The organism is Falsiroseomonas sp., from assembly GCF_030695085.1.
Lineage (GTDB): Bacteria > Pseudomonadota > Alphaproteobacteria > Acetobacterales > Acetobacteraceae > Falsiroseomonas.
The window spans coordinates 1-47,716 of sequence record NZ_JAUYTS010000157.1 but is presented as its reverse complement, the minus strand read 5'-3'; the positions used below and the strand labels follow the sequence as shown (position 1 = coordinate 47,716).

Sequence of the window (47,716 nt, the reverse complement as noted above, 5' to 3'; positions counted from 1 at the left end):
CCGCGCGGGGCCCGCGGCCGGAGCGGGCACCCCGCCCCGACGGCCCGCGCCCGGTCTATTTCGGCCCGCCCATCCCGGCCGAACTGCGCCCGGCCCGGCCGGACGGCCCGCGGCGCGATGGTCCGCGGCGGGAGCGGGTGGATCATGGCCCGCGCCGCGACTGGCGCGTGGATGGCCTGCCGCCCGGCGTGTCTCCGCCGCCCGAGGTTGCGGCCGACGCACCCCGCCAGGATCGCCCCCGCCAGGATGGCCCGCGCCGCGGCCCGCCGCGCGGACCGAATGACCGCCCGCGCAGCGATGCGCCTCGGCCCGAGGGTGCGCCGCAGGAAGCGCGCCGTGACGATCGCGGCCCGCGCCCGAACCGTGGCCCCGATCGTGGCCCTGGCGGCAAGCCGGGTGGTGGCGACCGTTACCCGCGCCAGGATCGCGACCGCGATCGCGGCGGGGACCGCGGTGGCGACCGCAGCGCGCCGCGCGAATGGTCCTCCGGCCCCAAGCCGGATTCGCCCTTCGCGGTGCTGGCGCAGCTGAAGCTCCGCAAGGACTGAGGCATGGCGCCGGAGGCTGAGACCGCCTGGCAGCGGCTCGACCTCTGGCTCTGGTGCGCGCGCACGGCCAAGACGCGGACGGAATGCGCCCGGCAGGTTGCCGCCGGGCGCGTGCGCATCAACAGCCAGCGCACCGACAAGCCCCATTTCAAGCTGCGCCCGGGCGATGTGCTGACCTTCGGCATGGGCAGCGATGTGCGGGTGTGGCGGGTGCTGGCGCTCGCCTCCCGCCGCGGGCCGGCGAGCGAGGCGCGCGGGCTGTATGAAGACCTCTCGGACCCCGCGCCGCCCTGATGTTGCAGTGCGGGTTCTTGCCTTGTGCGGGTTGCTGGGCCATTTGAGGGCTGCCGCAGCCCTGCCGGGGTGCGGCGGTGGGACCGCCGATGGGCGCGGCCCCGCATTTTCGCCGGAGGCGCAGTTGACCTACGTCGTCACCGAGAGCTGCATCAAGTGCAAATACATGGACTGCGTGGAAGTCTGTCCGGTGGACTGCTTCTATGTCGGCGAGAACATGCTGGTCATCCACCCGGATGAATGCATCGATTGCGGCGTCTGCGAGCCGGAATGCCCGGCCGAGGCCATCCTGCCCGACAGTGACGACAAGGCAACGCCCTGGGTGGAACTGAACCGCACCTACGCCACGCAATGGCCGAACATCACCCGTAAGGGCGAAGCGCCGGAAGATGCGGATGAGTGGAAGGACAAGCCGGGCAAGATGGAGCTTTTCGACCCGGCCCCCGGCAAGGCCTGACCGACCGCCTGCCCGAATCCCACGGGATTCCGCCCGGGGTGGAAATCCGCCCCGGTTTGTATTATATTATCAATGGGATCGGGAAACCCGGGCGAAGCGCGCAGGTTTTCCGCCCATCGGGTCCATGACATGCCCAAGACCGGGCCGCCCCCCAGCCAGTGGCAAGGGGGCCGGCTTTGGTATGGGATGCAGAATCGGGTCGCCACATGAAGCAAACCGCCCAGGCGAAAACCGGCGATACATCTGCAAAGACCGAATCTGAAAAGCCTGAGGCTGAGAAGTCTGAGGCTGGACGCCCGGCCAAGGACGTCGCCAAGCCGGAGAAGGCGCCGGTGAAGTTCGGCACGCCGCAGACGCCGCCGCGCCAGGACAGCCCCCCGCCGCCGCACCGCCCGCCGCCGCGCCCTGGCTCCATGGCCGCCAATTCGCCGCGCCCTTCCATGTTCTCCCAGCGCGGCGCGCCGCGAGGCGGGGTGGAGGACCCGGAGGATGGCACGCCGCTGCCGCCGCCGCGCCCCAAGGGCCCGCCGCCCGAATTCAAGCCGGGCGACCATGTGGTCTACCCGACCCATGGCGTCGGCCAGGTGCAGGGCATCGAGGAAATGCCGGTGGCCGGCATGTCCCTCAAGGTGATCATCGTCACCTTCGAGGAAAACCGCATGACCCTGCGGGTGCCGGTGAACAAGGCCGCCTCCTCCGGCCTGCGCAAGCTGGCCACCGATGACCACATGGCGGAGGCGCTGGAAGTGCTGCGCGGCCGCGCGCGCATAAAGCGCACAATGTGGTCCCGCCGCGCCCAGGAATATGAGGCGAAGATCAACTCCGGCGATCCGCTGGCCATCGCGGAAGTGGTGCGCGACCTGCACCGCAATGCCGGCCAGCCGGACCAGTCCTTCTCCGAACGGCAGATCTACGAACAGGCGCTGGACCGCCTGGCCGCGGAACTCGCCGCCATCGACCGCACCGACAAGGCCGCGGCATCGGAGAAGCTGCTGACCTTTTTGAAGGCGGCCTGACTGGCCGCGGGCCTCAAGGCGGCCTGAAGGCAGCCTGACGGGGTTCCTGCGCGGGCGCTTGCGTGTCATCTGACAGGCGGCGCCCACCGCAGCGGAGACGCAACGAACCATGGCCACCGCAACCGCCCATCGCCTGACGCCGCATCTCCGGCGGCTGGAGGCGGAGGCCATCGGCATCCTCCGCGAGACCGCGGCCAGCTTCCGCAACCCGGTGCTGCTGTACTCCATCGGCAAGGACAGCTCGGTGGTGCTGCAGCTTGCGATGAAGGCCTTCGCGCCGGGCAAGCCGCCCTTCCGCCTGCTGCACATCGCGACGGGCTGGGATTTCAAGGCGATGCTGGAGTTCCGGGACCGGCGCATGGCCGAACTGGGCCTGGAGTGCATCGTCCATACCAACCCGGACGGCCTGGCCCGCGGCATCGGCCCCCTCACCCATGGCTCACAGCTGCACATGTCCGTCATGGGAACGGACGCGCTGAAACAGGCGCTCGACGCGCATGGCTTCGATGCCGCCATCGGCGGCGCCCGCCGGGATGAGGAAAAGGCCCGCGCCAAGGAACGCGTGTTTTCCTTCCGCGCGCCCGGCCATGTCTGGGACCCGCGCGGCCAGCGGCCCGAGCTATGGGGCCTGTACAATACCCGCATGAACCCCGGCGAAGGCATGCGCGTCTTCCCGCTGTCCAACTGGACCGAATTCGACGTCTGGGACTACATCGCCGCGGAATCCATCCCCGTGGTGCCGCTGTACTTCGCCGCCCCGCGCCCGGTGGTCCGCCGCAGCGGCGCGCTGATCATGCGCGATGATGCCCGCATGCCCCTGGAGCCGGGCGAGCAGGAGGAAACCCTCTGGGTCCGCTTCCGCACCATGGGCGATTGGCCTCTGACCGGCGCACATGAAAGCCGCGCCGAAACCCTGGACCAGATGCTGGCCGAAATCCGCGACAGCCGCACCAGCGAACGCCAGGGCCGCCTGATCGACACCGACCAGGACGCCTCCATGGAACGCAAAAAACGCGAAGGGTATTTTTGACAGGCTGCCGCTGCAGGGTTGCGAAGCGGGGCGCCTGGGACGGCGTGAGGTTGGCCAGCTTTCAGCTCAGCTCGTATTCCACCTCCGGCACGTAATGCGCGGCCTCCTTGCCCAGATAGGACGAGAACAGCACGAAGTTGTCGATCGGCACCGGGGGCGACCGGAACAGGCTATGGGCGTGGATGAAGCCGATCAGCCGGTGCGTCTCCGCCTTGTCGGTCCGCGCCAGCGTCACATGCGGGGCGAAGCGGCGGCGGTCCGGCTCCAGCCCGACGCGCTGCAAGGCCGTCTCCACCTTGGACTGCAAGCGGGTCAGCGCCTCGCTGCGTTCCGCCGTGATGTGGATGGACTGGATGCGGCCGCCCTTCTCGAAGGTGCCGATCCCGGCCAGGGCCAGCTCGAAGCGCGGCGCGCGGATGGCGGCGAGGGCCGCATCCACTTCCTCCGCCTGCCAGCTCTCGATCTCGCCGATGAAGCGGAGCGTCAGATGGTAGTTCTCCGGCGGCACCCAGCGGGCACCGGGAATGCCGCCGGCCAGGGCGGCAAGCTGAGCCTTCACCTGGTCGGGCAAGGCCAGGGCAACGAACAGGCGAACCATGGGCGTGCGCTCCGCGACTCCGGGGCTGCCTCACCCTGCGGGAGAACTGGCCACGCGGTCCAGTAGCGTTTCGATGGCAGGTAGCAGCCGCTCCGCCAGGACCTGCGCGCCGCGCGGGTTGGGGTGGATGCGGTCGGGCTGATTCAGCGTCGGTTCGCCGGCCACGCCCTCCAGCAGGAAGGGGTAGAACACAATCTGCGGCCGTGCCGCGGCCAGCTCGGAAAACACCGCGGCGAATTCCCGGCCATATTCCGCGCCGAGATTGGGCGGGGCGATCATGCCGGCCAGCAGCGTCGGGATGTTCCGCGCCGCCAGCCCGTCCAGGATCGCGGTCAGATTGGTCCGCATCTGCGCCGGCGTCAGGCCGCGCAGCGCGTCATTGCCGCCGAGCGCGACGATCACCGCATCAGGCCGGTCGGCCAGCGCCCATTCCAGCCTGGCACGGCCGCCAGCCGTGGTATCGCCGGAGACACCCGCATCCAGCAGCCGCACATTGCGGCCCTTCTCCCGCAGCAGCGCCTCGATCCGCGCCGGTGGGCCTTCGCCGCGCGCCAGGCCGTAGCCGGCGGTGATGGAATCGCCCAGCATCAGCAGGCGCAGCTCCCGGCCCTGGGCGCGCGCGCCCGTTGTTCCGGCCAGCAATACTCCGATACCGAGCGCCGCCTTTTGCAGCGCAGCACGCCGCCCATATGGCATGACATCGCCGTAACAGGATTTTTCGCCCGTGATCCCACCCGCATCACCGCTGATCGCCGCCACCGGCCTGGTTTTCACCGCCAAGGCGGCCTCCGGCCCGGTGCATGTGCTGCGCGGCGTCGACCTCTCGGTCGCGGCCGGGGAGGCGGTGGGCATCGTGGGGCCTTCGGGCTCGGGCAAGACGTCGCTCCTCATGCTGCTGGCCGGCCTCGAGACGCCGAGTGCGGGGCGCCTTTCCGTGGCCGGGCGGGATATGGGGGCGCTGGACGAGGATGCGCTGGCCCGGTTCCGTCGCGACGAGGTGGGGATCGTCTTCCAGGCTTTCCACCTGATCCCGACCATGACGGCGCTGGAGAATGTCGCCATGCCGCTGGAATTCGCCGGCAGGCGGGACGCCTTCGACAAGGCGGCGGAGGCGCTGAAGGGCGTCGGCCTCGGCCATCGGCTGGACCATTACCCCGGGCAGATGTCGGGCGGCGAGCAGCAGCGCGTGGCACTCGCCCGCGCCGTGGTGGCGGAGCCCCGCCTGATCCTGGCCGACGAGCCCACCGGCAATCTGGACCGCGCCACCGGCACGGTGGTGATGGACCTGCTGTTCGGCCTGCGCGCCCGGCTCGGCACCACCCTGCTGCTGATAACCCATGACCCGGCGCTGGCCGATCGTTGCGAAAGGCAGGTGCGGATGGAGGATGGGCGCATCGTCTCCGACACCGCCGGCCTCAAGCTGGCGGCGGAGTAAAGCGCCATGATGCAGCATCTGGTGCTCGGCGCGCGGCTGGCGCGGCGGGAATTGCGCGGCGGCGTGCGGCAGTTGCGGCTGGTGCTGGCCTGCCTGGCGCTCGGCGTGGCCAGCATCGCGGCCGTCGGCACGCTGCAAAGCGCCACCAAGGCCGGGCTGCTGGCCGATGGCGCCAGGCTGCTCGGCGGCGATGTCGAGGTGCGGGTGAACTACCAGCCCTTGCCCGATGTGGCGCTGGACTGGGCGCGGCAGCGCGGTGCCGTGACCTCTGGGATCATCGAGATGCGCGCGATGGCCGTCGCCCCTTCCGGCGAACGTGCCCTGGTCGAGCTGAAATCCGTCGATGCCGCCTATCCGCTGTATGGTGAGCTGCGCCTTGACCCGCCCGAGGCGACGCTGGCCGCCCCCGATGGCCAGCACCGCGTGGCGCTGGAAGCCTCGGTGGTGGAGCGCCTGGGCGTCAGGCCGGGCGACCGGGTCCGCATCGGCGAGGCCAGCCTGGTCTTCGCCGGCACCATCGCGCAGGAACCGGACCGGGTGGCGAGCCCGGCCGTGCTCGGCCCGCGCGCCCTGATCCTGGCAGCCGCCCTGCCCTCCACCGCGCTGATCCAGCCGGGCAGCCTGGTGTCCTACGACACCCGCCTGCGCCTGCCGGAAGGTACCGATGTCCGCGCCTTCGCGGCCCAGTTCCGGGCTGCGGTGGGCGATGGCGGCTGGCGGGTGCGGACGGCGGACCAGGCGGAGCCGGGGGTGAACCGCTTCCTCGACCGCGCCACCGCCTTCCTGGTGCTGGCCGGCTTCACCGCACTGCTGGTCGGCGGCATCGGCGTCGCCACCGGCGTGCGCGCCTGGCTTGAAGCGCGCGGCCGCACCATCGCCACGCTGCGCTGCCTCGGCGCGCCTTCGGGCACCATCCTGGCCACCTACCTGATCCAGGTGATGGTGCTGGCGGGGATCGGGATTGGCATCGGCCTGGTCTCCGGCTTCGCACTGACCTGGCTGGGCGCGCAGGCGCTGGCCGGTGCGCTGCCGGTGCCGCCGCGCTTCGGCATCTACTGGGCGCCGTTGGGGCTGGCGGCGCTGTATGGGCTGCTGACGGCGCTGACCTTCTCGCTCTGGCCGCTCGGCCGCGCGCAGCGGATTCCGGGCGCGGCGCTGTTCCGGGACCTGGTGACCGCGAATCCGGGCTGGCCTTCCCGCGGCATCCTGCTGGCCAATGCGGCGACCGCGCTGGCGCTGGTGGCGCTGGTGGTGGGCACGGCGGAACAGCCGCGCTTCGCGCTGGGCTTCTGTGCCGGCGCGGCGCTGACCCTGCTGCTGTTCCGGCTGGGGGCTTCCGGGCTGATGGCACTGGCGCGCAGCCTGCGCGGCATCCGCCGGCCGACCCTGCGGCTGGGCCTTGCCAATTTATACCGCCCCGGCGCGCCGACGCCGACCATGCTGGTGGCGCTCGGCATCGGCCTGACCACGCTGGCGGCGATCGCCACCATCGAGGGCAATCTGCGCCGCCAGCTTTCGGACCAGATGCCGAATGCGGCACCGAGCTTCTTCTTCATCGACATCCAGAACGAGCAGTCGGCCCAGTTCAACGCCCTGGCCGCCGCGCAGCCCGGCGTGTCGGAGGTCCGCTCCGTGCCCTCGCTGCGCGCCCGCATCGTCGCGGTGGACGGCACGCCTTCGGAGCAGGTGCAGGCGACCGAGGATACGCGCTGGGCGCTGCGCGGGGATCGTGGCCTGACCTATTCGGCCACCCCGCCGGATGGCACGCGTCTGGTCGAGGGGAATTGGTGGCCGGCGGATTACAGCGGCCCGCCGCTGGTGTCCTTCGACGCCAACCTTGCCCGCGGCTGGGGCATGGGGGTGGGGTCCACGGTCACCGTCAATGTGCTCGGTCGTGACATCGACCTGCGCGTCGCCTCCCTCCGCGAGATCCAGTGGCGCGGGCTTGGCATCAACTACGTCATGGTCGCCTCCCCCGGGCTGCTGGCCGCGGCGCCGCACACGCATATCGCCACCGTCCGCAGCACCGAACAGGTGGAACCGGCGGTGCTGCGGGTGCTGACCGATGCCTTCCCCAACATCTCCGGTATCCGGGTGCGGGATGCGCTGGAGGCGGTGGCCGGGCTGCTGACGCGGGTCGGCGTGGCGTTGCAGGCCACCTCCTCCGTCACGCTGCTGGCCGGGATGCTGGTGCTGGCTGGCGCGGTCGCCGCCGGGCAGGGCGCGCGGGTGCGGGATGCGGTGGTGCTGAAGACCATCGGCGCCACGCGGTCGCAGATCCGTGGCGCCTGGCTGGTGGAATTCGGGCTGCTTGGGCTGGTTGCGGGGTTGCTGGCCGCCGCCGCCGGGTCCGCCGCGAGTTGGGCTGTGGTGCATTTCGTCATGCGCGCGGACTGGATCTTCCTGCCCGGCACCCTGGCGCTGACCGTGCTGGGCTGCGTGCTGCTGACCCTGGCGCTGGGCTATATCGGCACGGCGCTGGCGCTGCGCGCCCGGCCGGCGCCGCTGTTGCGCAACGAGTAGCGCCGGGCTTGGATGGCGGGCATGGACACTGACCCGCCACCCCCCGATCTGCTGCCGGAAGATGCCGACCATCTGCGCCACGCCTTCCGGCTGGCCGGCGAGGCTCGCGCCCGCGGCGATCGCCCCTTCTCCGCCGTCATCGTGGCGGAGGACGGCACCATACTGGCGGAGGGCCTGTCCACCCAGGGCAGCGGCGGCGGCGGCACCCTCGCGCACAGCGAGATGAATGCCTGCCAGGCGGTGATCGCCGCCGGCGTGCCGCGGCCCCGGCTGCGGCGGGCCACCATCTATTCCTCCGGCGAGCCCTGCGCGATGTGTGCCGCGGCCATTTTCTACACCGGCATCGGCCGGGTGGTGTACGGCCTGTCCGCCGCCGCCATCCTGCACCTGCGCAATGCCCAGCCGCACACGGCGGGGCTCGCCCTGTCCTGCCGCGCCGTGCTCGATTCGGCGGCGGAAGCGGTGGAAGTGGTGGGTCCGGCGCTGGAATCCGAGGGTGCGGTGCCGCACCAGGGCTACTGGACCCAGGGCGCCGCCTGATTGTACCGGATTCCTTGTGAATCTTGTGCACCGCGGCCACACCCCCGTTGATACGGATTACAGAAGTTCCATATGATGCGCGTGTGCGGGCGGCCCCTAACCATCGCCTGCGAGGAGATTTCCTGACCATGGCTCTTGGTCCCGACAACCGCTTCCGGACGGGCGCGTCGGCCTGGACCCAGCCCATTGGGCGGTCCGCGGGCTTGGATGCCGCCGCGCTTGATGAAGGCCTGCGCGCCTATATGCTGCGGGTCTACAACTGGATGGCCTCCGGCCTCGCGCTGACCGGCATCGTCGCCTATTTCATCGCATCCAACCCGGGTATCTCCAGCCTGTTCTATCAGGTTGTCGCCACGCCGCGCGGCAACGCGACGGCGCCGACCATCCTGGGCTGGGCCGCGATGTTCGCGCCGCTGGCCTTCATCCTGGTGCTGAGCTTCGGCATCAACCGGATGAGCAAGACCGGCGCGCAGGCGCTGTTCTGGGCGTTCTGCGCCGTGATGGGCGCGTCGATGTCCAACATCTTCGCGATCTACACCGGCGCCTCGATCGCCAGCACCTTCTTCATCACGGCCGGCATGTTCGCGGCGATCAGCCTGTACGGCTACACCACGAAGGCCGACCTGACGAAGCTGGGCAGCTTCATGATGATGGGCCTGATCGGCATCATCATCGCGATGCTGGTGAACATGTTCCTGCAGAGCTCCGCCCTGCAATTCGCCATCAGCGTCATCGGCGTGGTGGTCTTCGTCGGCCTCACCGCCTACGACACGCAGCGGATCAAGGCGGACTACATCCAGCACGCCTATGCCGAGGGCTCGGATGAGGCCGGCAAGCGCAGCGTCTTCGATGCGCTCGGCCTGTATCTGAACTTCGTCAACCTGTTCCAGCTGCTGCTGCAGTTCATGGGCGTGCGCCAGAACAGCGACTGACGCGGCTTCACGCGGCCTGAGACGGCGCAGCGCGCGATCCCACGGGGGTTGCGCGCCGCTTCCGTTTTCGGCCCCGGCAATGGTAAGGACGCATGGTGCGCCTCCGCCCCGCCTTCACCCGGCTGCTGGTCCTGCTGCTGCTGTTGCAGTGGGGCACCGCCTTCGGCCATTGCCTGAAGCTGGCCGCGCCCCAAGGGGGGGCGCCGGGCGGCGTGCTGCACATGGATATCTGCACGCCCGAGGGGCTGCGGAGCATCCCCCTGGTGCTGGAGCAGGACGAACAGGCGCCGCAGGACCACGCGGCCGGCATGCTCTGCCCGCTTTGCGGTGGCGCCAGCGGCGCGGCCCTGCCGCCGCCGCCGGTTGCCCTGGTGCCGCCGCTGCGGCTGGTGCAGACCGCACCGCTGCCGCCGCCGAGCACGCCGAACCCCGCGCCCCCGCCGCGCTGCCAGCCGCCACCGAGGGCACCGCCCACTTCCTGAAGCCACCGGATGACCCTCCATGGATTTCAGGAACACATCACCATGCACAGGACCGCCCTGGTCGCGCTGGCACTCGCCGGCACAGCCTTCCTGCCCCTGCCTGCCGCCGCCCATGTCACGCTCGAGGTGCAGCAGGCCGTGGCCAACACCACCTATCGCGCCACCTTCCGCATCCCGCATGGCTGTGATGGCACGCCGACCATCCGCGTCACCATCCGCGTGCCCGAGGGCGTGACAGTGGCGCAGCCCATGCCGAAGCCGGGCTGGACGCTGCGCACCACGGCCCGTGGCGAAGCCGGCAGCGCCCATGGCGCCGTGCCGCCGCTCTCCGAGATCATCTGGGAAGGCGGCCGGCTGGAGCACGCGCATTATGACGAGTTCATCGTCCGCATGCGCCTGCCGAATACGCCGGGTGAACTGCTCTACATCCCCGTGGTGCAGGACTGCCCCGATGGCAAGCAGGCCGCCTGGACCGAGATTCCGGAACCCGGCCGCCGCATCACGGAATACCGCATGCCCGCCCCCGCGCTGCGCCTGCTGCCGCGCAACTGAGGACAGGATCATGAACCAGACCCGCCGTTTCCTGCCGCTCGCCGCCGCCGCGGTGGCCGCCGGCAGCCTGCTGTCCTCCCGCCGCGCCGCCGCCTGCGATGCGGAAGCGATGGAGGCGCACCTCACCGCCGTCTGCGACGGGGCGCTCGCCCCCGCCCGCGACGCGCTGGAAGCCGCCCGGCCGCATGCGACACCGGCCGAGCTCATGGCGATGCAACGCGCGCTGACCATCGCCAATGGCACCTGCACCACGGGTGATCCGGTGGCCGGTGCCCGCATCGCGGCCAATCTGGCCCGGCTCGCCGGGCGCATCGAAGGCCGCGCGGGCATCAGCCCGGACAGCCTCGAAATGCTGGGCTGAGGGGGCGGACATGGCAGGATTTTCGCGGCGCGCCGGACTGGGCGCGCTGATCGGCCTGGTCGCGACCCGCGCCCAGGCGAATGACCACGGCCCGATCCGGGCCGAGGCCGGCTGGTCCCGCGCCGCCGGTGCCGGCCGGGTTGGCGCCGGCTACCTCACGCTGCGCAACACCGGCGCGGCGGACCGCCTGGTGGCCGCCCGCGCCGCGATCGCGGGCACGGTGGAGCTGCACACGCATATCCATGAGAATGGCGTGATGCGGATGCGCCCGGTGGAGGCGATCGACCTGCCCGCGGGCGGGACGGTGACGTTGCAGCCAGGCGGGCTGCACCTGATGCTGATCGACCTGAAGCAGCCGCTGCGCCAGGGCGAGACGGTGCCCGTCACGCTGGTCTTCGAGAAGGCCGGGGAGGTGCAGGCGCAGCTTGCCGTGCAATCCGCCGGCGCCCGCGGGCCGGCTGGCGCCATGCCGGGTGGTCCCATGCCGGGTGGTCCAATGCCGGGGGGTGCCCACCGCCACTGACCACGCGCTGCCGCCCATGCTGTGATGCCCCTCGCTTCGAAAGGGCCACAGCATGGGCAAGCGCATCGACCCCGCCACCATCCCTCCGGTCATCGGCTGCTTCTACCCGGCCCCGCATGACCAGCCCTGCCGGGCGCGTGAACGCCGGCGTCTGGGGGATGCGGCAGGGCTCACGCAGTTCGGCGTCAACCTGCTGCGGCTGCCGCCCGGCGCCTGGTCCAGCCAGCGCCACTGGCACAAGGGCTCCGACGAATTCGTCTTCGTCCTGGCCGGCGAGGTGACGCTGGTGACCGATGCCGGGCCGGAATTGCTGCGCGCCGGGGACGCCGCCGGCTTCAAGGCGGGCGAGCCGGATGGCCACCACCTCCGCAACCTGTCCGGCGCCGAGGCCCTGCTGCTCGAGATCGGCAGCCGCATTGAGGGCGACGACGCCACCTACAGCGACATCGACATGCTGGCCCCGCCGCACGACCAGCCCGCGATGTTTACCACCAAGGACGGCACGCCGTTGCGGGAGACCAAGCCCGGGTGATGGCCTCGCGGCGCGGCCCGGTGTAGCTCCGCGCCGTGCCCCTTCTCGCCCTCGCCTTCCTCGCCTTCATCGGCCTCGGCCTGCCGGACCCGATGCCGGGCAGCCTGTGGCCGGAGCTGCGGCCCTTCTACGGCGTGCCGAATGCGGGGCTCGGGCTGATCCTGGCGGTGACGGCGGGTGGCTATGTGCTGGCCGGGCTGTTCACCGCGCAGTTGATGCGGGCCTTCGGCATCGGGTGGCTGTTGGTGGCGAGCCTGGCGGCCACCGCCACCGCCGCCCTGCTGCAATCCGCCGCACCGCCCTTCGCCGGATTCGTGGCGCTGGCCGTTCTGGCAGGCGCCGGGGGCGGTGCGGTCGATTCGGCGATGAACGCCTTCGCCGCCGCCCGCTTCCAGCCGCGCCACATGAATTGGCTGCACGGCTTCTGGGGGGTTGGCGCCACGCTCGGCCCGGCGATCGCGGCGGCGCTGCTGGCGGTCGGGTTCGGCTGGCAGGCGGGCTACCTGGCGGTGGGGCTGGCGCTGGCGGCGCTGACCCTGGCCTTCTTCGTCACGCGCCGCCGCTGGCAGGGTGAGGCGCCCGGGGATGGCGCCTCCGACGGCCCGCGGCTCAATGCCTGGACCGTGCTGCGGAACCCGCTGGCGCGGCTGCAGGTGGTGATCTTCTTCCTCTATACCGGGCTGGAAGCCGCCGCCGGCCAATGGGCCGCGACCATCATGACGGCCTCGCGCGGCGCCACCCCGGCCGAGGGCGCGGCGGCGGCCATGCTGTTCTTCGCGGCGCTGACCGGCGGGCGAATCGGGCTCGGCTTCGTGGTGGACCGGATCGGGCCGGACCTGCTGCTGCGGCTGATGGCGCCGGTGGCCGTGCTGGCCGCGCTCGGCTTCGCCAGCGGGCTGGCGGACCTGCCGGCGCTCGCGCTGCTGGCGGTGGCGCTGGCGCCGGTTTTCCCGACGCTGATGGCGCGCACCCCGGCCCGGCTTGGCGGCGCCGCGGCGGTGCCGGCGGTGGGGTTGCAGGTTTCGGCGGCAACCCTCGGCGTCGCGGCGGTGCCGGCGGCGATGGGGCTGGCGGCGGATCTCGGCGGGGCGGGGCTGGTGCCCTGGCTGCTGGCGGTGCTGGCATCCGGCGTCGGCCTGCTGATCTGGCGCCTGCCGGTGACGCGGTGAAACGGTGAGGCGCGCGCTGGTCCTGCTGCTGCTCGCCACCCCGGCCCAGGCGCAGCTTCCGGGCGTGGCGGACAGCACCGCGCGGCGGCCGGTGCCGATGGCGCAGGCGCCCTGGTCCAGCCTGGTGCGCGTGCAGTCGGAGGCCGGGGGCCGCTGTACCGGCGTGCTGATCGCGCCGGACCGGGTGCTGACCGCGGCGCATTGCCTGGTGGCACGGCTGACCCGCCGCCTGGTGCAGCCCGGCCGGGTGCATGTGCTGGCGGGCTATGACCGCGGCGAATTCACTGCCCATGCCACCGGCGCCGCGCTGCGGGTCGGCCCCGGCTTCCGGCCGGAGACCAGCGGCCCGATCGGCGCCGATTGGGCGGTGCTGCGCCTTGCCACCCCCCTGCCCGGCCCGGTGCTGCCGCTGGCCGCGGCCCTGCCGGCAGCCGGCGCGGCGGCGATGCTGGGCGGCTGGCAGCAGGACCGCGCCCATGCGCTGCTGGCCGATACCGCCTGCCAGGTGCAGGCCGCGCTGCGGGATGCGGAGGGCCGGCTGCTGCTGCGCCATGGCTGTGCCGCGACGCGCGGCGTCTCCGGCGGGCCGCTGCTGGTGCGGCAGGGCGAAGGCTGGGCTGTGGCGGGCGTCGCGGTCGGTGCGACATCCGGCGCGCCGGGCGGGCTGGCGGTCGCGGTGCAGGGGCTGGCGCTGGCCGAGTGAAATTCAGGCCGCGCGGGTGCCGGCCGGCTTGCCATCGGCCGGAAGCTGGCCGATCAGCCCCAGCTTCCGCAGCAGCGTATCCCGCTGCACTGGCTTCCCGAGATAGTCATCCATCCCGGCCTCCCGGCATTGCCGCTCGAATTCCGGGCCGACCGCCGCGGTCAGGCCGATGATGCGGGTGGCGCGGTTGGGGCCGGGCTGGGCGCGCAGCGTGCGCGTCGCCTCCAGCCCGTCCATCACCGGCATCTGCAGATCCATCAGGATGAAGTCGTACAATTCGCCCCGCCCGGCGGCGACGGCCTGCGCGCCATCGCCGGCCACCTCCACCACCGCCCCGGCACGGGACAGGATGGTCCGCATCACCAGCTGGTTGGTCGGGTTGTCCTCCACCAACAGGATGCGGATTTTCGGGCGGTCCGGCTCCGGCAGCGCGGCTTGTGGCGGTGCCTCCGCCGCGGCCACCTGGGCGCCCTGCGGCGCCAGCGCCAGCAGCAATGCATCGCGCAGGCGGGTCGGCAGGGCCGGCTTCAGCAGCAGCCCGTCCAGCACCCCCTGGCTTCCGCCCTGGCTCCCGCCGTGGGTGCTGCCTTGCGCCGCGCGCGGATCGGCGGAGCCGGAGGCGCAAAGCAGCAGGCGCGGCCGGCCCAGCGCATCCCATTCCTGGCGGATGCGGCGCGCCAATGCCAGGCCGTCGCCATCCGGCAATTGCCCGTCCAGCACCGCCGCCTCGAAGGGCCGCCCCTGGCTGGCGGCGGCGCGCAGCGCGGCGAGCGCGGTGCCGCCATCGGAGACCGCCGCGGCCTCCGCCCCCATCCCGGCCAGCTGGCGCACCAGGATTTCCCGGTTCAGCGGCAGGTCGTCCACCACCAGGATGCGCCGGCCGGCGAGGCCGGTCAGCGGCTGCTGGTCCCCCTCCACCCGGCCGATCTTGACGGTGAAGCGGAACACGCTGCCGCCGCCATTGCGCACGCCGGCCAGTCGCGGCACCGCCTCGATGCCCCCGCCCATCTCCTCCGCCAGCCGCTTGCAGATGGCCAGCCCGAGGCCGGTGCCGCCGTATTTCCGGCGGATCGAGGCATCGGCCTGGGTGAAGCGCTCGAACAGATGCGGGATCTTGTCGCGCTCCACGCCGATGCCGGTGTCGGAGACGGAGGCGCGGAGCCGCCAGTAATCCAGCTCCGCCTCCACCGAGATCGCCACCTGGATCCAGCCCGTCTCGGTGAACTTCACCGCATTGCCGACCAGGTTGAACAGCATCTGCCGGATGCGGCCCGGGTCGCCCAGCACGCGGGCCGGCAGGTCCGGCGAAAGCGCGCAGACCAGCTCCACCCCCTTGGCGGCGGCGCGCGGGGCGAACAGCTCCACGATGGTCGCGATCTCGGCCTCGATGTTGAAGGGCACCGCTTCCAGCTGCAGCGCCCCGGCCTCCAGCTTGGAGAAGTCCAGGATGTCGTTCAGCACCATCATCAGATGCTCGGCGGAGCCCTGGATGGTTTCCGCATAGCGGCGTTGCAGCGGGTCCAGCCGCGTGTCCAGCAGCAGGCCGGTCATGCCGATCACGCCGTTCATCGGCGTGCGGATCTCATGGCTCATCGAGGCCAGGAATTCCTCCTTGGCGCGGGAGGCGGCGACCGCGTGGCGTTCGCTCTCGGCCAGGCGCTGGCCCTGCATCTTCAGCGCCTGCGCCTGGCGCACCAGCAGCCACAGCGCCACCAGCGTCACCACCGCCGCGGCGGCGACGCCGGCGGCCAGCAACGCGCCGAGGCGGTGCGCGCTGTCCAGCGCATCCTCCCGGTTCCGCGCCACCTCCACCACCAGCGCGCCCTGCCGGGTGACGGCGAAGGAGGCGACGACCTCGACACGGTCCTGGTCGAGACCCGACCAGGTTCCACTTTCCCGTCGCGGCAGGAAGTTCCGGAAGATCCAGGAGGAGGAGTTCAGCTCCCCCACCCCATCGGCGCGCCCGTCGGAGCGGGCCAGCAGCAGGCCCTGGAAGGAATGGATGCGGATGGTGACGCCGAAGCTCTCGGCATGCCGGCGCGCCACGCCTGCCAGGTAGTCCGGGTTGAGGATGGCAACGACGGTGCCGAGGAATTCGCCCCGCGCACCGCGCAGCGCCCTGGCATAGGGAATCGCATAGAGGCCACGGGCATGGCCGATGGCCCGGCCGGCGGGGCCAAGGTAGCGCCCGGCCTCCGGCGCGCCGAGCCGTACCGCCTGGCCGCCGAAGCGCAGCAGCCGGAACCATTCCCGGTCCGCCACCGAGGCCTCCCGCAGCCCATCGACGGAGCTGGCGATGATGAAGCCCTGCGCATCCGTCACCAGCAGCGCGCGCATCTGCGGTACGTCGCGGATGCGGATGGCGATCTGCCGGGCGACCGCGGTGGGGTCCGCCTCCGCCAGCCGGTCGGTGGCGTCGAGCAGGACCAGGTCCACGGTCTGCACGGCGCGGGTGAGCTGATCCGCCAGGCCGGCCGCGCCGCCTTGGGTCAAACGTTCCGCTTCCACCAGGGCGTCCTGCTGGCCCCGATGCATCAGGATGCTGTAGATGCCAAGCAGGGACAGGGCCACCAGTCCGACAGCGGCCGCAAAAAGCAGCCAGGGACGCGGCTCGGACGGGCGCGGAGCGCCTAGCCCGAGTGAACGCCGTAGGGCTGAACGGAGTTGGGTGATGCGAGGGACCATCTTTGCGACAGCGCTTATCGTCGCTTTTGTCTTAATTTGCGAGCGCAGAGACGGCATTCGTGCGCAAATTCTGAATCCGCAGCATATCGCGACGGATACGGCACCCGCGATACGGGTTCAGGCTGCCACGCCACCCGTCCAGACGAGCCGGTTGCAGGCGATCCGGACGCGGGGCGACCTGCTGGTCTGCATCTGGCCGGATTATTTCGCCATCTCCTACCGCAACCCGCGCAATGGGGAGATGGAAGGTCTCGATATCGACATGGCGCGCATGCTGGCCGCGCGACTCGATGTCCGACTTGTCTTTTTTGAGACGAACTTCGGTGAATTCATGGACCGGCTGGAAGACGGCAGCTGCGACATCGCCATGATGGCGGTTGGCGTGACGCCGGCGCGGGCCCTGCGGGTTGCCTTCACCAAGCCCTACATGGCGAGCGCGGTCTATGCGGTGACCACACGCACCAACACGCGAATCCAAACCTGGCGCGATATCGACCAGCCCGGCACCGTGGTGGCCGTCGCCGCCGGCACGGTGATGGAGCCGCTGATGCGCGAGACGCTGCGGAATGCGGAGGTAATGGTGGTGGCGCCGCCCCGCACGCGGGAGGGTGAGATCCTGTCGGGCCGCGCCGATGTTTTCATGTCGGATTTTCCCTACACCCGCCGGATGGTGCTGATGCATGACTGGGCGCAGGTGATCGCGCCGCCCGACCGCTTCGGCGACACGCTCTATGCCTATGCGCTGCCACGCGGCGATCAGGCCTGGCTGAATGAGGTGAACGCCTTCCTGGAAAGGACGCGGCTGGATGGCAGCCTGGCGCGCGCCGCGGAACGGCACGGCCTGGCCGGAATCCTGCTGCCCTGAAGCCTGCGGCCGGGGCCGCGCCTGCCGCTAGGCCGCGCGAATACGGTCCAGGAAGCCGTGCACCTGGGTCCGCAGCGTGCCGGCCTGGCCGGACAGGGTGCGCGCATCGGTAACGATCCGCCCGGCCACCGCGCCGGTTTCCGCCGCCGCCGCATTCACCGTCGCGATGCTGGCGGAGACATCATCCGTGCCCTGCGCCGCCTGCTGCACGCTGCGCGCAATCTCCCGCGTCGCGGCACCCTGCTGTTCCACCGCGGCGGCGATCGCGGAGGCACTTTCGTTCAGGTTCAGGATCGTCTCGGCCACCTCCTGGATCGCCCTGGCGACGCTGTCGGTCGCGGTCTGCACGGCGTTGATGCGGGCGGTGATGTCCTCGGTCGCCTTGGCGGTCTGCGCGGCCAGCATCTTCACCTCGCTCGCCACCACGGCGAAGCCCTTGCCGGCTTCCCCGGCGCGGGCCGCCTCGATCGTCGCGTTCAGCGCCAGCAGGTTGGTCTGGCCGGCGATGTCGCTGATCAGCTTCACCACATCACCGATGCGCCGCACATCGCCGATCAGGCTTTCCACCACCACGGTCGCGCCACGCGCCTGTTCGGTGGCGGAGTTGGTGGCCCCGGTGGAGCGCACCACCTGGCTGCCGATTTCCTGGATCGAGGCGGTCACCTGCTCCGTCGTCTCGGCCACGGAGCGGACATTGCCGCTGGTGACGCTGGCGGCGCCGGTGACCACGCCGGTCTGGTCCAGGGTCCGCGCGGCGGCGGTGTTCATCGCCTGGGCGTCCTGTTCCAGCCGGACGCTGCCATTGGCCACCTGGGCGACCAGGGCCATCACCTCCGCCTCGAAGCCATCGGCCAGGCCCCGGCGCAGCGCGCGGTTGGCTTCCTCCGCCGCCATTGCCGCCTGGATGTCGACCAGGCTGCCGCAGGCCCGGCGCGGCTTGCGCTGGGCGTCCAGGATGACGCCGCCGGTGGCGCGGAACCAGCGATAGCTGCCATCCTTCACCCGCAGGCGGTAGGTGGTGTCGTAGATGCTGCCGCTGGCGAGGGCCGCGCCGAAGGCGGCGAAGGTCTTGTCGATATCCTCCGGATGCAGCCGGTCGGACCAGGATTGCACCACATCGGGGAATTCCGCGGCGCTGCTGAAGCCGCAGAGGCGTCGGAACTCCGCCGACCAGGTCCAGCGGGATTTCGGATGCATGGCATCGCCCTGATGCAGGATGGCATCCCACAGCCCAACCCCCGCATGGCTGGATAGCGTGTCCAGCCACTCGGCCTTCACGGCCAGGTCCGACTGGGTCTTGTGGCGTCCGAACATCGGCGGTTTCATCCCTGGATGCGTTGCGCGCAGGATGCCGCCAATCGGCTTTCCGCCCCCTTAACCGCCATGCGCCCTTACGCATCCCGCCCTTTTCGGCTAACCCGCCTCCGCCATGCGCCAATTCCTGGATTTCGAAAAACCCATCGCCGAACTCGAGGGCAAGATCGAGGAGCTGCGCCGTACCACGGACGCTGGCGGCATCGACGTGGCCGAGGAGGTCGGCAAGCTGCGCGACAAGGCGCACAAGCTGCTGCTGGCCACCTATGCCAAGCTGACGCCCTGGCAGAAGGCGCAGATCGCCCGCCACCCGGAACGCCCCCATGCCAGCGACTACATCGCCGGGCTGATCGAGGATTTCCTGCCGCTCGCCGGCGACCGCGCCTTCGGGGACGATACCGCCGTCCTCGGCGGCATGGGCCGCTTCCGCGGCCGCGCCGTGATGGTGATCGGCACCGAGCGCGGCCACGACACCGAAAGCCGCGTGAAGCACAATTTCGGCATGGCGCGGCCGGAGGGCTACCGCAAGGCGCGGCGCCTGATGGAGCTTGCCGGCCGCTTCGGCCTGCCGATCCTGTCCTTCGTCGACACCGCCGGCGCCTTCCCGGGCATCGAGGCGGAGGCGCGCGGCCAAGCAGAGGCGATTGCGCGCGCCATCGAGGCCGGGCTGGACGCGCCGGTGCCCTTCATCGCCACCATCATCGGGGAAGGCGGATCGGGGGGCGCCATCGCACTCGCCGCCGCCGATCGCATCCTGATGCTGGAGCATTCCATCTACTCCGTCATCTCGCCGGAGGGCTGCGCCAGCATCCTGTGGCGCGATGCCGCCCAGGCGGCCACGGCGGCGGAGGCGTTGCGCCTGACGGCGGAAGACCTCCGCAAGCTGGCCCTGGTGGATGCCGTGGTCGCGGAGCCACTCGGCGGCGCGCATCGCGATGCGCCGGCCATGCTGGCGGCCGTGTCCCGCCAGATCTGGGACAGCCTGGAGCCGCTGCTGGCGCTGGATGGCGCCACGCTGCGCGCACGCCGGCGCGAGAAGTTTCTCGAGATGGGTCGCGCGGGGGTCGTCTGAGCGTGCCGCGGGTGGTTTGATGCCACCCGCATGACGCCTCCCCCCGATAGCGGCCCGCCGCCCGCCACCACCGTCTCCCCGGCTGAGTTGCGGCGGCTGTTCTTCAAGGTGTTCCCCGCGGTCGCGCTGGCGATGTTCGGCGCCGCGCTGGACCAGACCATCGTCGCCGCCGCCCTGCCCGCCATCGCGCGCAGCCTGGGCGATGTGGAGCGGATCTCCTGGATCATCGTGCTGTACCTGGTGGCGAACACCGTGGCGGCGCCGGTCTATGGCCGCCTCGGCGACGCTTTCGGGCGGCAGCGCATGCTGCTCGTGGCACTCGCCGTCTATGCCACCGGCGCCACGCTGTGCGCCCTGGCCGGATCACTCTCCACCCTGGCGGCGGCGCGGGTGGTGCAGGGCTTCGGCGGGGGCGGGTTGATCAGCCTGTCCGTCGCGCTGATCGCGGAGGTTGTGCCAGCCCGCGAACGCGGGCGCTTCCAGGCCTATATCGCCGCGGTCTTCACCACGGCCAGCGCGCTGGGGCCGGTGCTGGGCGGGGTGCTGGCGGAGTATTTCGGCTGGCGCAGCATCTTCCTGCTGCAATTGCCGCTTTCGGCCCTGGCCGCCTGGCTGGCCGTGACAAGGCTGGGCGATGCCGCGCGCGGCTCCTCCCGCGGCTTCAGCTTCGACTGGTGGGGGCTGGTGCTGTTCGCCGTTTTCGTCGGGCCGGCGCTGCTGGCGCTGGACCAGGCGCGGCGGCTGTCACCCGGGCCGCTAGCGGTGGCGGCGGTGCTGGCCGTGGTGGCCGGGCTCGCGCTGTGGCTGCTGCTGCGCCAGGAACGCCGCGCGCCGCACCCGCTGCTGCCGCTCGGCCTGCTCGGCAACCCGACGGTGTGGCGTGCCAATCTGATGTCATCCTGCGTCGCCGGCGCCTTTGTCGGCACCATCGCCTTCCTGCCGATCTATTTCGTTGCGGTGCGGGGCCTGTCCCCGGCCGAATCCGGGCTGGCGCTGCTGCCGCTGGCGGCCTGCGCCGGCTTCGGGGCCATCTTCTCCGGCACAATGCTGTCGCGCACCGGGCTGCTGATGCGCTGGCCGGGCATCGGGCTGAGCATCTCCGCCACGCTGCTGCTGGTGGTGACGCTGGGGCTGGGGCATCTGCCGCTGGTGCTGATGGCGGGGCTGCTCGGCGTGGTCTCGATGGGGTTCGGCATGTCCTTTCCGATGGTGCAGGTGACGGTGCAGGTGGCGGCGGGGCCGAAGCTGCTGGGGTCCGCCACCGCCTCGGTCCAGTTCACCCGCTCGCTCGGCGCGGCGACCGGTACGGCGCTGCTGGGGGCGGTGCTGTTCGGCGCGCTGACCTTGCAGGGGCCGGAGGCGACGCGGCTGTTCGTGGCGCTGGTCAACCAGGGGCCAGCCGGGCTCGCCGGGCTGGATGCGGCGGCGGAGGCGGTGTTCCGGGGGCAGATGACCACCGCCTTCCGGGCGAGCTTCGCCACCGCCGCGGCCCTGGTGCTGTTCGGCGCCTGGATGTCCACGCGGGTGCCGCTGCGGCGGGTATAGTATTGACGTGAATAAGAAAGCCGAATTGATAACGCCACTAGATCCGCATCAAGGCTTGCACTTGCACTCCGTTAGTAAATTTGTGTGATTAGCTGCCGATTGATATATCGCAACTCGTTCAGGCAAAAGCGTGCGGTTCTTTAGATCGGCGTGAAGCTTAATATCCCCAGTGTAAACGAGGCGGCAGACTGCGGCTCGCGCAAGTGCCACGACATGTATGTCGTTCGAGCGGCATCCGCCGGCAGCACTAATTTCACGCTCAGCCTCCGCAACCGACTCCTCTCGCACCACACAAAGACGAGCTGCACGACGAAGCTCAACCATAGTTTGTGAAAGCCCAGCGGTGATAAGCTCCTGAGTCAGTTTTCCTCCAACCACGAGCCCGCCCTTTGCTTTGGGATCAAGCAGCCAATCAAGCACTGGCTTACCATCAACGCTTCTACTTTTTATCTGATTGGCAGCGTTCGCATCGACAATTATGCACATATTCAAATACCCAAAAGCCGACGGTGCTCAGCAAGAAAAAAGTTGCGGAAATCAGATGGCGCATCAACAAGATCACCAGCCTCATCAAGCGAAATCTGCGAAATTCGCACATCACCCCCACTTCGGGAGAAATATAGAATAGCCACATGATCAAATGGAACTTTGCGTTCTTGAACCTCCATTCTAATCCGGTCAATAATATAATCGCTATGCGTTTCAACAACGAAATAGGGCGCATCCTTCCCGGACGCTGTAGAACCAATTAGCGTGCCCAGTTCTGCTTGGGCCCGGGGATGCAAATGAACCTCTGGTTGCTGTATGAGAAAGGCGTCGTAATTCTTAGAATTTTGGATTTGATATATTATTGGTAGCGCTTGGCTGACACCATATCCGACATCTACGATGTTGACCAAAGGCCCACCAATCTTGACCTCGATCTGAAATGGATCTCCGTCTTTTTTTCCAAGCTGCCTAATCTCAATATCGTCGAAAAGGCCCGCCTTGCGACCAAAATCGGAAAGACTTTGACGAATCCTTAGCCATTTTTCAGGCGATTTGGTTTTATTTCCGGCTAGTTCCAAGGGAACATGCGAACCCTGCGCATTAGCAGCAACTTCAGATGGATTATAGGTTCTTAGAGGCTCCGATCGCACCGGCGCCGACGCGAAAACTCGTTGGCTCAAAAAGCTGCGAGCAGACCTAAAGCCATCAGTCAGTCGCGCAAGCTCGTTAATGCTCAGCTGCGCCCTCGTATCCTCGGGCTTAGAATAAGCATGAAGAAACTCATCGAACACAAATCTAAGAAATCCTGGATTTTCTTGTATTAAGGCAGCGGGAGGAAAAAGTCCCTCCTTCTTATTTTTTAGTACCCTCCCGCCAACTTCGCAGCTAATGTGATCCCCACGCAGATCGAATTTCGCGCTGTCGCCATTGCAGCTAAATGAATATGCAACTAGCTGCGGCTGAGGAGAACCTTTCTCAAAAGTCAAAGTGTGACTACACATATTTTCAGGCGGCGCAATAAGTGTCCGAATGCCTCGAGCGGTTAGCCGCTCCCTTTCTCTTGGCAGACTATGCTTTACGGAAAGACTGAACGAAGTTGATCGCCTACGCCTCCCCGGAGAAGTATTAGCTATCTGATCAAACCCACCCAAAAAATATGGCTCGCGATTAAACGGGTAGGTAACGGCGCCAGAAAACCACTCTAGCGAAAGACGTAAAGCCGATAAAAATGATGTTTTTCCTGAACTATTTTCTCCAACCAAAAATGTAATTGGCTTTATGTAAATTTCTCCGGTATCTCGGAAGCACTTGAACTCTTGAAGCCGGACAGAAAGCATATCTTCAAATCCGTTTCTATTTGATATGGTAATGGTCCGGCCCAAACGGCGCCTGGGCGGTCCAAGTAGAGACCAGACGCGGGAGCGCATGTCGACTGGCCCAACGCTGACGGCCGAATCGAGGCTCTCGCATGTCTAACGCGAGCAGCGGATGGTCACGAAAGGTACCCGGTGCTCAAAACGTGCGCCTAACCGCCAGGATGGCACCACAGCTTTGCTTGGCGACTAGGGCCTACCACACTCACCCCTTGCCGTGGCAGTGCTTGTATTTCTTGCCAGACCCGCAGGGGCAGGGCGCGTTGCGCGGCGTGGCGGCCCAGGTGGTGGGGTCGTTCGGGTCCACCTGCTGGGCGGTCGGCGACTGGCGCATCGGCTGGGTGGCGGCGCCATAGGAAGGCGGCGGCGCGGCGTCGGCGTATTCCAGCTCCGCGATGCCACCCATCGGGCCGTTCGGGTCCGGGTGCCGCATATCCATCACCCGCACCGGCTCCGGCATCGGCGGCGGCGCATCCGGGCGGATGTCGATTCGCATCAGCACGGTGGTGGTGCGTTCCCGCAGATCCTCCAGCATGCTGTTGAACAGGTTGAAGGCTTCCGATTTGTACTCGTTCAGCGGGTCCCGCTGGCCATAGGCGCGCAGGCCGATACCCTGGCGCAGATGGTCCAGCGCGAGCAGGTGTTCCTTCCACACCGCATCGAAGATCTGCAGCAGCAGGGATTTCTCCACCACCCGCATCAGGTCCGGGCCGATATTGGCGACGCGGGCGGCGTAGCTTTCCTCCGCCGCCTTGATCAGGCGTTCCCGCACCTGGGTCTCGTCGATGCCTTCCTCGCGCGCCCAATCGGCCACCGGCAGATCGAGCCCGAGGATGTTCAGCACCTTCTCCTGCAGCCCGGCCAGTTCCCACTGTTCGGGATAGGCGTTTTCCGGGATGGCGGTGTCGATCAGCTTGCCGATCGTCTCCCGCCGCATCTCGGCGACCGTCTCCGCCACATCCGGCGCCATCATGAAGGCCTTGCGCTGGGCATAGACCTCCTTGCGCTGGTTGTTCATGACGTCGTCGTATTTCAGCAGGTTCTTGCGGGTGTCGAAGTTGCGGGCCTCGACCTTCTTCTGCGCCTTTTCCAGCGCCTTGTTGATCCAGGGATGGACGATCGCCTCGCCTTCCTTGAGACCCAGCTTCTGCAACATGCCGCCCATGCGTTCGCTGCCGAAGATCCGCATCAGGTCGTCTTCGAGGGACAGGAAAAAGCGGCTGGCGCCCGGGTCGCCCTGGCGGCCGGACCGGCCGCGCAGCTGGTTGTCGATACGGCGGCTTTCGTGCCGTTCGGTGCCGATCACCAGCAGGCCGCCGGCGGCCTTCACCGCGGGGCGGATCGCCTCGACCTCGGCCTTGTGGCGGGCGAGTGCGGCTTCGTATTCCGGGCTGTCGCTGTTGCCGATCTCGGCGCGGGCCAGCATGTCCGCATTGCCGCCGAGCTGGATGTCCGTGCCGCGGCCGGCCATGTTGGTGGCGATGGTGACGGAGCCGGGGCGGCCGGCCTGCGCCACGATGCCGGCTTCCTGTTCGTGGAAGCGGGCATTCAGCACCTGGTGCGGCACGCCCTTCTTCTTCAGCAGTTCCGAGATCAGCTCCGATTTCTCGATGCTGGTGGTACCGACCAGGGTGGGCTGGCCCTTTTCCCGCGCCTCGGCGATCAGGCTGGCCACCGCCTCATATTTTTCGCGGGCGGATTTATAGACCTCGTCATCCGAATCCTGGCGCGCCACCGGCACGTTGGTAGGGATTTCGACCACTTCCAGCTTGTAGATCTCGGCGAACTCATCGGCTTCCGTGGAGGCCGTGCCCGTCATGCCGGCGAGCTTGGGATACAGGCGAAAATAGTTCTGGAAGGTGATGGAGGCCAGCGTCTGGTTCTCGGGCTGGACGGTGACGCCTTCCTTGGCCTCCAGCGCCTGGTGCAGGCCTTCCGAATAGCGGCGGCCTTCCATCATGCGGCCGGTGAATTCGTCGATGATGACGACCTTGTCCTGCCGGACGATGTAGTCGACATCCTTGGTGAACAGCACATGCGCGCGCAGCGACTGGTTGGCGTGGTGCACCAGGGTGACGTTGGCGCTGTCATACAGCGCACCTTCCGTCAGCAACCCGGCCTCGGTCAGCGCTGCCTCCAGCGCCTCCGTCCCTTCCTCGACCATATGGACGGTCTTGAACTTCTCGTCCTTCTCGTAGATCGAGGTGTCCTTCACCAGCTCCTTCATCACCGCATCGACGCGCGAATACAGGTCGCTGCTGTCGTCCGATGGGCCGGAGATGATCAGCGGCGTCCGCGCCTCATCCACCAGGATGCTGTCGACCTCGTCCACGATGGCGAAGGCGAAGTCGCGCTGGACCATCTCCTCCAGCCGGTACTTCATGTTGTCGCGCAGATAGTCGAAGCCGAATTCGTTGTTGGTGCCGTAGGTGATGTCGCAGTGATAGGCGTCGCGCCGTTCCTCATCCGACTTGCCATGGATGATGGTGCCGGTGGTCAGGCCGAGGAAGCCATACAGCTTGCCCATCCATTCCGCGTCGCGGCTGGCCAGGTAGTCGTTCACGGTAACGACATGCACGCCCTTGGCGGGCAGCGCGTTCAGGTACACCGGCAGGGTGGCCACCAGTGTCTTGCCCTCGCCGGTCTTCATCTCGGCGATGCGGCCATCATGCAGCACCATGCCGCCGATCATCTGCACGTCGAAATGCCGCATGCCGAGGATGCGCTTGGCGCCTTCCCGCACCGTGGCGAAGGCCTCGGGCAGAAGGTCATCCAGGGTGCGCCCGGCGGCGAGCTGGGCGCGGAATTCCGCGGTCTTGCCGCGCAGCGCCTCATCGGACAGCGCGGCCAGCGTGGGCTCCAGCGCATTGATCGCGGGTACACGGCCCTGGAAGCGCTTCAGCGCCCGGTCGTTGGTGTTGCCGAATACGGCGCGGACAAGACGTTGGAACATCTGCGAAAGCTGTCTCCGACGCGCACCGAGAATGCCAGCAGCGTTACGGGGATCGCGCCCGGGCGTCGGGGGCGCAAGGCCCAATTCGGGCTGGGGCGCGAGGCCGGAGAGATAGGCGCCCGGCCCTGCCGCGTCAACGCAAGCTCGCCGATGCCCCCGCCCTCCACCCACGGCGGAGCCCCGCCTTCCACCCGCGGCGGAGCCCCGCCTTGTAGCGCCCCCCCGCTTCGGCCATCTTCCGGCGAACATGACGAGAATCCTCGCGATGCGCCGCACACCCCGTTTTCTTGCCGCCCTGCTGGTCTCCACGGCCCTGCTTTCGGCCCCCGCCCTGGCCCAGGGGCCAGCCCCGGCGGCAGACCCCGTGGTGGCCCGGGTGGACGGCACCGAAATCCGCCTGTCCGAGCTGCAATCGGAGATGGAGCGCCTGCCGGCCGAGCTGCGCTCCATGCCGCAGCCCATGCTGATGCCGCTGCTGCTCGACCAGCTCATCACCCAGAAGGCGATCACCGCCGCCGCCCGCGCCCAGGGCCTGGCCAGTGACCCCGAGGTGCAGGCCCGCCTGCGCCGGGCGGAGGAGGAGGCGCTGCAACAGGCGCTCATCACCCGCGCCGTGGCGCCGCAGATGACCGAGGAAGCACTCCGCGCCCGCTACCAGCGCGACGTCGCCGGCCAGCCGGCGGAGGAGGAGGTGCGCGCCCGCCACATCCTGGTGCCGACCGAGGCCGAGGCCCGCACCGCTTTGGCCGAGGCCCGCCGGCCGAATGCCGATTTCGCCGAAGTCGCCCGCCGCCGCTCCACCGGCCCCGGGTCCCGCGAGGGCGGCGATCTCGGCTTCTTCAAGCGCGGTGACATGATTCCGGAATTCGCCACCGCCGCCTTCGCCATGCAGCCCGGCCAGATTTCCGAGGCTCCGGTGCGGACCCAGTTCGGCTGGCACGTCATCAAGGTGGAAGCCCGCCGCGCCGTGCCGCCGCCGCCCTTCGAGGAGGCGCAGGAGGCGCTGCGCCAGCGCGCCTTTGAGGAAGCGGTGAATGCCGAGGTGGAGCGGATCCGCGCTTCCGCCCAGGTCGAGCGCTTCGCCATGGATGGCAGCCCCCTGCCCGCCCCCGCCGCACCATCCCTGCTGGATGGCGCCGCGCCGCCGGCCGCCCCGCAACCCCGCCGCTGAGAAAAGACCACCGACCATGGCTGGCAAGGATCTTCCCGTCTCCCCGCTCGCGCTGCCGCTGCCGGCGATGCCGCCGGTGCCCGGCGTGCGCCTCGGCTCCGGCCGCGCCGAAATCCGCTACAAGGCGCGCGAGGATGTGACGATGATGGTCTTCCCCGCGGGGACCAGCGTGGCCGGTGTCTTCACCAAAAATAAGTGCCCCGGCGCGCCGATCGACTGGTGCCGCACCGCGCTGAAGGGCGGCAAGGCGCGCGCCCTGGTGGTCACCGCCGGCAATTCCAACGTCTTCACGGGCAAGGCGGGCCGCCAGACCTGTAGCGACACCGCCAAGGCGATGGCGGAACTGGCCGGCTGCAAGCCCGGAGAAGTGTTCCTGGCCTCCACCGGCGTGATCGGGGAGAAGCTGCCGACCGAGAAGCTGGTCGCCGCCCTGCCGCCGCTGTTCGGCAAGCTGGATGAGGATGGCTGGGCCGGCGCGGCCAGCGCCATCATGACCACCGACACCTTCCCGAAGGGCGCCACCCGCACCGCGCGGATCGGCGACACCACGGTGACGATCTCCGGCATCGCCAAGGGCAGCGGCATGATCGCCCCCGACATGGCGACCATGCTGTGCTTCCTGGCCACCGACGCCAAGGTGCCAGCCGCCGCGCTGCAGGCCATTCTCGCCAAGGGCACCCAGAAATCCTTCAACTGCGTCACGGTGGACAGCGACACCTCCACCAGCGACACGGTGCTGTTCTTTGCCACCGGCAGCGCAAAGCACCCCCGCGTGCCGGCCGAGGGCGGCAAGATGCTGAAGGACTTTTCACGAGCTGTGCACGAGGTTCTCATGGACCTCGCCCTGATGGTCGCGCGCGATGGCGAGGGCGCCCAAAAACTGATCCGGATCGACGTGACCGGCGCCGTCTCGGCCAAATCGGCGCATCGCATCGCCATGTCGATCGCCAATTCGCCCCTGGTCAAAACCGCGATCGCCGGCGAGGACGCCAATTGGGGCCGCATCGTCATGGCCGTGGGCAAGGCCGGCGAGCCGGCAGATCGCGACCTGCTCTCGGTCGGCGTCGGCGGCACCTGGATGGCGCGGGAGGGCAGCGTGGTACCGGGCTATGACGAGGCGCCGGTGATCGCCCATATGAAGGGCCGGGAGGTCGAGATCACGGTGGATCTGGCGCTCGGCCGCGGCAAGGCGACGGCCTGGACCTGCGACCTGACGCACGGCTATATCGACATCAACGGCTCTTACAGATCCTGATTCTAAAGATTTTGAAGCAAAGACGAGAACAGGTAAGCCTCTGAATATTAGCCTGGAGCTATGGAGAACGTCCTGACCGTTTCGTCGCGCATCGAGCCTGGCAGAATTACCAAGCCTCTTCAACTCTTGGGGGCTTGGCTTGCCGGATTAGTTTCTGTGAACGGCGCGTTCCTTTTCGCCGCAACCCACGTAACGCAGCCAAGCTGGGGGGCCGGCGCCCTAATCATTGCATCCATAGCAAACGTGCCTATTTTTTTGGTGTGCCTATTTCTTCTTCAGACGCGGTTCCGCCCCGAAATGCAAGAAGATACCTATTACGCAGAATACTTGACTAGGCGATTTGTTGCTGAGACCGGTAAATCTGAATATGTTAAAGTCGTCTCAAGGCAGCCCAGCGCAGAAATTCTTCGTCCGTTAGCATCCAGTCGCACTCCACCTCTTTCCGTAAACGAGGAATTGAACCCGCAACGGGCGCAACCAGATTATTCGATCGAAATAAACGATCTTCTGGAAAAATACGACGGTATCGTAGCTGGACTTAAAGCCATTCGGCTATTTCCAACATCTACCTTCGGCACCACATCGACTGATCCGTATACTCCCGCTGTTTTTGAGCTTTCTGTCGGACACGGATTTCCCGTTCGTGTTTTTCAGAAAATATTCGCAATCTGTGTTGAGCATGGTCTTGAAACTGTAAATTTTACAGTGGAGGATCACGCCGCGCGGCATGTTTACATTGGTGCATATGGTTATGATGATCCAACAGAACATCACATCCGAGTCACGGATCATATTAAGAAAAAAATCCTCGCTGAAAATCTCAGTTCCAGAGGACTGAAGTCGATCCTTGTTGGAAATGCAAATTCCGCCAAAGACCCTGGCAGTTCGGATGAGTGAAATCCAAATGCCTGCGGCGCTATGCACCTTCGCTCCCCTCCGCACCGACCGCCTGACCCTGCGGCCGCTGCGGGCCGAGGATGCGGCGGAGCTGCATCGCCTGGTGAATGACTGGGAAGTCGCAAAAACCCTCGCCCGGGTGCCCTTCCCCTATCCGCGCGCGCTGGCCGATGACTGGATCGCCTCCACCCACACCCAGCTTGCCGAAGGCACCGCCTGGCACCTGGCCATCACCGGGCTGGAGCAGGAACCGGCGGAGCGGGAGGTACTGGTGGGCTGCATCGGCCTGACCCGCCACGCCACGAAGCGGGAGGCGGAGCTGGGCTACTGGATCGGCCGCCGCTACTGGGGCCATGGCGTCGGGCCGGAAGCGGCGGCGCGGCTGGCCAGTTGGGCGCTGGCCAATCTGGAGCTGGACCGGCTGGTCGCCTCCGCGCTGATCGAGAACACCCGCAGCCAGGCCGTGCTGAAGCGCATCGGCTTCCGCGAGACCGGCGAGGGCGTGCGGGACTTCCTGGCGCGCGGCGGCACCATGCCGGTAAAACTCTTCGAAATGACCCGCGCCGACCTGCCCGCCGCCGCCGCCGAAGTCGCGCCCGTCCTGGAAGGCCCGGTTCCCGAAGGCATGGGGCGCCACATCCTGCTGGTCGCGGCCTGCGCGCTGATCGACCCGGATGGCCGCGTGCTGCTGGCCCGCCGGCCGGAGGGCAAGCCGATGGCGGGGCTGTGGGAATTCCCCGGCGGCAAGGTCCATGCCGGGGAGACGCCGGAAGCCGCGCTGATCCGCGAATTGCGGGAGGAGCTGGGGATCGACGTGGCGGAAAGCTGCCTCGCCCCCTTCACCTTTGCCAGCCATCCGCTCGGTGACCGCCACCTGGTGATGCCGCTGTATCTGTGCCGTCGCTGGGAAGGCCGGGTGCAGCCGATGGAGGGCCAGGCGCTGGCCTGGGTGCGGCCCAACAAGCTGGCGGATTATGCCATGCCGCCAGCGGACAAGCCGCTGGTCGCCATGCTGCGGGATTTCCTGTAACCGGCCATCCAGCATCCGCCTCTCGCCCGGGACACCCACCCATGACCGCGCCAAACCCCACCGCCTGCCTGCTGGTGATCGGCAACGAGGTGCTCTCGGGCCGCACCAAGGACGCCAACATCAACTTCCTGGCCACCCGCCTGGGCGAGATCGGCATCCCGCTGCGCGAGGTCCGCATCATCCCCGATGTGCGGGAGACGATCATCGCCACGCTGAACGAGGTGCGGGCCAGGTTCGATCACGTCTTCACCACCGGCGGCATCGGCCCGACGCATGACGACATCACCAGCGAATGCGTCGCCGGCGCCTTCGGCGTGCCTTGGGAGCCGCACCCCGAGGCCTGGGCGCGGCTGGAGCGCCACTACAAGCCGGGCGATTTCAACCCCGCCCGCCAGCGCATGGCGACCCTGCCGCGCGGCGCCACGCTGATCGACAATGCCATCTCCATCGCGCCGGGCTTCACCATGGGCAATGTCCATGTACTGGCCGGGGTGCCGCGCATCATGCAGGCGATGTTCGAATCGCTCGCCCCCACCCTGGCCGGCGGCCCGCCCATCGCATCGCGCGCCGTGCATGCGGATGGCGTGATGGAAGGCCGCATCGCGGAGGGGCTGGCGGCGATCCAGGCGCGCTGGCCGGAGCTGGATATCGGCAGCTATCCCTACTACCGGATGGGCGGTGGCGGCGTCGCGCTGGTCGCCAAGGGCAGCGACGCCGAAGCGGTGGAGGAGGCAGCACGGGCCATCACCGTGCTGCTGCGCGCCATGGGCAGCCAGCCGGTTCAGGGTGAACCGCCGGTCTGATTCCGCTGGCGGACAGACCATTGCGCGATGTCCGACTGTCCCCATCTGAATTTCACACCCTGGCACTCCACAGGGCGCGACGATACGGGGGCAGGCCTGCCGCCGCTGCGTCGAGATGCCGATAGGAAACGACCCTTGAACATCCAGACCCCCGCCCGCAGCCTCGGCACCGAACAGCCAGGCACCTTCATCCGCCCGACGCGCGAGGAAGCGGAGGCTGCCGTCCGCACCCTTCTGATGTGGGCCGGCGATGACCCGACGCGGGAGGGGCTGGTGGACACCCCGGCCCGCGTAGCGCGCGCCTATGGCGAGTTCTTCTCGGGCTATGAGGTGGACCCGGTGGACCTGCTCGCGCGGTCCTTCGAGGAGACCGATGGCTACGACGAAATGGTCGTGCTGCGCGACATCCGCCTCGAAAGCCATTGCGAGCACCATCTGGTGCCGATCATCGGCAAGGCGCACATCGCCTACATCCCGGATGGCCGCGTGGTCGGCATCTCGAAGCTTGCCCGCGTGCTGGAAGCCTATGCCAAGCGCCTGCAGATCCAGGAAAAGCTGACCGCCCAGGTGGCCAACACCATCGAGCAGGTGCTGAAGCCGAAGGGCGTGGCCGTGGTGATCGAGGCGCAGCACCAGTGCATGACCACCCGCGGCATCCACAAGCCCGGCGTGTCCATGGTGACCAGCCGGATGCTCGGCGCCTTCCGCGACGATGCCTCGACCCGGCGGGAATTCATGGCCATGCTCGGCGCGCCGCGGGCCAGCGCGGAGGCCTGAGCAGCACTCGGCCAAACGCGCGACCTGCACCCGCCGGAAGGCGGGTGATGCCGCGCTCAGCCGGCCGTTGCGCCGGCGCCTGAGGCGGAAAACGCCTCCGCCTCCACCTCGAAGACGAAGCGTGGATCGGCGAGGCCGGCCACGATCAGCAGGGTGCTGCAGGGGCAGATCGGCCCCAGCACGGCATCCCGCTGCGCCCGGAAGGCCGGGATCAGCGAACGGTCGGTGACGAACACACCGAGCTTCACGATATGCTCCGGCCCCATGCCATGCGCCGCCAGCACCGCGTGCAGGTTGCGGAAGGCCTGGGCAATCTGGTCCTCCCCACCCGCCACCACGGTGCCATCCGGCGCCACGCCGATCTGGCCGGAGATCACCAGACGGCGACCGGGGCCTTCGACCAGCGCGGCATGGACATAGCGGGCGCCCGGGGTGTGCACGCCGGGCGGGTTGCCGAAGGTGATGCTCATGTCCGGGGCTGGGCTCCGGACAGGTCTTCGCGTTCCACCGGCACCGGGGCCGGCGCGGTGGGCGTCAGCCCCTCGGCCAGCCAGGCGCGGAGCGTGCTGCGCAGCTGGAATTCGAATTCCACGTTCATCTCCTCCATCGCCTGGCGCACCACATCCTCCGCCGCCTGGCGGCGGGTGGCGGCGCTGGCGCCATCGGCCACGGTCTGCAGCCGCTGCACCTGGGCCTCGACGAAGGCCACGCGGGTATCCGCGCCGGTCAGGATCTCCACCCGGCAGGCCAGCTCGCAGGTCAGGCGCTCCCCAGGCTCACCCCCGAACATCCCGCCGAAGCCGCCGCGGGCCGGCAGCGGCTGGCGGATGAAGCGGGCATTGGTGATGACGAAGCGGGCGCGCCCCTCCGTGCCGATCGGCACCAGGCGCTGTTCCGCCATGCGCCGCATTTCCACATCCGGGCGCATCGGCGCCGGCTCGATCACCTGGATCGCGCCGGGCACCGGCTGGCCGATCTGGATCTCCAGCACATTCAGCCGCAGCGGGGTCAGGTGGCCGTAGCCGGTGACCAGCGGGCGCAGCGGCGGCAATGGCTGTTCGGCGGTGGCGCAGGCGGCGGCGAGCAGCGGCAAGGCCTTCAACAGGTGGCGGCGTTTCGGCATGGCGACGTTCCCTTGCGGCCCGCATCCCCGGTAATGCAGCGCGCGGCGCGGGTCCAGCCTCAAGACTCGGGCCGCGTCACGCCCGCCCGGCCTTGCCATCCACCTCGGCGCGTTCGAAACGGAAATCCACGGCGCAGAATTCGCAGGTCATGGTGATGGCGCCGGATTCGGCCATGTGGTCCAGATCCTCCGGCCCGAAATTCTCCAGCACCGCGGCCAGCCGGGCGCGGGAACAGCGGCAGCCATAGGACAGCGGGCGCGGCCGGTCCGTGGCCAGGCCCTCGGCATGGAACAGCCGGTGCAGCAGGCGTTCGCCCGGCAGCTCGTCATCCAGCATCTCCTCCGCCTTCAGGGTGCCGACCAGGGCCTGGGCGGTGCGCCAGGCATCGTCCTGCTCCTCCTGGTCCAGCTCCCCGATGCCGCCCTGGCCGGCGACACGCTCGATCACCAGGGCGCTGGCGCGCCAGCCGGCCAGGCTGCGGCCGCAGGCCAGGCGGACTTCCGTCTGCAATTGCTCGGAGGTCTGGAAATAGGTGTCGGTCATCTCGGCCAGGGTCTCGCCCTCGATGGCGACGATGCCCTGGTAGCGTTCCATGTCGTCGCCCTGGTCGCAGGTGAAGGCGAAGAAGCCCTTGCCGAGCAATTGCGCGGCGGTGGGCTGCGGATGCGCCACCAGCAGCGCCTCCAGCCTTTCCGGGTCCGCCTTGGCATAGCCGCGCAGCGCGCCGGCATCCGTGCAATCGGCCAGCAGCATGGAGACCGGGCCATCGCCCTTCGCCTGCAGGCTGAAGGAGCCCTTGAATTTCAATGCGGTGGCCAGCGCGGCGGTCAGTGCCAGCGCCTCCCCCATCAGTCGCAGCACGGCGGGGTGCTGGGAATGGCGGCCGATCAGCGCATCCGCCAGCGCGCCGAGCTTCACCAGCCGGCCGCGCACCGGGCGCTGGTCCAGGTGAAAGGGCAGCACGCCGCGCGGCACCACCAGATCCGGCACCGGCGGGCGGTCATGGTTGAGGAAGGCGGGGGTGGCGGAGGGCAGGGTCGGATCGGTCACGGGCGAAACCATGCATGGGCGCAGCCCCGCGGCCGGTGGAAACGGGCGGGGGCGATGCGCGACAGGGCTGCCGGGGCTCCGGCAACCGGGGAGGCCAAACGAAACAAGCCGGGCACGCCATGCGGCGGTGCCCGGCCATGAGTGGCACAGATAGGTAGCCCAGGCGCCGCCGACCAGCTTGCGTGGTCGGCCAATATTACCCGCCGAACAGCCTCTGGATCAGGCTGCGCTGCTGCGGCTGCGCCACCGGCGTCACGCCTTCGGTCGTATCGCGCCCCAGGGCGGCGTTCTCGCGCAGGCGCTGCGCCTCCCGCTGCGGGTCCACCGCCACGCCGGGCGGGGTGGTATCGCCGCGCCAGAACATCAGGCGGTCCGCCACGCTGCGATCGGGGCGGTCGAGCCGCAGGCTCTCGGCATCGACGCGGGCGCGGATATTGTCGTCCACCGGCTGGCCGGCCTGGGCCAGCAGCGCGCGTTCCGCGCCGGACGGTGCGGCGGTTTGCGCCGGCGTGCCGCCGAGGATGGCTGCGGCCGGCGGCCGCTGATCCTGCGGCCGGGGCGTGCCCGGGGTCGGCACCGGCAATTCGGCCAGCCGCGGCGGCACCGAGAGCGGCGCGCGGGTGGTAACCTGGAATTCATCCGGCGGGTCCCGGGTGAAGCCGAGGGAGCGGGCGGTGTCGCCGCCGCAGCCCGCGAGCACCGCGAGGAGAGGCAGGCCGAGCAGGAGGGTGCGAAGCTGGGTCATGGCGTGGAACCCTTAGCCCTGGGTGAAGGCCGGAACAAGGCATCGGCGATCAATGCCACCACGCCGAGCACGATGGCGGCATCGGCGGGATTGAAGACATACCAATGCCAGCCCCAGGCATGGGCATCAAAGAAATCCGCCACCGCGCCGAAGCGGAAGCGGTCGATCACATTGCCGACCGCGCCACCGACCACGGCGCCGAGCGCCAGCGCCGTCAGCCGGTTTTCGGCCCGCGCCATCCAGCGCAGCAGGAAGCCGGCAATGCCCAGCGCCAGCAGGCCGAGGACGGCCTGCGACCAGGGGCTGTCGCCGGCCAGCATGCCGAAGGTGACGCCGCGGTTCCAGACCATGGTGAGGTCGAAGCCGAAGGGGCCGGCGGCCACCAGTGGGATGTGGCCCACCATGGGAAGCTCCAGCACGAACAGCATGTAGTGCTTGGTCGCCTGGTCGATGACCAGTACCGCAAGCGCCAAGGCGAGGCCGATGCGCATCATGCGCCGTGATCCTGCCGCCGCATCAAGCGACCACGGATTCGCAGCGGCGGCAGAGCGTCGGGTGGGCGAGCGAGCGCCCGACCTCCGGCAGCACGCGCCAGCAGCGGTCGCATTTATGGCCCCCAGCCACCGTCACCACCGCATCCGGCGTCTCGGCCGGAGTGATCCGGGCCTGGGAGACGATCAGCACCTCTGCCCATTGCTCCGCCGTCAGCACATTGGCCGGGTCGCCCTCCGGCAGCGCCAGGGTGGCGCTGGCCTGGAGCGAGGCGCCGATGGTGCCGGCGCGGCGCAGATCCTCGATCGCGCCGGTCACGGTGCGGCGGAAGCCGCGCACCGCGGCCCATTTCTCCGCCAGCTTCTCATCCCGCCATTCCGCCGGAATCACCGGCCAGTCGCGCAGATGGATGCTGTCCGTGTCGTCCGGGAAGCGGGCAAGCCAGCTTTCCTCCGCCGTCGCCACCAGCACCGGGGCCAGCCAGGCGGTCAGGCAGCGATGCAGCTGGTCGATCACCGTGCGCGCCGCGCGGCGGCGCAGGCTTTCGGGTGCGTCGCAATACAGGCTGTCCTTGCGGACGTCGAAGTAGAAGGCCGAGAGGTCCGTGGCGCAGAAGCCGTGAATGTCCGGATAGACGCCGGTCCAATCATGGTCGCGCACCGCCTGGCGCAGGCGGGCATCGAGTTCCGAAAGCCGGTGCAGCACCCAGCGCTCCAGCTCCGGCAGATCCTGGTGCGGGACGATCTCGCTCTCGTGGAAACGGTCGAGATTGCCGAGCAGCCAGCGCAGCGTGTTGCGGATGCGACGGTACAGCTCGCTCTGCTGCTTCAGGATTTCCTTGCCGATGCGCTGATCCTCGGTGACATCGGTGTTCATCACCCAGAGCCGCAGCAGGTCCGCGCCATGGTCCTTCACCACATCCTGCGGTGCCACCACATTGCCGAGCGACTTCGACATCTTGCGGCCCTGCTCATCGAGCACGAAGCCATGCGTCAGGATCGCCTTGAACGGCGCTGTGCCGCGCGAGCCGACCGATTCCAGCAGGGAGGAATGGAACCAGCCGCGATGCTGGTCCGAGCCTTCCAGGTACAGATCCGCCGGAAACGGCAGGCCGCGCTCCGGCGTCAGGACGAAGGCGTGGGTGGAGCCGGATTCGAACCAGACATCGACGATGTCCATCACCTGCTCATAGGCGCTGGCGTCGCGATCCGCGCCGAGGAAGCGCTGCGCGGCGCCGGGCTGGTACCAGGCATCGGCGCCCTCGACACGGAAGGCCCCGATGATGCGGTCCATCACTGCCGGGTCGCGCAGCGGCTCGCCGCTGGCCTTCTCGACGAAGACGGGAATCGGCACGCCCCAGGCGCGCTGGCGGCTGATGCACCAGTCGGGGCGGACGGAGACCATGCCGCCGATGCGGTTGCGGCCGATGTCGGGGACGAAATGCGTGTCGGCAATCGCCTGCATCGCCTTTTCGCGGATCGCGTTCGCATCGTCCATCGCGATGAACCATTGCGGCGTGGCGCGGAAGATGACGGGCTTCTTGGAACGCCAGCTATGCGGGTAGCTGTGCGTCAGCTTCGCCTTCGCCACCAGCGTGCCCATCGCGATGCAGGCGGCATAGACGGCGTCATGCGCCTTGAAGACGTGCTGGCCGGTAAAGCCCGGCGCCCAGCGCGTGAAGGTGCCGTCATCGCCCACCGTCTCCGGCACCGGCAGCCCATGGGCCTTGCCGAGGATGAAGTCATCCTCGCCATGGCCCGGGGCGATATGCACGAAGCCGGTGCCGGCCTCGGTGGTGACGAAGTCTCCGGGCAGCAGCGGCACGTCGAAATCATAGCCGCCGGGCGCGCCGTCCCAGCCGGCCAGCGGATGCGCGGCGATGGCGCCTTCCAGCTCCGCGCCCTTCAGCAGGCGCTTGATGCTGTGCGCGCCGAGCCCCGCATCCTTCTCGAATTGCGGCAGCAGCGGCAGGGCGACGAGCAGGAATTCGCCCGGCACCAGGGCGCTGCCCTCGGCCACGCCCTCCACATGCACCAGCGCGTAGTCGATCTCCGGCCCATAGGCGACGGCGCGGTTGCCGGGGATGGTCCAGGGCGTCGTGGTCCAGATCACCACGGAGGCGCCGGCCAGGTCCGCCGCCCCGGCCGCCTTCAACCGGAAGCGCGCCCACAGCGTGGGTGAGACATGGTCGTGGTATTCAATCTCCGCCTCGGCCAGCGCGGTCTTCTCAACCGGGCTCCACATCACCGGGCGCAGGCCGCGATACAGCGACCCGTTCATCAGGAATTTCGCGATCTCCCCGGCAATGGCCGCCTCGGAGGCGAAATCCATCGTGGCGTAGCGCCCACCCCAGTCACCGAGCACGCCGAGCCGGCGGAATTCCTCGCTCTGCACGCCCAGCCAATGGGCCGCGTATTCGCGGCACTCGGCCCGGAAATCCAGGATCGGCACCGCATCCTTGTCGCGGCCCTTGGCGCGGTATTGTTCCTCGATCTTCCACTCGATCGGCAGGCCGTGGCAGTCCCAGCCCGGCACGTAATCGGCATCCAGCCCGGACATCTGCGCGGCGCGGTTGATCACGTCCTTCAGGATCTTGTTCAGCGCGTGCCCGATATGCAGGTTGCCGTTCGCATAGGGCGGGCCGTCATGCAGGATGAATTTCGGCCGGCCGGCGCTTTGCGCGCGCAGCCGGTCCCGCAGCCCCATCGCCTCCCACCGCGCAAGCCAGGCGGGCTCCCGCTTCGGCAGGTCGCCGCGCATGGGGAAATCGGTCTTTGGCAGGAAGACGGTGCCGCGATAATCGCGCGCGGGGTCGGTCGGGGCCACGGGGGGGGCGTCATTCATGGGATGCGGTCTCAATGAGCCTGCGAGGAGGCCGGATAGGGGCGTGCGCGGAAAACCCGGCCTTCAAAGGGCCGGGCGGATAATTCGAAGGCCGGACATCCCGCGGAACATGCCGCTTATATGCGGATGCGGCCCGGTTGGGGTCAAGGACACCGGTCTATCCCCCCAATCCCAGCGCCGCATGCAGCCCCCAGGTCACCGCCACGCCGGCCAGGATGGCGGCGCCGATGTTGCGGACGGCGATCTGCACCACCACCACCACCACCGCCCCCGCCCAGACAGGCGCACCGCCCGCCAGCAGCGGCGGGGTGACGTAGGCCACGAACAGGCAGCCCGGCAGGTGGCGCAGCAGCGCCTGCACGAAGGGCGGTGGCCGCACCGCCCGCAGCACGGCGTAGCCGCCGGCCCGGCAGGCATAGGTCACCAGCGCCATGCCGAGGATCGCCAGCAGCACATCCGGCCTCAGCTCCATCGGCCTATGCCCACGCCTGAAGCTGCGGGCGCATTTTCGGCCCCCTCAAACGGCGGGCGCGCGCTTGCCTTCGCGGCATAAGCCGCGGCGGCCATTCGGCCGCTCGGCCGACGCAAGGCGCCGGCCGCAGGTTGATTGCGCCGGGCATGCTCATGGCTTCCAACCCGGCGCGCCCCGCCCGCGCAGCTCGATCCAGGCCCCAAGCCCGGCGCCGGCGAAGGTGCCCAGCAGCAGCGGCAGCGGCACCGGCCAGCCGGCCCGGTGCGCCGCCAGCGCCACCAGCCCGGCCACCAGCCAGGGCAGCGCATCCACCCGCGCCCCGCGCCACAGCGGCACCAGGATGGACAGGAAGGCGGCGATGGCGGCGAAGAACAACGGGTGTCCCGGCGGCACCTGCAGCAGCCCACCGCCCAGATGCCCGGCCATCACCGTCACCACCCAGGACACCCAGATGCCGAGCCCGTTGCCCAGCAGGTAGCCGGCATCGCGCCCGCCGGCCCGCTGCTCCGCGATCGCCATGGCGAAGGAATGGTCCACCAGCGTCGCCAGGCTGCCCCACAGCTTCCAGCCGCGCAGCCGGTCCAGCCAGGGCGCCAGCGCCGCGCCCATCGGCGCCATGCGGAGATTGACCACCAGGGCGGCGATGGTCGCCGCCAGGACCGGCGCCGGATCGGCCCACAGCTCCAGCGCCACGAGCTGGGCGGAGCCGGCGAAGACCAGGCTGGTCATCAGCGCCGTCTCGGCGAAGGACAGGCCCTTGGCGGCGGAGAGCACGCCGATCACCACGCCGAAGGGCAGCATGCCGACCCAGAGCGGCAGGCTCGCCACGGCACCGCGCCACACCCCGGCACGGGTGAAGACAACGCGGCCGGCCTGGCCGCCCGTTGGGGTTGATGCCACGCGTTCAGCCCCGCTTGAAGGACAGCAGGCGGTCCTCGGCCTCGTCCGGGTCCATCCGCAGCGCCGCCTCGGCCGTGCCGCGGCCAAAGCCGGCGCGGGCCAGGGTCGCCAGCGCCTTCAGCCGCGCTTCCGGCGGCGGATCCGCATCGCCGAAGGGGCCGATGCGGCGGCGGCGGCACAAGGCGAGGGCGGCATCCGTCTCCGGGGCCTCGCCTTCCGGCAGCGCGGCGGCGGCGGTTTCCGCATCCACCCCCTTCTGCGCCAGATGCGCGAGCGCGGCGCGGCGAGACCGGCCGGTGCGCAGCAGGCGGCGGGCGCGGCTTTCGGCGAAGCTGGCATCATTCACGGTGCCGCTGGCGGCCATCTGGCGGGCGACCGCGGCGGCGGCCTGTTTCGCGGTGGCCACCAGCGGCGCCAGATCCTGCATCCCGAAGGCCTCCGCCGCGCGCGCCCAGCGATCCACCCGGCGGCACAGCACGCGGCGCAGCCCGGCTTCCGTCGTCGCATAGCGCGCCAGATGCGCCACGGCCGCCTCCCGCAGCCTGGCCTCGCCGGGTGGCGGGCCGGGCGGGCGGGGCGGCGCATTCGGGTCGCGGGCGGTCCGGCCACCACTCTGGCGATTGGGCCGGGGATCGGGCCGGGGATGCTGTCTCATCACCCCCCCATCCTGGCACGCCGGCCGCATCGCTGGCGACCCGCGGCAACGGCGCCGAAACCTTTTCCAGCCTGGCGGCGTTAGGGGGGCAGGCACGGAGCGTCCCAGCGCACCGGCCAATTGAAGGAGACCACCCATGCTGAGCAGCAAGACGTTCCTGTCCGTGTCGACCGCGGCCGCCATCGTTGTCGCCCCGATGCTCGCCTTCGGCCAGACCGCCGCCGTCCCGAATGACGCGCGCGGTGGCGTGACGGCGCAGGCACCGCGGGATGGCACCCCGGGCAACCCGCCTTCCACGGCGACGCAGCGCGCCCTCGACAGCGCGACCGGCAACCGCACCGATCCGGACGGCACGGGCAACAACCCGCCTGGCACCGCCGCGGGCCGCGCGCTGGACCGCGCCACGACCCCGGGCACAACGGCAACCGGCACCACGACCGGCACGAGGGCAACCGGCACCACGGCGACCGGCGCGACCACGCCGACGCTGTCCGTTGATAGCATGAGCCTGCGCGAAAGCCGCCGGGCCAGCGAGATCATCGGCTCCAACATCTACAACGAGGAAAACAACAGCATCGGGTCGGTGGACGACCTGATCGTTCCGCAGGGCGGCGCGGCCTCGGTGGTGGTTATCTCGGTCGGTGGCTTCCTCGGCATCGGCGCCAAGCTGGTCGCCATTCCGTATGAGCGCCTGACCCATGACAGCGAGCGCAACCGCTGGGTGCTGCGCGGCGCGACCAAGGAAAGCCTGGAGAGCCTGCCGACCTTCTCCTACGACAACACCGCGCGCCGCGGTTGATCTACCTACCTTAAGGAAGACGCCTGAGATGAAGAAGTCCTTGTTCGTGATGGCCGCATTGCTGCCGATCGTGGCCTGCGCCGACAATACGCCGCGTGACGGTATGGCGGGCAACCCGCCCTCCACCGCCACCCAGCGCGCCTATGACAGCGCCACGGGCAGCCCGCCGACCAGCCGGGACGGCACCGGCAACAACCCGGCCGGCACGGCGGCGGAGCGCGCGCTGGATCGCGCGGCGGGGACCAACACCTCGGGCGCCTTTCCGCGCCAGTCGGATGGTCGCCCGGGCAACCCGCCCGGCACGGCGGTGGAGCGGGCCTATGACCGCGCCACCGATTCCAACACCTCCGGCGCCTATCCGTCCAACAGCGGCGGCGTCCGGCGGTAAGCTTGCTGCCACTGCGTGACTGAGGAAACGGTCGGGCCTGTCCCGGCCGTTTCTGCGTTCAGGTGCCAGGCTCAGGGGGCCTGCTCAGGGGGGCGGGTCCAGCAGCGCCGGGCCGACATAGTCGCCCTTCACCACCACCACCTTGTCCACCGCCCGGTAGAACAGATTGGCCGGCGGCACCGCGGCCAGCAGCAGCGCGCCTGGGATGCGCACCGTCAGCGGCGCCTTCTGCACATTCATGCGGCGCGTCCAGGTGCCCGGCTCACCGAGGAACAGGTACAGGTAGCGGCCACGATCCGCCGGCGAAAAGGCGGCCGGGTCCCAGACGCTGGCATCCCGGATGAACTTCCAGAAATCGAGCTGCCAGCCCGAGGGCGCCGAAAGCCGGATCCGGGCATTGGGCTGCCCCGGCCCGCCCGCCAGCTTCGCCTCCGTGAGTTGCCGGGGACTGGCCTTGCTGAAGTGCCACGCCTCCCCGGCCTCGATCGCAGCCCGCTCGGCCGCCGTCGCCGGCGTGACCAGCAGCAATCCCATCCTCTGACCCTCCCGCCATCAGGTGCATCCTAGCGGCCGGCGCGGCGGCGGGGTGGCCTGGCGAAACCGGCTGAAACAGCGCCGCGGCACCCCGCGCCAGCGTGCTTTGACCGCCCGCCCGAAATCGTGCAATTTCCTGCGCTTCCGCGCTCGCCTTGGCGAATGGCGCCTGGCCGCGCGGCGTGACGGAGGATGGATCGCGTGATCCCCGCCCTGATGCCGACCTACAACCGTGCCGACCTCGCCTTCGAGCGGGGCGAAGGCGCCTGGCTGTGGACCGTGGATGGGCGACGATTCCTCGATTTCGGTGCGGGCATCGCCACCACCAGCCTCGGCCACGCCCATCCGCATCTGACGAAGGTGATCGCGGAACAGGCGGCGCGCGTTATGCACGTCTCCAACCTGTATCGCGTGCCGCAGGCCGAGGAACTGGCCGCGCGCCATGTCGCGGCCTCCTTCGCGGACAGCGTCTTCTTCTGCAATTCGGGCGCCGAGGCGAACGAAGGCATGGTGAAGGCGGTCCGCAAATATCATGCGGAGACCGGCCACCCCGAGCGCTTCCACATGATCTGCTTCGAGGGCGCCTTCCACGGCCGCACCCTGGCCATGCTGTCCGCCACCGGCAATGAGAAGTACCTGGCCGGCTTCGGCCCGCCGGTGCAGGGCTTCGACCATGTGCCCTTCGGCAACATGAACGCGGTGCGCGACGCCATCGGGCCGCAGACCGCCGGGATCATGATCGAGCCGGTACAGGGCGAGGGCGGCGTCCGCCCGGCGGACCTGCGCTTCCTGCGCGAACTGCGCGCGGTCTGCGACGAATTCGGGCTGCTGCTGGCGCTCGATGAGGTGCAGACCGGCATGGGCCGCAGCGGCAAGCTGTGGGCGCATCAATGGGCGGGGATCGAGCCGGATGTGATGTCCTCCGCCAAGGGTATCGGCGGCGGCTTCCCGCTGGGTGCGATCCTGGCGAAGGAGAAGGTGGCGAAGTACCTGAAGCCCGGCACCCATGGCACCACCTATGGCGGCGGCCCGCTGGCCTGCGCCGCCGGAAATGCCGTGCTGGACGTGATGCTGGCGCCCGGCTTCCTCGGCCAGGTCGATGGCGTGGCGCGCCTGCTGTGGCGCGGGCTGCTGGAACTTGCCGAGAAGCACCCGAAGGTGATCGAGGGTGTGCAGGGCGCCGGGCTGCTGCTCGGCATGAAGCTGCGGCCGGAGGTGGTGAACAGCGAGATGCAGGCCGCCGCGGTGGCGGAGGGCCTGCTGACGGTCGCCGCCGGCATGAATGTGCTGCGCCTCGCGCCCCCGCTGATCATCACCGAGGCCGAGGTGGCGGAGGCGCTGCGCCTGCTCGACCGCACCTGCCTGCGGATGACACCGAGCGCCGCGCAGGTCGCGGCGAAATGAGTGCGGCGCTGAAGAGTGTGGCGGGAGGGGGCAGCCCCTCCCCGCGGCATTTTCTGGAATTGATGGATCTGGATGCGGCGACGCTGCGCCGCATGCTGGATCTCGGCGTGCAGGCCAAGCGCGGCCAGGTGCCGGGCAAGCCGCTGGCCGGCAAATCCGTGGCGCTGATCTTCGAGAAGCCCTCCACCCGCACCCGCGTCAGCTTCGAGGTCGGCATCCGGCAATTGGGTGGCGATGCGATCGTGCTGTCCTCCAAGGACATGCAGCTCGGCCGTGGGGAAACGCCGGCCGATACCGCCCGCGTGCTGTCACGCTATGCCGATGCCATCATGTTGCGCACCGACAATGTCGCGAAAATCCGGGAGCTGGCGGAACACGCCACCATCCCGGTGATCAACGGCCTCACCGATGTCTCCCACCCCTGCCAGTTGATGGCGGACATCATGACCTTCGAGGAACATCGCGGCCCGATCGCCGGACAGGTGGTGGCCTGGACCGGGGATGGCAACAACGTCGCGCAATCCTTCATCCAGGCCGCCGCCCGCTTCGGCTTCACCCTGCGCCTCGCCACCCCGCCCGAACTGGCGCCGCCCGGGGCGCTGATTGCCTGGGCGCGGGCCGAAGGCGCGAAGATCGAGCTGACCACGGACCCGCATGCGGCGGTGGCCGGCGCGCGCTGCGTGGTGACGGATACCTGGGTGTCGATGTCCGACGAGACGGCGCAGGAAAAGCTGAACCGGCACAATCTGCTGGCGCCCTACCAGGTGAATGACGCGCTGCTGAAGCACGCCGCGCCGGATGCCATCGTCATGCATTGCCTGCCGGCGCATCGCGGGGAGGAGATCACCGATGCGGTGATGGACGGCCCGCAAAGCGTGGTGTTCGACGAGGCGGAGAACCGCCTGCATGCCCAGAAGGGCGTGCTGCTATGGGCGCTGGGGCTGGCCTGACCTGATGGCCGGGAGGGTGGCCACCGCCCTCCACCCCACCAGCCCGGCCAGCGGCACGGCGCGCCGGCCTGGCGGTGCAGTTCCACCATCATGTCCACCGGGATGAAGCCAACGCCGAACATCTCGGAGGGCAGCCGCACCACCATGGCGCGCAACGCCTCGGCATAGGCCAGGAACGGTGGGGTATCCGGTGTCTGGAACACGCCGAAGGCCGCGAGCGCCAGCAGCGCCGGCAGGATGGACAGCGCAGCTGCCAGGAGGGTGCGCCCCATCCCCCTCGCCGCATCCTGGACCACGAGCCGCGACATTCCTTGCCTTGGGCGGCAGGGTTGCGACCCGGCCCCGCGTTGCGTCGCGTTGCGGTTACAGGTCCGGAGTGCTTTGCCATTCGCCCCGATGCGCCCATGTAGGGGCCATGATGTCCCTCACCCGCCGCGCGGCCCTGCAAGCCGCCGCCCTCGCCGCAGCCGTGGGCACCGCGCCCGATCTGCTGGCCCAAACCTCCGGTGCCCCGCGCATGGCCGAACTGGCCGATCGCCCGCTATTCGGCGCGACGCTCCGCACCCTGCCCAACGGGCTGCGCGTGGCGCATGTGGAGCAGCGCCGCGCGCCCGTTGTCGCCCACTATGCCTATGTCGCGGCGGGCGGCGCGGAGGATCCGCCGGGCCTGTCCGGCATCGCGCACTACCTGGAGCACATGCTGTTCAAGGGCAGCGCCAATGTCGCCTCCGGCGAATTCTCCCGCCGCGTGGCGCGGGAGGGCGGCAATGACAACGCCTATACGTCCCGCGATGTCACCGCCTATTTCCAGCATGTCGAGGCCAGCCGGCTCGATCTGGTGGCGATGATGGAGGCGGATCGCTTCGCCAGCGCGCTGATCCCGGCCGCCGAGATGGAATCGGAGCGCCTGGTGATCCTGGAGGAACGCGCCCAGCGCACCGGCTCCTCCCCCCGCGCGCTGTTCTTCGAGGAATTCGCCGCCGCTATGTGGGGCCGCCAGCATTGGCACGGCCGCCCCATCATCGGCTGGGAGGAGGAGATCCGGGCCATCCGGCATGAGGATCTACTCGCCTTCTTCCGCGCCCGCTATGCCCCCGGCAACGCCGTGCTGGTGGTGGCCGGCGCGGTCAGCGGCGACAGCTTCTGGGACGCGGTCACCGAACGCTGGGGCGCGGTGCCCGCCGGGCCCGCCGTGCCGCGCGACCGCGCGCCGCCGCCCTCCGAAATTCCTACCCCCCGCCTGGTGAAGAACGACCCGCGGCTGCGCGGGGAGGCGACCTTCGTGCGGTCCTGGCAGGCCCCCTCGCTGACCGCCGGCGCCACCCAGCATGCGGACCCGCTGGAGGTGCTGCGCCATCTGCTCGGCGGCGGCCAGGGGTCGCGGCTGTACCGGGCGCTGGTGGAGGCCGGCCTCGCGGTCGGTGTCTGGGCCAGCTACAGCGGCGATACCGCAAGCTGGACCGATTTCGACATCGCCGTGACCCCGCGCCGCGATGTGCCGCCCGGGCGGGTGGAGGAAGTCGCCATGGCCGAGGTGAAGCGCCTGCTGGATGAAGGCGGGCCGACCGAGGCGGAGGTGGCGCGCAGCATCCGGCAGATGTCGGCCGGCGCGCTGCTGGCGCTGGATGGGCTGGGCGCCGCGCCGCGGATGATCGGCAGCGCCCTGTCGGTCGGCCTGCCGATCGAGACGGTGGAATTCTGGCCACGCCGGCTGCGCGCCGTGACACGGGACCAGGTGGCGGCGGCGGCCGTGGCCGTGCTCGGCAAGGCGCCCTCGGCCAGCGGCTGGCTGCTGCCCGAAGGGGTCTCGGCACCGGCGGAGGTGCGGCTGTGAGCGGCGCTTTCCAGGTTGAGATCCAGCAGGTTTCCGCCCCCGGCGGACAGACCGCCTGGCTGATCGAGGATCATTCGGTGCCGGTCGTCTCCCTGGCCTGGGGCTGGGGCGGCGGCGCGGCGCTGGATGCGCCGGAGCATGGCGGCGCGCTCGCCATGGGCAGCGCGCTGCTGACGGAAGGCGCGGGCGACCTCGATGCGCTGGCCTTCGCCGATGCGCTGCGCGATTCCGCCATCGGGCTGGGCTTCTCTGCCCAGCGCGACGGCTTCGAGGGATCGCTGCGCGCCCTGCTGCCGGCGCTGCCGGACGCGGTGCGTCTGGCCAATCTGGCGATGCGCGCGCCGCGGCTGGAGGAAAGCGCCATTGCCCGGGTGCGCGCCCGCGCCCTGGCCGGCGCCCGCGCGGCGCTGGAGACACCGCGCGGCCAGGTCGGCCGCGCCTTCTGGGCCGCGGCCTATCCGGACCACCCCGCGGGACGGCCGACCTCCGGTACGGTGGAGACGCTGACCGATCTGCCGGAACAGGCGATCCGCGATGCGCTGTCGCGCCAGCTTCGCACCGGTGGCGTGCTGGTGGCGGCGAGCGGCGCCATCACTGCCGCGCAACTGGCGGAAATCCTGCCGCAGCTTTTCGCCGGGCTGCCGGAGACGGCGCCGCCGGAAGCGCCGCCATTGCCCGCATTCCGTAACTTCCCGACCCTGGTGGTGCCGGTGACGGCGCCGCAATCGGCCATCCAGTTCGGCCAGGCCGGCCTGCCGGTGACCGACCCGGATTGGGAGGCCTTCCAGGTGGTGCTCCGCATCCTCGCCGGCGGCGGCTTCTCCTCCCGCCTCATGGAGGCGGTGCGGGTCCAGCGCGGCCTGACCTATGGCATCGGCGGCGGGCTGGACACGCTGTTCGGCCAGGGCGTGGTGGTGGGTTCCTCCGCCACCGACAATGCAAGGGTGGCGGAGACGCTGGAGGTGACGCGCGCCGAATGGGCGCGCATGGCAGCCAGCGGCCCGACCCATGCGGAGCTGGAGGATGCGGTGGCGTTCCTCACCGGCAATCTGCCGCTGCAATTCACCGATACGCGGCGCATCGCCGGCACGCTGCTCGCGATGCAGCGCAATGGCAGGCCGATCGACTGGCTGGAAGGCCGCAACGCAAGGCTGCGGGCGCTGACGCGGGACGGCACCGCGCAGGTGGCGGCACGGCTGCTGCGGCCGGATGGGCTGGCGGTGGCGGTGGCGGGGCAGCCGGCGGGTCTTTGAACAGCGGCAGAGCGGCGCAGGGCGGGGTCAAGCCCCGCTCTACCCCTGGCCGGGCAGCGCCGCCGCAAGCGCCTGGGCGATCTGTGACTGGGTGTAGGGCTTGGTCAGCCGCGGCGTGCGATCCCCCTCCGGCCAGGGGCCGGCATGGCCGGTGGCCAGGATCACCGGCAGGCCCGGCCGGTCCCGCGCCAGCCTCTCGGCCAGTTCGGCGCCGCTGAGGCCGGGCATGGCGTGGTCGGTCACCACCGCCACGGGGCGCGCACCCTCCGCGAGCGCCGCCAGCGCCGCCTCCGCCGAATCGGCCGTCTGCACCTCATACCCCAGGTCGCCGATCAGGGCGGCGGTGCT

General features: G+C 69.5%; 46 protein-coding genes and 2 pseudogenes. 31 read left to right on the top strand and 17 right to left on the bottom strand.

Annotation, left to right across the window (positions count from 1 at the left end; translation table 11 throughout):
- The 5 genes and pseudogenes from Q8S40_RS17155 to cysD form a co-directional block, all read left to right on the top strand.
- Positions 1 to 548 (top strand): annotated as a pseudogene (locus Q8S40_RS17155) (hypothetical protein); the annotation flags it as partial.
- 3 nt (positions 549 to 551) lie between these two features.
- Entirely contained in the window at positions 552 to 842 is a 291-nt protein-coding gene (locus Q8S40_RS17150; RefSeq protein WP_304809352.1) for an RNA-binding S4 domain-containing protein, read from the top strand.
- Positions 843 to 966: 124 nt separating this feature from the next.
- Positions 967 to 1,299 (top strand): ferredoxin FdxA, encoded by a 333-nt coding sequence (gene fdxA / locus Q8S40_RS17145; RefSeq protein ID WP_304809351.1) that lies wholly within the window; start codon positions 967 to 969, stop codon positions 1,297 to 1,299.
- A gap of 206 nt (positions 1,300 to 1,505) precedes the next feature.
- Positions 1,506 to 2,315 carry a CarD family transcriptional regulator gene (locus tag Q8S40_RS17140; protein WP_304809350.1) on the top strand — a complete coding sequence of 270 codons (810 nt, stop codon included), beginning with the start codon at positions 1,506 to 1,508 and terminating at the stop codon, positions 2,313 to 2,315.
- A 76-nt stretch (positions 2,316 to 2,391) separates the two neighbouring features.
- A pseudogene (gene cysD, locus Q8S40_RS17135) lies at positions 2,392 to 3,345 on the top strand (sulfate adenylyltransferase subunit CysD); the annotation flags it as partial.
- A gap of 61 nt (positions 3,346 to 3,406) precedes the next feature.
- Here cysD and thpR read toward each other — a convergent pair.
- Together thpR and Q8S40_RS17125 are read right to left on the bottom strand one after the other, a co-directional pair.
- Complete coding sequence (thpR, locus tag Q8S40_RS17130; protein ID WP_304809347.1) at positions 3,407 to 3,943, bottom strand: RNA 2',3'-cyclic phosphodiesterase; 537 nt, start codon at positions 3,941 to 3,943, stop codon at positions 3,407 to 3,409.
- A 30-nt stretch (positions 3,944 to 3,973) separates the two neighbouring features.
- Entirely contained in the window at positions 3,974 to 4,585 is a 612-nt protein-coding gene (locus Q8S40_RS17125) for an arylesterase (protein ID WP_305671339.1), read from the bottom strand.
- 85 nt (positions 4,586 to 4,670) lie between these two features.
- On the opposite strand from Q8S40_RS17125, the gene Q8S40_RS17120 reads away from it, so the two are divergent.
- The 11 genes from Q8S40_RS17120 to Q8S40_RS17070 all read left to right on the top strand — a co-directional run bounded on the left by Q8S40_RS17120 (position 4,671) and on the right by Q8S40_RS17070 (position 13,695).
- Positions 4,671 to 5,378: an ABC transporter ATP-binding protein gene (locus tag Q8S40_RS17120; RefSeq protein ID WP_304809355.1), complete on the top strand. Its 708-nt coding sequence runs from the start codon at positions 4,671 to 4,673 to the stop codon at positions 5,376 to 5,378.
- 6 nt (positions 5,379 to 5,384) lie between these two features.
- Positions 5,385 to 7,901 (top strand): ABC transporter permease, encoded by a 2,517-nt coding sequence (locus Q8S40_RS17115; RefSeq protein ID WP_305671338.1) that lies wholly within the window; start codon positions 5,385 to 5,387, stop codon positions 7,899 to 7,901.
- 21 nt (positions 7,902 to 7,922) lie between these two features.
- On the top strand, positions 7,923 to 8,441 hold the full coding sequence (locus Q8S40_RS17110; RefSeq protein ID WP_305671337.1) for a deaminase: 519 nt from the start codon (positions 7,923 to 7,925) through the stop codon (positions 8,439 to 8,441).
- Between the two features lie 128 nt (positions 8,442 to 8,569).
- Positions 8,570 to 9,373: a Bax inhibitor-1/YccA family protein gene (locus tag Q8S40_RS17105; protein ID WP_304809340.1), complete on the top strand. Its 804-nt coding sequence runs from the start codon at positions 8,570 to 8,572 to the stop codon at positions 9,371 to 9,373.
- Positions 9,374 to 9,465: 92 nt separating this feature from the next.
- Entirely contained in the window at positions 9,466 to 9,855 is a 390-nt protein-coding gene (locus Q8S40_RS17100; protein ID WP_305671336.1) for a DUF2946 family protein, read from the top strand.
- A gap of 42 nt (positions 9,856 to 9,897) precedes the next feature.
- On the top strand, positions 9,898 to 10,407 hold the full coding sequence (locus Q8S40_RS17095; protein ID WP_305671335.1) for a YcnI family protein: 510 nt from the start codon (positions 9,898 to 9,900) through the stop codon (positions 10,405 to 10,407).
- Between the two features lie 10 nt (positions 10,408 to 10,417).
- Positions 10,418 to 10,768 (top strand): hypothetical protein, encoded by a 351-nt coding sequence (locus Q8S40_RS17090; protein ID WP_305671334.1) that lies wholly within the window; start codon positions 10,418 to 10,420, stop codon positions 10,766 to 10,768.
- Between the two features lie 10 nt (positions 10,769 to 10,778).
- Positions 10,779 to 11,291 carry a copper chaperone PCu(A)C gene (locus Q8S40_RS17085; RefSeq protein ID WP_305671333.1) on the top strand — a complete coding sequence of 171 codons (513 nt, stop codon included), beginning with the start codon at positions 10,779 to 10,781 and terminating at the stop codon, positions 11,289 to 11,291.
- A 52-nt stretch (positions 11,292 to 11,343) separates the two neighbouring features.
- Positions 11,344 to 11,823 carry a cupin domain-containing protein gene (locus Q8S40_RS17080; protein ID WP_305671332.1) on the top strand — a complete coding sequence of 160 codons (480 nt, stop codon included), beginning with the start codon at positions 11,344 to 11,346 and terminating at the stop codon, positions 11,821 to 11,823.
- Between the two features lie 35 nt (positions 11,824 to 11,858).
- Positions 11,859 to 12,992: a sugar MFS transporter gene (locus Q8S40_RS17075; protein WP_305671331.1), complete on the top strand. Its 1,134-nt coding sequence runs from the start codon at positions 11,859 to 11,861 to the stop codon at positions 12,990 to 12,992.
- A 4-nt stretch (positions 12,993 to 12,996) separates the two neighbouring features.
- Positions 12,997 to 13,695: a serine protease gene (locus Q8S40_RS17070; protein WP_305671330.1), complete on the top strand. Its 699-nt coding sequence runs from the start codon at positions 12,997 to 12,999 to the stop codon at positions 13,693 to 13,695.
- Positions 13,696 to 13,698: 3 nt separating this feature from the next.
- Here the strand turns inward: Q8S40_RS17070 and Q8S40_RS17065 are convergent, their stop codons facing one another.
- Positions 13,699 to 16,266 carry a response regulator gene (locus Q8S40_RS17065; RefSeq protein WP_305671329.1) on the bottom strand — a complete coding sequence of 856 codons (2,568 nt, stop codon included), beginning with the start codon at positions 16,264 to 16,266 and terminating at the stop codon, positions 13,699 to 13,701.
- Positions 16,267 to 16,531: 265 nt separating this feature from the next.
- Here Q8S40_RS17065 and Q8S40_RS17060 point away from each other — a divergent pair, with 265 nt between their 5' ends.
- Positions 16,532 to 17,245, top strand: coding sequence for an ABC transporter substrate-binding protein (locus Q8S40_RS17060; RefSeq protein WP_305671328.1), 714 nt, complete (start codon positions 16,532 to 16,534; stop codon positions 17,243 to 17,245).
- 27 nt (positions 17,246 to 17,272) lie between these two features.
- Here the strand turns inward: Q8S40_RS17060 and Q8S40_RS17055 are convergent, their stop codons facing one another.
- Complete coding sequence (locus Q8S40_RS17055) at positions 17,273 to 18,559, bottom strand: PAS domain-containing methyl-accepting chemotaxis protein (RefSeq protein WP_305671327.1); 1,287 nt, start codon at positions 18,557 to 18,559, stop codon at positions 17,273 to 17,275.
- A 115-nt stretch (positions 18,560 to 18,674) separates the two neighbouring features.
- On the opposite strand from Q8S40_RS17055, the gene Q8S40_RS17050 reads away from it, so the two are divergent.
- The gene (locus Q8S40_RS17050; RefSeq protein WP_305671326.1) at positions 18,675 to 19,631 is read left to right on the top strand and encodes an acetyl-CoA carboxylase carboxyltransferase subunit alpha; all 957 of its coding nucleotides are present in this window, start codon (positions 18,675 to 18,677) and stop codon (positions 19,629 to 19,631) included.
- 30 nt (positions 19,632 to 19,661) lie between these two features.
- Entirely contained in the window at positions 19,662 to 21,176 is a 1,515-nt protein-coding gene (locus Q8S40_RS17045; protein ID WP_305671325.1) for an MFS transporter, read from the top strand.
- A 488-nt stretch (positions 21,177 to 21,664) separates the two neighbouring features.
- On the opposite strand, the gene Q8S40_RS17040 is transcribed toward Q8S40_RS17045, so the two are convergent.
- Positions 21,665 to 23,092 carry an AAA family ATPase gene (locus Q8S40_RS17040; RefSeq protein ID WP_305671324.1) on the bottom strand — a complete coding sequence of 476 codons (1,428 nt, stop codon included), beginning with the start codon at positions 23,090 to 23,092 and terminating at the stop codon, positions 21,665 to 21,667.
- Between the two features lie 151 nt (positions 23,093 to 23,243).
- Entirely contained in the window at positions 23,244 to 25,991 is a 2,748-nt protein-coding gene (gene secA / locus Q8S40_RS17035) for a preprotein translocase subunit SecA (protein WP_305671323.1), read from the bottom strand.
- 265 nt (positions 25,992 to 26,256) lie between these two features.
- Between secA and Q8S40_RS17030 the strand changes: the two genes are divergently transcribed.
- The 6 genes from Q8S40_RS17030 to folE all read left to right on the top strand — a co-directional run bounded on the left by Q8S40_RS17030 (position 26,257) and on the right by folE (position 31,924).
- Complete coding sequence (locus tag Q8S40_RS17030) at positions 26,257 to 27,162, top strand: peptidylprolyl isomerase (RefSeq protein WP_305671322.1); 906 nt, start codon at positions 26,257 to 26,259, stop codon at positions 27,160 to 27,162.
- A gap of 16 nt (positions 27,163 to 27,178) precedes the next feature.
- Positions 27,179 to 28,417 carry a bifunctional glutamate N-acetyltransferase/amino-acid acetyltransferase ArgJ gene (argJ, locus tag Q8S40_RS17025; protein ID WP_305671321.1) on the top strand — a complete coding sequence of 413 codons (1,239 nt, stop codon included), beginning with the start codon at positions 27,179 to 27,181 and terminating at the stop codon, positions 28,415 to 28,417.
- Positions 28,418 to 28,477: 60 nt separating this feature from the next.
- Entirely contained in the window at positions 28,478 to 29,314 is an 837-nt protein-coding gene (locus Q8S40_RS17020) for a hypothetical protein (RefSeq protein WP_305671320.1), read from the top strand.
- On the top strand, positions 29,307 to 30,344 hold the full coding sequence (locus Q8S40_RS17015) for a bifunctional GNAT family N-acetyltransferase/(deoxy)nucleoside triphosphate pyrophosphohydrolase (protein WP_305671319.1): 1,038 nt from the start codon (positions 29,307 to 29,309) through the stop codon (positions 30,342 to 30,344). The genes Q8S40_RS17020 and Q8S40_RS17015 overlap by 8 nt, the downstream gene beginning before the upstream one ends.
- A 41-nt stretch (positions 30,345 to 30,385) precedes the next feature.
- Positions 30,386 to 31,147 carry a molybdopterin-binding protein gene (locus Q8S40_RS17010; protein WP_304814874.1) on the top strand — a complete coding sequence of 254 codons (762 nt, stop codon included), beginning with the start codon at positions 30,386 to 30,388 and terminating at the stop codon, positions 31,145 to 31,147.
- 135 nt (positions 31,148 to 31,282) lie between these two features.
- Entirely contained in the window at positions 31,283 to 31,924 is a 642-nt protein-coding gene (folE, locus tag Q8S40_RS17005) for a GTP cyclohydrolase I FolE (RefSeq protein WP_304814875.1), read from the top strand.
- Positions 31,925 to 31,980: 56 nt separating this feature from the next.
- Here folE and Q8S40_RS17000 read toward each other — a convergent pair whose 3' ends face one another.
- The 9 genes from Q8S40_RS17000 to Q8S40_RS16960 form a co-directional block, all read right to left on the bottom strand.
- Entirely contained in the window at positions 31,981 to 32,394 is a 414-nt protein-coding gene (locus tag Q8S40_RS17000) for a RidA family protein (protein ID WP_304814876.1), read from the bottom strand.
- Complete coding sequence (locus Q8S40_RS16995) at positions 32,391 to 33,047, bottom strand: hypothetical protein (RefSeq protein ID WP_304814877.1); 657 nt, start codon at positions 33,045 to 33,047, stop codon at positions 32,391 to 32,393. Before Q8S40_RS16995 ends, Q8S40_RS17000 begins: the two co-directional genes overlap by 4 nt.
- A 76-nt stretch (positions 33,048 to 33,123) precedes the next feature.
- Positions 33,124 to 34,098 carry an Hsp33 family molecular chaperone HslO gene (locus Q8S40_RS16990; RefSeq protein WP_304814879.1) on the bottom strand — a complete coding sequence of 325 codons (975 nt, stop codon included), beginning with the start codon at positions 34,096 to 34,098 and terminating at the stop codon, positions 33,124 to 33,126.
- A gap of 196 nt (positions 34,099 to 34,294) precedes the next feature.
- Complete coding sequence (locus Q8S40_RS16985) at positions 34,295 to 34,843, bottom strand: DUF3035 domain-containing protein (protein WP_304814881.1); 549 nt, start codon at positions 34,841 to 34,843, stop codon at positions 34,295 to 34,297.
- Positions 34,840 to 35,337, bottom strand: a complete 498-nt coding sequence (lspA, locus tag Q8S40_RS16980; protein WP_305671317.1) for a signal peptidase II — start codon at positions 35,335 to 35,337, stop codon at positions 34,840 to 34,842. The genes Q8S40_RS16985 and lspA overlap by 4 nt, the downstream gene beginning before the upstream one ends.
- 22 nt (positions 35,338 to 35,359) lie before the next feature.
- Positions 35,360 to 38,179, bottom strand: coding sequence for an isoleucine--tRNA ligase (gene ileS / locus Q8S40_RS16975; RefSeq protein ID WP_305671316.1), 2,820 nt, complete (start codon positions 38,177 to 38,179; stop codon positions 35,360 to 35,362).
- 157 nt (positions 38,180 to 38,336) lie between these two features.
- Complete coding sequence (locus Q8S40_RS16970) at positions 38,337 to 38,651, bottom strand: AzlD family protein (RefSeq protein ID WP_305671315.1); 315 nt, start codon at positions 38,649 to 38,651, stop codon at positions 38,337 to 38,339.
- A 150-nt stretch (positions 38,652 to 38,801) separates the two neighbouring features.
- Positions 38,802 to 39,551, bottom strand: coding sequence for an AzlC family ABC transporter permease (locus tag Q8S40_RS16965; protein ID WP_305671314.1), 750 nt, complete (start codon positions 39,549 to 39,551; stop codon positions 38,802 to 38,804).
- 4 nt (positions 39,552 to 39,555) lie between these two features.
- Positions 39,556 to 40,206, bottom strand: coding sequence for a regulatory protein RecX (locus tag Q8S40_RS16960; protein ID WP_305671313.1), 651 nt, complete (start codon positions 40,204 to 40,206; stop codon positions 39,556 to 39,558).
- Between the two features lie 136 nt (positions 40,207 to 40,342).
- On the opposite strand from Q8S40_RS16960, the gene Q8S40_RS16955 reads away from it, so the two are divergent.
- Together Q8S40_RS16955 and Q8S40_RS16950 are read left to right on the top strand one after the other, a co-directional pair.
- Entirely contained in the window at positions 40,343 to 41,005 is a 663-nt protein-coding gene (locus Q8S40_RS16955) for a PRC-barrel domain-containing protein (RefSeq protein ID WP_305671312.1), read from the top strand.
- A gap of 28 nt (positions 41,006 to 41,033) precedes the next feature.
- Complete coding sequence (locus tag Q8S40_RS16950) at positions 41,034 to 41,393, top strand: hypothetical protein (RefSeq protein WP_304814889.1); 360 nt, start codon at positions 41,034 to 41,036, stop codon at positions 41,391 to 41,393.
- Positions 41,394 to 41,477: 84 nt separating this feature from the next.
- Here the strand turns inward: Q8S40_RS16950 and Q8S40_RS16945 are convergent, their stop codons facing one another.
- Positions 41,478 to 41,927 (bottom strand): hypothetical protein, encoded by a 450-nt coding sequence (locus Q8S40_RS16945; protein ID WP_305671311.1) that lies wholly within the window; start codon positions 41,925 to 41,927, stop codon positions 41,478 to 41,480.
- A gap of 201 nt (positions 41,928 to 42,128) precedes the next feature.
- Here Q8S40_RS16945 and Q8S40_RS16940 point away from each other — a divergent pair, with 201 nt between their 5' ends.
- The 4 genes from Q8S40_RS16940 (at position 42,129) to Q8S40_RS16925 (ending at position 47,368) form a co-directional block, all read left to right on the top strand.
- The gene (locus Q8S40_RS16940) at positions 42,129 to 43,331 is read left to right on the top strand and encodes an aspartate aminotransferase family protein (RefSeq protein WP_305671310.1); all 1,203 of its coding nucleotides are present in this window, start codon (positions 42,129 to 42,131) and stop codon (positions 43,329 to 43,331) included.
- Entirely contained in the window at positions 43,328 to 44,281 is a 954-nt protein-coding gene (argF, locus tag Q8S40_RS16935; RefSeq protein WP_305671309.1) for an ornithine carbamoyltransferase, read from the top strand. Before Q8S40_RS16940 ends, argF begins: the two co-directional genes overlap by 4 nt.
- A gap of 415 nt (positions 44,282 to 44,696) precedes the next feature.
- Complete coding sequence (locus tag Q8S40_RS16930; RefSeq protein ID WP_305671308.1) at positions 44,697 to 46,115, top strand: pitrilysin family protein; 1,419 nt, start codon at positions 44,697 to 44,699, stop codon at positions 46,113 to 46,115.
- Positions 46,112 to 47,368, top strand: coding sequence for a pitrilysin family protein (locus Q8S40_RS16925; RefSeq protein WP_305671307.1), 1,257 nt, complete (start codon positions 46,112 to 46,114; stop codon positions 47,366 to 47,368). The genes Q8S40_RS16930 and Q8S40_RS16925 overlap by 4 nt, the downstream gene beginning before the upstream one ends.
- Before the next feature lie 39 nt (positions 47,369 to 47,407).
- On the opposite strand, the gene Q8S40_RS16920 is transcribed toward Q8S40_RS16925, so the two are convergent.
- The coding region (locus Q8S40_RS16920; RefSeq protein WP_305671306.1) for a response regulator at positions 47,408 to 47,716 on the bottom strand (309 nt) is incomplete at its 5' end.

What these genes read in the sequence shown, in the direction of transcription:
- Q8S40_RS17150 (WP_304809352.1), top strand. Translation starts at nt 552, where the DNA reads ATGGCGCCGGAGGCTGAGACCGCCTGGCAGCGGCTCGACCTCTGGCTC.
- Q8S40_RS17140 (WP_304809350.1), top strand. Translation starts at nt 1,506, where the DNA reads ATGAAGCAAACCGCCCAGGCGAAAACCGGCGATACATCTGCAAAGACC.
- thpR (WP_304809347.1), bottom strand. Translation starts at nt 3,943, where the DNA reads ATGGTTCGCCTGTTCGTTGCCCTGGCCTTGCCCGACCAGGTGAAGGCT.
- Q8S40_RS17115 (WP_305671338.1), top strand. Translation starts at nt 5,385, where the DNA reads ATGATGCAGCATCTGGTGCTCGGCGCGCGGCTGGCGCGGCGGGAATTG.
- Q8S40_RS17110 (WP_305671337.1), top strand. Translation starts at nt 7,923, where the DNA reads ATGGACACTGACCCGCCACCCCCCGATCTGCTGCCGGAAGATGCCGAC.
- Q8S40_RS17105 (WP_304809340.1), top strand. Translation starts at nt 8,570, where the DNA reads ATGGCTCTTGGTCCCGACAACCGCTTCCGGACGGGCGCGTCGGCCTGG.
- Q8S40_RS17100 (WP_305671336.1), top strand. Translation starts at nt 9,466, where the DNA reads ATGGTGCGCCTCCGCCCCGCCTTCACCCGGCTGCTGGTCCTGCTGCTG.
- Q8S40_RS17095 (WP_305671335.1), top strand. Translation starts at nt 9,898, where the DNA reads ATGCACAGGACCGCCCTGGTCGCGCTGGCACTCGCCGGCACAGCCTTC.
- Q8S40_RS17090 (WP_305671334.1), top strand. Translation starts at nt 10,418, where the DNA reads ATGAACCAGACCCGCCGTTTCCTGCCGCTCGCCGCCGCCGCGGTGGCC.
- Q8S40_RS17085 (WP_305671333.1), top strand. Translation starts at nt 10,779, where the DNA reads ATGGCAGGATTTTCGCGGCGCGCCGGACTGGGCGCGCTGATCGGCCTG.
- Q8S40_RS17080 (WP_305671332.1), top strand. Translation starts at nt 11,344, where the DNA reads ATGGGCAAGCGCATCGACCCCGCCACCATCCCTCCGGTCATCGGCTGC.
- Q8S40_RS17055 (WP_305671327.1), bottom strand. Translation starts at nt 18,559, where the DNA reads ATGTTCGGACGCCACAAGACCCAGTCGGACCTGGCCGTGAAGGCCGAG.
- Q8S40_RS17050 (WP_305671326.1), top strand. Translation starts at nt 18,675, where the DNA reads ATGCGCCAATTCCTGGATTTCGAAAAACCCATCGCCGAACTCGAGGGC.
- Q8S40_RS17045 (WP_305671325.1), top strand. Translation starts at nt 19,662, where the DNA reads ATGACGCCTCCCCCCGATAGCGGCCCGCCGCCCGCCACCACCGTCTCC.
- Q8S40_RS17040 (WP_305671324.1), bottom strand. Translation starts at nt 23,092, where the DNA reads ATGCGCTCCCGCGTCTGGTCTCTACTTGGACCGCCCAGGCGCCGTTTG.
- secA (WP_305671323.1), bottom strand. Translation starts at nt 25,991, where the DNA reads ATGTTCCAACGTCTTGTCCGCGCCGTATTCGGCAACACCAACGACCGG.
- Q8S40_RS17030 (WP_305671322.1), top strand. Translation starts at nt 26,257, where the DNA reads ATGCGCCGCACACCCCGTTTTCTTGCCGCCCTGCTGGTCTCCACGGCC.
- argJ (WP_305671321.1), top strand. Translation starts at nt 27,179, where the DNA reads ATGGCTGGCAAGGATCTTCCCGTCTCCCCGCTCGCGCTGCCGCTGCCG.
- Q8S40_RS17020 (WP_305671320.1), top strand. Translation starts at nt 28,478, where the DNA reads ATGGAGAACGTCCTGACCGTTTCGTCGCGCATCGAGCCTGGCAGAATT.
- Q8S40_RS17015 (WP_305671319.1), top strand. Translation starts at nt 29,307, where the DNA reads ATGAGTGAAATCCAAATGCCTGCGGCGCTATGCACCTTCGCTCCCCTC.
- Q8S40_RS17010 (WP_304814874.1), top strand. Translation starts at nt 30,386, where the DNA reads ATGACCGCGCCAAACCCCACCGCCTGCCTGCTGGTGATCGGCAACGAG.
- Q8S40_RS17000 (WP_304814876.1), bottom strand. Translation starts at nt 32,394, where the DNA reads ATGAGCATCACCTTCGGCAACCCGCCCGGCGTGCACACCCCGGGCGCC.
- Q8S40_RS16995 (WP_304814877.1), bottom strand. Translation starts at nt 33,047, where the DNA reads ATGCCGAAACGCCGCCACCTGTTGAAGGCCTTGCCGCTGCTCGCCGCC.
- Q8S40_RS16985 (WP_304814881.1), bottom strand. Translation starts at nt 34,843, where the DNA reads ATGACCCAGCTTCGCACCCTCCTGCTCGGCCTGCCTCTCCTCGCGGTG.
- lspA (WP_305671317.1), bottom strand. Translation starts at nt 35,337, where the DNA reads ATGATGCGCATCGGCCTCGCCTTGGCGCTTGCGGTACTGGTCATCGAC.
- ileS (WP_305671316.1), bottom strand. Translation starts at nt 38,179, where the DNA reads ATGAATGACGCCCCCCCCGTGGCCCCGACCGACCCCGCGCGCGATTAT.
- Q8S40_RS16970 (WP_305671315.1), bottom strand. Translation starts at nt 38,651, where the DNA reads ATGGAGCTGAGGCCGGATGTGCTGCTGGCGATCCTCGGCATGGCGCTG.
- Q8S40_RS16960 (WP_305671313.1), bottom strand. Translation starts at nt 40,206, where the DNA reads ATGAGACAGCATCCCCGGCCCGATCCCCGGCCCAATCGCCAGAGTGGT.
- Q8S40_RS16955 (WP_305671312.1), top strand. Translation starts at nt 40,343, where the DNA reads ATGCTGAGCAGCAAGACGTTCCTGTCCGTGTCGACCGCGGCCGCCATC.
- Q8S40_RS16950 (WP_304814889.1), top strand. Translation starts at nt 41,034, where the DNA reads ATGAAGAAGTCCTTGTTCGTGATGGCCGCATTGCTGCCGATCGTGGCC.
- Q8S40_RS16945 (WP_305671311.1), bottom strand. Translation starts at nt 41,927, where the DNA reads ATGGGATTGCTGCTGGTCACGCCGGCGACGGCGGCCGAGCGGGCTGCG.
- argF (WP_305671309.1), top strand. Translation starts at nt 43,328, where the DNA reads ATGAGTGCGGCGCTGAAGAGTGTGGCGGGAGGGGGCAGCCCCTCCCCG.
- Q8S40_RS16930 (WP_305671308.1), top strand. Translation starts at nt 44,697, where the DNA reads ATGATGTCCCTCACCCGCCGCGCGGCCCTGCAAGCCGCCGCCCTCGCC.